Annotated in this window: 60 protein-coding genes and 1 other RNA gene (2 of these 61 only partly in view); 39 read left to right on the top strand and 22 right to left on the bottom strand. The window is 41.9% G+C overall.

Annotated elements, in window-relative coordinates:
* Together A5878_RS12380 and A5878_RS12375 are read left to right on the top strand one after the other, a co-directional pair.
* Window positions 1-413, top strand: the 3' portion of a protein-coding gene (locus A5878_RS12380; RefSeq protein ID WP_060792539.1) for a pyridoxal phosphate-dependent aminotransferase. Its footprint begins 757 nt before the window's first position; only the last 413 of its 1,170 coding nucleotides appear in the window; its start codon lies beyond the left edge, outside the window; the stop codon is at window positions 411-413.
* A 195-nt stretch (window positions 414-608) separates the two neighbouring features.
* Complete coding sequence (locus tag A5878_RS12375; protein WP_060792538.1) at window positions 609-1,517, top strand: phosphate ABC transporter substrate-binding protein PstS family protein; 909 nt, start codon at window positions 609-611, stop codon at window positions 1,515-1,517.
* A 147-nt stretch (window positions 1,518-1,664) separates the two neighbouring features.
* Here A5878_RS12375 and pnpS read toward each other — a convergent pair whose 3' ends face one another.
* Both pnpS and A5878_RS12365 read right to left on the bottom strand, forming a co-directional pair.
* Window positions 1,665-3,401, bottom strand: a complete 1,737-nt coding sequence (gene pnpS, locus A5878_RS12370; RefSeq protein WP_060792537.1) for a two-component system histidine kinase PnpS — start codon at window positions 3,399-3,401, stop codon at window positions 1,665-1,667.
* A complete protein-coding gene (locus A5878_RS12365) occupies window positions 3,398-4,105 on the bottom strand; it encodes a response regulator transcription factor (RefSeq protein WP_010749737.1) in 708 nt (235 codons plus the stop codon). The genes pnpS and A5878_RS12365 overlap by 4 nt, the downstream gene beginning before the upstream one ends.
* Window positions 4,106-4,255: 150 nt before the next feature.
* Between A5878_RS12365 and A5878_RS12360 the strand changes: the two genes are divergently transcribed.
* The 4 genes from A5878_RS12360 to A5878_RS12345 all read left to right on the top strand — a co-directional run bounded on the left by A5878_RS12360 (window position 4,256) and on the right by A5878_RS12345 (window position 7,084).
* Window positions 4,256-4,729 (top strand): DUF523 domain-containing protein, encoded by a 474-nt coding sequence (locus A5878_RS12360; protein WP_016608717.1) that lies wholly within the window; start codon window positions 4,256-4,258, stop codon window positions 4,727-4,729.
* The gene (locus tag A5878_RS12355) at window positions 4,719-5,057 is read left to right on the top strand and encodes a putative DNA-binding protein (RefSeq protein WP_005228897.1); all 339 of its coding nucleotides are present in this window, start codon (window positions 4,719-4,721) and stop codon (window positions 5,055-5,057) included. The genes A5878_RS12360 and A5878_RS12355 overlap by 11 nt, the downstream gene beginning before the upstream one ends.
* 14 nt (window positions 5,058-5,071) lie before the next feature.
* Entirely contained in the window at window positions 5,072-6,490 is a 1,419-nt protein-coding gene (ffh, locus tag A5878_RS12350) for a signal recognition particle protein (protein ID WP_005228902.1), read from the top strand.
* A gap of 393 nt (window positions 6,491-6,883) precedes the next feature.
* Window positions 6,884-7,084 carry a CsbD family protein gene (locus A5878_RS12345; protein WP_008377398.1) on the top strand — a complete coding sequence of 67 codons (201 nt, stop codon included), beginning with the start codon at window positions 6,884-6,886 and terminating at the stop codon, window positions 7,082-7,084.
* Window positions 7,085-7,130: 46 nt separating this feature from the next.
* Here A5878_RS12345 and A5878_RS12340 read toward each other — a convergent pair whose 3' ends face one another.
* Genes A5878_RS12340 through A5878_RS12330 form a run of 3 tightly spaced genes read right to left on the bottom strand, consistent with a single transcriptional unit; the run spans window position 7,131 to window position 9,568 of the window.
* Window positions 7,131-8,291, bottom strand: a complete 1,161-nt coding sequence (locus A5878_RS12340) for an ABC transporter permease (protein ID WP_086295644.1) — start codon at window positions 8,289-8,291, stop codon at window positions 7,131-7,133.
* Window positions 8,292-8,303: 12 nt separating this feature from the next.
* Window positions 8,304-9,185 carry an ABC transporter ATP-binding protein gene (locus A5878_RS12335; RefSeq protein WP_086295643.1) on the bottom strand — a complete coding sequence of 294 codons (882 nt, stop codon included), beginning with the start codon at window positions 9,183-9,185 and terminating at the stop codon, window positions 8,304-8,306.
* Complete coding sequence (locus A5878_RS12330; RefSeq protein ID WP_005228910.1) at window positions 9,182-9,568, bottom strand: GntR family transcriptional regulator; 387 nt, start codon at window positions 9,566-9,568, stop codon at window positions 9,182-9,184. Before A5878_RS12330 ends, A5878_RS12335 begins: the two co-directional genes overlap by 4 nt.
* A 100-nt stretch (window positions 9,569-9,668) precedes the next feature.
* On the opposite strand from A5878_RS12330, the gene A5878_RS12325 reads away from it, so the two are divergent.
* On the top strand, window positions 9,669-10,238 hold the full coding sequence (locus A5878_RS12325; protein WP_060792534.1) for a DNA-3-methyladenine glycosylase I: 570 nt from the start codon (window positions 9,669-9,671) through the stop codon (window positions 10,236-10,238).
* A 13-nt stretch (window positions 10,239-10,251) separates the two neighbouring features.
* Entirely contained in the window at window positions 10,252-10,785 is a 534-nt protein-coding gene (locus A5878_RS12320; RefSeq protein ID WP_060792533.1) for a dihydrofolate reductase family protein, read from the top strand.
* Window positions 10,786-10,867: 82 nt separating this feature from the next.
* Here A5878_RS12320 and A5878_RS12315 read toward each other — a convergent pair whose 3' ends face one another.
* Window positions 10,868-11,419, bottom strand: a complete 552-nt coding sequence (locus tag A5878_RS12315; RefSeq protein WP_005228916.1) for an NADPH-dependent FMN reductase — start codon at window positions 11,417-11,419, stop codon at window positions 10,868-10,870.
* Window positions 11,420-11,673: 254 nt separating this feature from the next.
* On the opposite strand from A5878_RS12315, the gene rpsP reads away from it, so the two are divergent.
* From rpsP to rplS, 7 genes are all read left to right on the top strand, one after another.
* On the top strand, window positions 11,674-11,949 hold the full coding sequence (gene rpsP, locus A5878_RS12310; protein ID WP_005228917.1) for a 30S ribosomal protein S16: 276 nt from the start codon (window positions 11,674-11,676) through the stop codon (window positions 11,947-11,949).
* Between the two features lie 11 nt (window positions 11,950-11,960).
* Window positions 11,961-12,206: a KH domain-containing protein gene (locus A5878_RS12305; protein ID WP_005228918.1), complete on the top strand. Its 246-nt coding sequence runs from the start codon at window positions 11,961-11,963 to the stop codon at window positions 12,204-12,206.
* Window positions 12,207-12,319: 113 nt separating this feature from the next.
* Window positions 12,320-12,577 carry a hypothetical protein gene (locus tag A5878_RS12300; protein ID WP_005228919.1) on the top strand — a complete coding sequence of 86 codons (258 nt, stop codon included), beginning with the start codon at window positions 12,320-12,322 and terminating at the stop codon, window positions 12,575-12,577.
* Window positions 12,578-12,664: 87 nt separating this feature from the next.
* Window positions 12,665-13,480 (top strand): hypothetical protein, encoded by an 816-nt coding sequence (locus A5878_RS12295; RefSeq protein ID WP_060792531.1) that lies wholly within the window; start codon window positions 12,665-12,667, stop codon window positions 13,478-13,480.
* A 155-nt stretch (window positions 13,481-13,635) separates the two neighbouring features.
* Window positions 13,636-14,160 carry a ribosome maturation factor RimM gene (gene rimM / locus A5878_RS12290; RefSeq protein WP_005228921.1) on the top strand — a complete coding sequence of 175 codons (525 nt, stop codon included), beginning with the start codon at window positions 13,636-13,638 and terminating at the stop codon, window positions 14,158-14,160.
* Complete coding sequence (trmD, locus tag A5878_RS12285; protein ID WP_010749727.1) at window positions 14,150-14,896, top strand: tRNA (guanosine(37)-N1)-methyltransferase TrmD; 747 nt, start codon at window positions 14,150-14,152, stop codon at window positions 14,894-14,896. The genes rimM and trmD overlap by 11 nt, the downstream gene beginning before the upstream one ends.
* Before the next feature lie 166 nt (window positions 14,897-15,062).
* Entirely contained in the window at window positions 15,063-15,410 is a 348-nt protein-coding gene (rplS, locus tag A5878_RS12280; RefSeq protein WP_002357176.1) for a 50S ribosomal protein L19, read from the top strand.
* A gap of 229 nt (window positions 15,411-15,639) precedes the next feature.
* Here rplS and A5878_RS12275 read toward each other — a convergent pair whose 3' ends face one another.
* Window positions 15,640-16,692, bottom strand: a complete 1,053-nt coding sequence (locus tag A5878_RS12275; RefSeq protein WP_060792530.1) for a zinc-binding dehydrogenase — start codon at window positions 16,690-16,692, stop codon at window positions 15,640-15,642.
* A gap of 1,311 nt (window positions 16,693-18,003) precedes the next feature.
* Here A5878_RS12275 and adhP point away from each other — a divergent pair.
* The 8 genes from adhP (at window position 18,004) to A5878_RS12230 (ending at window position 23,885) form a co-directional block, all read left to right on the top strand.
* Window positions 18,004-19,017, top strand: coding sequence for an alcohol dehydrogenase AdhP (gene adhP, locus A5878_RS12265; RefSeq protein ID WP_005229064.1), 1,014 nt, complete (start codon window positions 18,004-18,006; stop codon window positions 19,015-19,017).
* A 100-nt stretch (window positions 19,018-19,117) separates the two neighbouring features.
* Window positions 19,118-19,837, top strand: coding sequence for a DNA-binding response regulator (locus tag A5878_RS12260; protein WP_171805173.1), 720 nt, complete (start codon window positions 19,118-19,120; stop codon window positions 19,835-19,837).
* 261 nt (window positions 19,838-20,098) lie between these two features.
* Window positions 20,099-20,503: a VOC family protein gene (locus A5878_RS12255; protein ID WP_005229066.1), complete on the top strand. Its 405-nt coding sequence runs from the start codon at window positions 20,099-20,101 to the stop codon at window positions 20,501-20,503.
* A 192-nt stretch (window positions 20,504-20,695) separates the two neighbouring features.
* Window positions 20,696-21,121, top strand: coding sequence for an Rrf2 family transcriptional regulator (locus A5878_RS12250; RefSeq protein ID WP_010749722.1), 426 nt, complete (start codon window positions 20,696-20,698; stop codon window positions 21,119-21,121).
* A gap of 137 nt (window positions 21,122-21,258) precedes the next feature.
* A complete protein-coding gene (locus A5878_RS12245) occupies window positions 21,259-21,906 on the top strand; it encodes an NAD(P)H-binding protein (RefSeq protein ID WP_005229078.1) in 648 nt (215 codons plus the stop codon).
* Between the two features lie 179 nt (window positions 21,907-22,085).
* Complete coding sequence (locus A5878_RS12240; protein ID WP_086295642.1) at window positions 22,086-22,547, top strand: GAF domain-containing protein; 462 nt, start codon at window positions 22,086-22,088, stop codon at window positions 22,545-22,547.
* A gap of 178 nt (window positions 22,548-22,725) precedes the next feature.
* Window positions 22,726-22,953 (top strand): hypothetical protein, encoded by a 228-nt coding sequence (locus tag A5878_RS12235; protein WP_005229082.1) that lies wholly within the window; start codon window positions 22,726-22,728, stop codon window positions 22,951-22,953.
* 158 nt (window positions 22,954-23,111) lie between these two features.
* Complete coding sequence (locus A5878_RS12230; protein ID WP_060792529.1) at window positions 23,112-23,885, top strand: hypothetical protein; 774 nt, start codon at window positions 23,112-23,114, stop codon at window positions 23,883-23,885.
* A gap of 74 nt (window positions 23,886-23,959) precedes the next feature.
* On the opposite strand, the gene A5878_RS12225 is transcribed toward A5878_RS12230, so the two are convergent.
* Complete coding sequence (locus tag A5878_RS12225) at window positions 23,960-24,295, bottom strand: antibiotic biosynthesis monooxygenase (RefSeq protein ID WP_005229087.1); 336 nt, start codon at window positions 24,293-24,295, stop codon at window positions 23,960-23,962.
* 710 nt (window positions 24,296-25,005) lie between these two features.
* Between A5878_RS12225 and A5878_RS12215 the strand changes: the two genes are divergently transcribed.
* From A5878_RS12215 to A5878_RS12200, 4 genes are all read left to right on the top strand, one after another.
* The gene (locus A5878_RS12215) at window positions 25,006-26,667 is read left to right on the top strand and encodes a peptide ABC transporter substrate-binding protein (RefSeq protein ID WP_016608695.1); all 1,662 of its coding nucleotides are present in this window, start codon (window positions 25,006-25,008) and stop codon (window positions 26,665-26,667) included.
* A 188-nt stretch (window positions 26,668-26,855) separates the two neighbouring features.
* Window positions 26,856-27,929: a dipeptide epimerase gene (locus A5878_RS12210; RefSeq protein WP_060792528.1), complete on the top strand. Its 1,074-nt coding sequence runs from the start codon at window positions 26,856-26,858 to the stop codon at window positions 27,927-27,929.
* 21 nt (window positions 27,930-27,950) lie between these two features.
* Window positions 27,951-28,862, top strand: coding sequence for a C40 family peptidase (locus tag A5878_RS12205; protein WP_060792527.1), 912 nt, complete (start codon window positions 27,951-27,953; stop codon window positions 28,860-28,862).
* 36 nt (window positions 28,863-28,898) lie between these two features.
* A complete protein-coding gene (locus tag A5878_RS12200) occupies window positions 28,899-29,663 on the top strand; it encodes a serine hydrolase (protein ID WP_060792526.1) in 765 nt (254 codons plus the stop codon).
* A gap of 53 nt (window positions 29,664-29,716) precedes the next feature.
* On the opposite strand, the gene A5878_RS12195 is transcribed toward A5878_RS12200, so the two are convergent.
* Window positions 29,717-30,418 (bottom strand): GntR family transcriptional regulator, encoded by a 702-nt coding sequence (locus A5878_RS12195; protein ID WP_010749712.1) that lies wholly within the window; start codon window positions 30,416-30,418, stop codon window positions 29,717-29,719.
* A gap of 171 nt (window positions 30,419-30,589) precedes the next feature.
* Between A5878_RS12195 and A5878_RS12190 the strand changes: the two genes are divergently transcribed.
* Complete coding sequence (locus tag A5878_RS12190) at window positions 30,590-31,894, top strand: PTS sugar transporter subunit IIC (protein WP_015510115.1); 1,305 nt, start codon at window positions 30,590-30,592, stop codon at window positions 31,892-31,894.
* Window positions 31,895-31,909: 15 nt separating this feature from the next.
* Window positions 31,910-33,325 (top strand): glycoside hydrolase family 1 protein, encoded by a 1,416-nt coding sequence (locus A5878_RS12185; protein ID WP_060792524.1) that lies wholly within the window; start codon window positions 31,910-31,912, stop codon window positions 33,323-33,325.
* A 53-nt stretch (window positions 33,326-33,378) separates the two neighbouring features.
* Here A5878_RS12185 and A5878_RS12180 read toward each other — a convergent pair whose 3' ends face one another.
* Both A5878_RS12180 and A5878_RS12175 read right to left on the bottom strand, forming a co-directional pair.
* Window positions 33,379-34,479, bottom strand: a complete 1,101-nt coding sequence (locus tag A5878_RS12180) for a mandelate racemase/muconate lactonizing enzyme family protein (RefSeq protein ID WP_060792523.1) — start codon at window positions 34,477-34,479, stop codon at window positions 33,379-33,381.
* A 509-nt stretch (window positions 34,480-34,988) separates the two neighbouring features.
* A complete protein-coding gene (locus tag A5878_RS12175; RefSeq protein WP_060792522.1) occupies window positions 34,989-35,357 on the bottom strand; it encodes an ACT domain-containing protein in 369 nt (122 codons plus the stop codon).
* A gap of 496 nt (window positions 35,358-35,853) precedes the next feature.
* Between A5878_RS12175 and A5878_RS12170 the strand changes: the two genes are divergently transcribed.
* On the top strand, window positions 35,854-36,099 hold the full coding sequence (locus A5878_RS12170) for a hypothetical protein (protein ID WP_010749707.1): 246 nt from the start codon (window positions 35,854-35,856) through the stop codon (window positions 36,097-36,099).
* A gap of 575 nt (window positions 36,100-36,674) precedes the next feature.
* On the opposite strand, the gene ssrA is transcribed toward A5878_RS12170, so the two are convergent.
* Window positions 36,675-37,038, bottom strand: a transfer-messenger RNA (tmRNA) gene (gene ssrA, locus A5878_RS12160).
* 62 nt (window positions 37,039-37,100) lie between these two features.
* The gene (locus A5878_RS12155; RefSeq protein ID WP_005231883.1) at window positions 37,101-37,871 is read right to left on the bottom strand and encodes a Cof-type HAD-IIB family hydrolase; all 771 of its coding nucleotides are present in this window, start codon (window positions 37,869-37,871) and stop codon (window positions 37,101-37,103) included.
* Window positions 37,872-38,016: 145 nt separating this feature from the next.
* Here A5878_RS12155 and A5878_RS12150 point away from each other — a divergent pair, with 145 nt between their 5' ends.
* From A5878_RS12150 to A5878_RS12140, 3 genes are read left to right on the top strand one after another with little or no spacing between them, the layout of a single operon-like run.
* Window positions 38,017-38,367, top strand: coding sequence for an SdpI family protein (locus A5878_RS12150; protein WP_015510109.1), 351 nt, complete (start codon window positions 38,017-38,019; stop codon window positions 38,365-38,367).
* A complete protein-coding gene (locus A5878_RS12145; RefSeq protein WP_010749704.1) occupies window positions 38,348-39,061 on the top strand; it encodes a response regulator transcription factor in 714 nt (237 codons plus the stop codon). The genes A5878_RS12150 and A5878_RS12145 overlap by 20 nt, the downstream gene beginning before the upstream one ends.
* Window positions 39,061-40,521, top strand: a complete 1,461-nt coding sequence (locus A5878_RS12140; RefSeq protein WP_005229120.1) for a sensor histidine kinase — start codon at window positions 39,061-39,063, stop codon at window positions 40,519-40,521. Before A5878_RS12145 ends, A5878_RS12140 begins: the two co-directional genes overlap by 1 nt.
* Window positions 40,522-40,638: 117 nt before the next feature.
* Here A5878_RS12140 and A5878_RS12135 read toward each other — a convergent pair whose 3' ends face one another.
* The 3 genes from A5878_RS12135 to A5878_RS12125 all read right to left on the bottom strand — a co-directional run bounded on the left by A5878_RS12135 (window position 40,639) and on the right by A5878_RS12125 (window position 44,094).
* Window positions 40,639-41,112, bottom strand: coding sequence for a hypothetical protein (locus tag A5878_RS12135; RefSeq protein ID WP_060792521.1), 474 nt, complete (start codon window positions 41,110-41,112; stop codon window positions 40,639-40,641).
* A complete protein-coding gene (locus tag A5878_RS12130) occupies window positions 41,091-41,828 on the bottom strand; it encodes an FtsX-like permease family protein (protein ID WP_060792520.1) in 738 nt (245 codons plus the stop codon). The genes A5878_RS12135 and A5878_RS12130 overlap by 22 nt, the downstream gene beginning before the upstream one ends.
* A gap of 181 nt (window positions 41,829-42,009) precedes the next feature.
* Window positions 42,010-44,094 carry an LTA synthase family protein gene (locus A5878_RS12125; protein WP_016613914.1) on the bottom strand — a complete coding sequence of 695 codons (2,085 nt, stop codon included), beginning with the start codon at window positions 44,092-44,094 and terminating at the stop codon, window positions 42,010-42,012.
* A 237-nt stretch (window positions 44,095-44,331) separates the two neighbouring features.
* Here A5878_RS12125 and A5878_RS12120 point away from each other — a divergent pair, with 237 nt between their 5' ends.
* The 3 genes from A5878_RS12120 to ybaK are packed head-to-tail and all read left to right on the top strand — an operon-like array spanning window position 44,332 to window position 46,801.
* The gene (locus A5878_RS12120; protein ID WP_060792547.1) at window positions 44,332-45,501 is read left to right on the top strand and encodes a class I SAM-dependent rRNA methyltransferase; all 1,170 of its coding nucleotides are present in this window, start codon (window positions 44,332-44,334) and stop codon (window positions 45,499-45,501) included.
* Between the two features lie 5 nt (window positions 45,502-45,506).
* Complete coding sequence (gene aroD / locus A5878_RS12115) at window positions 45,507-46,259, top strand: type I 3-dehydroquinate dehydratase (RefSeq protein ID WP_016608677.1); 753 nt, start codon at window positions 45,507-45,509, stop codon at window positions 46,257-46,259.
* A gap of 50 nt (window positions 46,260-46,309) precedes the next feature.
* Window positions 46,310-46,801 (top strand): Cys-tRNA(Pro) deacylase, encoded by a 492-nt coding sequence (gene ybaK, locus A5878_RS12110; RefSeq protein ID WP_016608676.1) that lies wholly within the window; start codon window positions 46,310-46,312, stop codon window positions 46,799-46,801.
* Between the two features lie 55 nt (window positions 46,802-46,856).
* On the opposite strand, the gene A5878_RS12105 is transcribed toward ybaK, so the two are convergent.
* Together A5878_RS12105 and A5878_RS12100 are read right to left on the bottom strand one after the other, a co-directional pair.
* Entirely contained in the window at window positions 46,857-47,894 is a 1,038-nt protein-coding gene (locus A5878_RS12105) for a tagatose 1,6-diphosphate aldolase (RefSeq protein ID WP_005237193.1), read from the bottom strand.
* A gap of 136 nt (window positions 47,895-48,030) precedes the next feature.
* Window positions 48,031-49,293 (bottom strand): NAD(P)/FAD-dependent oxidoreductase, encoded by a 1,263-nt coding sequence (locus A5878_RS12100; protein ID WP_060792518.1) that lies wholly within the window; start codon window positions 49,291-49,293, stop codon window positions 48,031-48,033.
* A gap of 160 nt (window positions 49,294-49,453) precedes the next feature.
* On the opposite strand from A5878_RS12100, the gene gdhA reads away from it, so the two are divergent.
* The 3 genes from gdhA (at window position 49,454) to A5878_RS12085 (ending at window position 52,823) form a co-directional block, all read left to right on the top strand.
* A complete protein-coding gene (gene gdhA / locus A5878_RS12095; protein WP_005229132.1) occupies window positions 49,454-50,803 on the top strand; it encodes an NADP-specific glutamate dehydrogenase in 1,350 nt (449 codons plus the stop codon).
* 102 nt (window positions 50,804-50,905) lie between these two features.
* The gene (locus A5878_RS12090; RefSeq protein WP_060792517.1) at window positions 50,906-52,252 is read left to right on the top strand and encodes a glucose-6-phosphate isomerase; all 1,347 of its coding nucleotides are present in this window, start codon (window positions 50,906-50,908) and stop codon (window positions 52,250-52,252) included.
* A gap of 361 nt (window positions 52,253-52,613) precedes the next feature.
* Window positions 52,614-52,823, top strand: coding sequence for a hypothetical protein (locus tag A5878_RS12085; RefSeq protein WP_005229136.1), 210 nt, complete (start codon window positions 52,614-52,616; stop codon window positions 52,821-52,823).
* Between the two features lie 61 nt (window positions 52,824-52,884).
* Here the strand turns inward: A5878_RS12085 and A5878_RS12080 are convergent, their stop codons facing one another.
* The 4 genes from A5878_RS12080 to A5878_RS12065 form a co-directional block, all read right to left on the bottom strand.
* Window positions 52,885-54,687, bottom strand: a complete 1,803-nt coding sequence (locus A5878_RS12080) for a glycerophosphoryl diester phosphodiesterase membrane domain-containing protein (RefSeq protein WP_060792516.1) — start codon at window positions 54,685-54,687, stop codon at window positions 52,885-52,887.
* 173 nt (window positions 54,688-54,860) lie between these two features.
* The gene (locus tag A5878_RS12075) at window positions 54,861-55,460 is read right to left on the bottom strand and encodes a TVP38/TMEM64 family protein (RefSeq protein WP_005229140.1); all 600 of its coding nucleotides are present in this window, start codon (window positions 55,458-55,460) and stop codon (window positions 54,861-54,863) included.
* A 188-nt stretch (window positions 55,461-55,648) separates the two neighbouring features.
* Window positions 55,649-56,119: a threonine/serine exporter family protein gene (locus A5878_RS12070; RefSeq protein ID WP_060792515.1), complete on the bottom strand. Its 471-nt coding sequence runs from the start codon at window positions 56,117-56,119 to the stop codon at window positions 55,649-55,651.
* Window positions 56,116-56,775, bottom strand: partial view of a threonine/serine exporter family protein gene (locus A5878_RS12065; RefSeq protein ID WP_010749694.1) — the 3' portion only. The gene runs 99 nt beyond the window's last position; 660 of the gene's 759 nt are visible here — the last part of the coding sequence; the start codon falls outside the window, past its right edge; it ends in the stop codon at window positions 56,116-56,118. The genes A5878_RS12070 and A5878_RS12065 overlap by 4 nt, the downstream gene beginning before the upstream one ends.

Genomic DNA, 56,775 nt, shown 5'->3' with positions numbered 1-56,775 from the left:
CAGCGTTGACTGCTCAGATCATTAAGGTCCACCAATACTTAGTGACCGCGGCATCAACGATTTCTCAAAAAGCCGCAGTGCGGGCATTGATCGAAGGCATCAACGATGCAGAAGTCATGAAAGCCGATTACCGTGAACGCAGAGATTACTTGTTTGAAAAGATGACTGCCCTTGGTTTTGAAATGGCGAAGCCATCTGGTGCATTCTACATTTTTGCCAAAATACCAGCAGGTTTCAACCAAGATTCCATGGCTTTTTGTGTCGACTTAGCCGAAAAGAATCAATTAGCAATCATTCCAGGGATCGCCTTTGGTCCCGAAGCAGAAGGCTATGTTCGTTTAAGCTATGCGGCAAGTATGGAAAACTTGGTGGAAGCGATGGATCGCTTGACACGCTATATGCAAAGCAATTGATTCTACAAACGTTTCTTTAGTTCATAAGTGGTTAGATAAAGTAAGCCCCCTCTGATGGATGCAGCGGGGGCTTTTTTAGGCAATCGACGAACTTTACAAAAGATTTACATCACTTTATCGATTCTTTACATGAAATCCATCAAGGGTTTACACCGCCTTGCTAAACTAAGCATATAACGAAAGGAGATTTACTAAATGAAAAAATTGGGACTTTTATTTTTTGCAACTGGATTATTATTAGCTGGCTGTGGGAGCGGTGGCGCAAGCACTGAGAGCAGTCAAGCATCAGGCGGATCTTCATCAGGTGCCGCATCAAATGAAAATGTAGAAATTTTAGCTGTGGGCTCAACGGCATTGCAACCATTAGTTGAAGCAGCAGGTGAAAGCTTCTCAGCAGACAATCCCAATTATACAATTACGGTTCAAGGTGGCGGTAGCGGAACTGGCTTAAGTCAAGTAGAAGCAGGCGCGGTGACGATCGGCAATTCCGATGTGTTTGCGGATGAAAAAGATGGTGTGGATGCCAGCAAATTAGTTGACCATAAAGTAGCCGTAGTTGGTATGGCACCAGTGGTAAATAAAGACGCAGGCGTTACGGACCTTAGCCAACAAGAATTGATCGATATCTTTACAGGCAAAGTGAAGAATTGGTCTGAACTAGGCGGAGCAGATCAAGAAATCTCTGTAATCAACCGCGCATCAGGCAGTGGTACGAGAGCGACCTTTGAAAAATGGGGCTTAGATGGTGCAGAGACGATCCAAACACAAGAGCAAGATTCTTCTGGAACAGTCCGTAAAATCGTTGCTGAAACACCAGGAGCAATCAGCTACCTTGCTTTATCCTATTTGGACGATTCGATCCAAGCGCTGTCTCTTGATGGGGTAGAAGCGACTCCTGAAAATATTGCAGATAACAAATGGCCAATCTGGTCTTACGAGCATATGTACACGAACGGCGAGCCAGATGCAAACGTCAAAGCCTTTCTTGATTACATCATGACAGACGATGTCCAACAAGGAATCGTTATCGAATTAGGTTACTTGCCAATCACTGATATGAAAGTAGAACGCAGTGTAGACGGCGAAGTAACGAATGTTGAATAGTGAAATGACCGAAGAAGGAGAATGCTCCTTCTTTTTTTGTGTTTAAAGCATCAAGAAGATGGTATTGGCTGGTGCTTCATTTGGTAATGAAAAACAACTACAAAAACAGCCGATAACAATTATTCACCTGTTATCGGCTGTTTTTTATCAATATTCATCTTTTTCATGAAGTGGCAAAGTCACCGTAAAGGTAGAACCAATTTTGGGGAAACTGTCAACCTTGATGCTGCCATCTAATAATTTGGTATAGTCTTTAACGATAGCCAGCCCAAGTCCAGTGCCGCCAGAATTGCGAGCGCGGGCTTTGTCCACCCGATAAAACCGCTCAAAAATCCGTTCTTGATCTTCTTCATCGATGCCGATGCCTTGATCCTGCACTTGAAATAGCAGCTGGCCGTCTTGCTCTGAATAGGATAATGTGATGACCCCACCAGGTTTTGAATAGGTGACAGCATTTTCTACCAGATTTTTTACGATGGGCTGCAGCAGCTCTTTTTTGGTAGATAAAATGAAGTGTTCGGGTCCTTCAAATTGAAAGGTCAATTGCTTCTTAGCAGCTGCGGGACCATAGGTTTGAACGACTTGTTGCAGCAGCTCAGAAAAGTTGATCGGTTGGTCGACATACTGGAAAGAATCACTGTCTTGAGACAGTTGGATGATATCTTGTATTAGATTTTTCAAGCGATAAGCATCTTTTTGAATGATCTCTAAAAAGGTCTGCAACGTTTCTGGGTCTTCTTTGGCGCCGTCCAGCAGTGTTTCGGTAAACCCAATCAAGGAAGTTACCGGCGTTTTTAATTCATGGGAAACATTGCCGACAAAATCTTTTTGCATTTTTTCTAATTGTCGAATGCGCGTCAAGTCATAAGAAATACCAATCAACTGGTTTTCTTGGAAGCTTCGCAAGGTAACATCCAAGACTTTTGAACGTTCCCCGCTAAGGGTGGTTTCCGCATGGAAAATAGGGGTCTCGTCGTTAAATTGATAGATCAATTGGATCAGTTGTGTGTCATGAATCACTTCAGTGAAGGGCTGCGGCAAGGTTGGCGCAGTTTCCATCCCCAACTGTTCTTGCATCGTCGGATTCAACAGCAGCAGTTGATTTTCTTCATTAATGATAAAGACACCGATCATCAGTTCACTGAGCAGTCCATACAACTGTTGTTCAGATGCCGCATAGGCCCGGTAGGTCTGGCTCATTTGTTCGCTCAGCTGATTGATCAGTTGATACAACTCGTCATGTTCAGGGGTTTCTTGCATAATGATTGCTTGTTGATCGGGCGAGGTGATCATTTTTTTTACGACGGGCAGAATCGTTTGGATTGGACGATTCCGCTGACGCAGCGTGTGAAAAATCAGCAGGCTGATCAAGAAACAAAAGACAAGATAGACAATCAAGATCGATTGCTTGATTCCTTGGTTTTTCGTAAAAAAAGCAGCAGTCGGTTCTGCGATCCGCAAGATTTGAGTTAAGTTTCCATCTTCTTTGACAGGAATCGCCACATAAAGCAATTCTTCATGCAAGGTGTCGCTTTCCCGCAACGATTGACCAACGGCGCTTCCGCGCAAAACGGCTTGAACCTCTGGACGATCGGAGCGGTTTTCATGGAGGGTATGATCATAAGTATCGAAAATGATTTGGCCTTGATCATCTAACAAAGTGATGCGGCTATTGCTGTCTTGAACATAGGCATCGGCAAATTGTTCGAGCGCTGCGGTTTGGTTATCTGAGAGATTCAAAAACACAGCGGCTTTCTCTTGCAGAAAATCCACTTGCTGGGCGATGACTTGCTGACGGTAAAAACTGCTTAGAACTTGCCAACACAGGAAAAAAATCAGCAATAGACCGATTGACCATAAACCATAGCCATAGCGTTTTTTCATTGGGTCGGCTCCTGAAATTTATACCCAAATCCTCGAACGGTCACCAAGTATTCTGGACGCTTGGGATCAGCTTCCAATTTTTCTCTTAAATGACTGATGTGAACATCCACGATGCGACTTTGTCCATCAAAGTCAAAATTCCAAATACGATTGAGTAAGGTATCGCGATCGATCACGCGGCCTTTACGTTTCATAAAGTAAACCAGCAGCTCGAACTCTTTCGGTGTCAGGAAGATTTTCTCCCCATTCACACTGACCTGGAAATTGGTCAGATCGGCTTGAATTCCGCCGATTTGCAAGATTTCTGCAGGTTGATCTTCTTCTCGTGCTTGTTGACGAGGTTCTAAGCGACGGAAGATGGCCTTCATTCGAGCCAATACTTCTCGAGGGCTGAAGGGTTTCGTCAAGTAGTCGTCAGCCCCGATCTCTAAGCCCAAGATCCGGTCGATCGGATCATCTTTTGCGGTCAAGACGAGGATCGGTGTCTCGATTTTTTCTTGACGTAATTTCTTTGTGATTTCGATACCGTCCAAATTCGGCAGCATGACATCCAAGATGATAAAGTCAAAAGGTTTTGACAACGCCAAGTCGAAGGCTTTTTGACCATCTGAGGCGGAAACGACTTGGTAGCCCTCTTTTTCTAAATTAAAGGTTAAAAGTGTGACGATTGAAGGTTCATCATCGACAACGAGTATTTTTTTCATGATAGACTCCTTTCGTTTCTTTTTTTCAAGAAACGATTAAATTTCAACGAACAAGTCCTATTTTAGCATGAATAGACAATTGGTACTATTGCAACCACTAAATAAATGCTATAATAAAGGACGATTTCATAGGAAAGCTGAGGGTGCTAAATGATTGGAATCAGTGCGTGTCTAGGCGGTGCCCTTTGCCGCTACGATGGAAAACATCAAGCAGTACCACAATTGATCGAACTTGTTCGTGCGGGTCAAGCAATGATGGTCTGTCCAGAAGTTCTTGGCGGCTTGCCGATTCCACGCGAACCGGCCGAAATCGTCGGTGGCGATGGGGTGGATGTTTGGGCGCAACGAGCGAAGGTCGTCACCATTTCAGGAGAAGACGTGACGGAACAATTTACTAAAGGCGCGAAAATTGCTTATCAAAAATTACAAGAGCAAGGCATCACCCAACTGATCTTAAAAGAGAAAAGTCCCTCTTGTGGCAGTCAGACGATTTATGATGGCAATTTTTCTGGAATCAAAAAAACAGGGGTCGGTGTCGCTTGTGCCTATTTTCGACAACAAGGCATGACTGTTTTGTCCGATGTCGAATGGCTTGCAAAACAGGAGGAAGCAAATGGAAATTGAAAAGACCAATCGCATGAATGCGTTGTTTGAGTTTTATTCCACGTTATTGACGGAAAAACAGATGAATTACATGGAATTGTATTACGCAGATGATTTTTCTCTAGGAGAAATCGCTGAAGAGTATCAAGTTAGCCGTCAAGCAGTCTATGACAACATCAAACGCACCGAACGTATTTTAGAAGACTATGAAAAAAAACTACATATGTTTTCGGATTATATCATGCGGGAAGACTTGCTGGACCAGCTAAGCGAGTATACGAAAACCCACTATCCAAAAGACGAAACCTTACAGGGGTTTATTCAACAGCTCCAAGAAATTGAAGAATAAAGGAATGAAAAAAAATGGCATTTGAAAGTTTAACTGAACGCCTCCAGCAGGCAATGAGCAAACTGCGCAGAAAAGGAAAAGTATCTGAAGCAGATGTAAAAGAAATGATGCGTGAGATTCGTCTAGCTTTATTAGAAGCCGACGTCAATCTACAAGTTGTAAAAGAGTTTACCAAAAATGTCCGTGAACGGGCAGTGGGGGTAGAAGTATTAGAAAGCCTATCTCCAGCGCAACAAATCGTTAAGATCGTTGATGAAGAATTAACCAAAACATTAGGATCAGAAACAGTTGGGATCGAAAAATCACCGAAGATCCCAACGATCATCATGATGGCTGGTTTGCAAGGGGCAGGGAAAACCACCTTTGCTGGGAAATTAGCCAACCATTTGATCAAAACCGAAAACGCACGTCCATTAATGATCGCTGGTGACGTGTACCGACCAGCTGCGATCGACCAGTTGAAAGTATTAGGGCAACAATTGGATGTACCTGTTTTTGATATGGGAACTGATGTCAGTCCAGTTGAAATCGTCCGCCAAGGATTGGCTTTGGCTCGGGAAAAGAAAAATGACTACGTTTTGATCGATACGGCGGGTCGTTTGCATATCGACGAAAACTTGATGGAAGAGCTAAAACAAATCAAGGACTTGGCACAGCCAAATGAAATTTTACTGGTAGTGGATGCGATGACAGGACAAGATGCTGTCAACGTGGCGGAAAGCTTCAATCAACAACTGGGGATCACAGGGGTAGTCATCACCAAGCTAGATGGCGATACTCGTGGCGGGGCGGCATTGTCGATTCGTCAAGTTACGGGCGCTCCAATCAAGTTCACTGGTACCGGTGAAAAATTGACTGACCTTGAAGTATTCCATCCAGATCGGATGTCTAGTCGGATTCTCGGTATGGGTGATATGCTGACTTTGATCGAAAAAGCACAGCAAGATTACGACGAGAAAAAAGCAGAAGAACTTGCTCAAAAAATGAAGGAAAACTCCTTCGACTTCAATGACTTTGTTGAACAGATCGATCAAGTCATGGGCATGGGCCCAATTGAAGATCTTTTGAAAATGATTCCGGGAATGAGCCAAATGCCTGGCATCGAGAACGTCAAAGTTGATCCAAAACAAATTGCCCGTCAGAAAGCCATGGTTTATTCTATGACACCAGCTGAACGGGAAAATCCTGATTTGTTGAATCCAAGCCGTCGCCGCCGTATTGCTGCTGGTTCTGGAAACAGTGTCGTCGAAGTCAACCGTATGATCAAACAATTCAAAGAATCTCGCAAAATGATGCAGCAAATGAGTAAAGGGAATATGAACATTCCTGGCATGGATCAAATGTTTGGCGGTGGGGTCAAAGGGAAACTTGGAAAAATGGCCATGAACCGCATGGTCAAGAAACAAAAGAAGAAAAAGAAAAAACGCAAATAATCGTTTAACACTGATAGGAACTGAGAACTGAACCTTATCTTTGTGTAATTAAAAAACATGATCTGAAAAGGCACCAAATCGAGAAGCTGTACCTGCTGATTCTAGCAACTGCAGCTCCTCAGATTGCCTTCTTCAGGTCATGTTTTTTTATGCTCACAGCGTCCTCTTTAAATGAACTCCTTCAAAGAACATCAAATAAAACATCTAGAGAACATCCTTTTTTATAGAGAAAGCCAGCTTTCTACCGAATATCTCAAATCGTCCAAGAGTCAAAAATAGCGATCAACTATCGTTGCGGACAACTCTAATAATAGGATAGAAGCAGAACATTCGTGCTTTTTGTTAAATGGTGCTACTATTAATTTATAGCAAGTATGAAAGGAGTTTTTTACGATGACAAACAAAGATCGCATTGAAGGAAAAGTAACCGAAACAAAAGGGAAACTTACAGGAGATGACTCCGAAGAATTAAAAGGCAAAACCCAAAATAAATATGGGAAAGCCAAAGATAAGGTTGAAGATTTTGCGGATGATGTTTCTCGTAAAGTAAATGACTTCTTTGACAAAAAAGACGACGACAAACCTAAACATTAAACTTAAAAGCATCCCTGCAACAAGAACATGTTGCAGGGATGCTTTTTTATATTCCACTGATTTGTTTGTTTTTTCGTTTGTACCACCAATTCATCAGCGCTTTAGGATAGACAAGCAGCAAACTGATGAATAAGCAGGCAACCAGTAATAAACCGAGCCGAAGAGCGATGTTCCAGAGACTGACATCATACCCCTCATAGAGATTACGGTAAAAAATTTCTAGTGGGTAATAAGAAATCATGGATAAATAGAACCAGGTTCCCAAAGAAAGCAGCCAATAAACTGGTGCGCGCAATTTAGGGATCGTTAAATAATCACCGTCATTTTCTAAAGAGATTTTCGAGAACACTTTTTCGGCAGCAAGAATCAGCAAGCCGCTCAAGCCGAGGTAAAGGAGCAGCAGCCACCAAGGGTAGACATATCCTTGCGGCCAATCGATCCACGTTTGAAAAGGAATCAGAAAATCCCCATGACTAAGAAACACAAAACTAAAAAACTCGCGGGTACATTGGAAAAAGCTATACCCCATTGATCCTAGAGAAATAGTGAAGAAGACCGAGAGCATGCCAGTAAACAGATTCCCCAGCAAAACGCCTAACAAGAGACCTGCAGCAAATACTAGCAGATTCGTTGCCAAGGTACTAAGGGCAGAAAGCAGCACGTCTTGAAGCGGCACAGCGAGATAGCGAGCTGGGATCATCGTGTATTCGATCAGGATATGACCTAACAGACCCAAGACTAAACAAGCGGTCAAGGGTAAGCCGATAAAAAGCAGTTTCTTGTGAAAGACGTGCTTTCTGCTAAAGGGTAAAGCAAATAAAAAGCGATTGAAATTGGTGCGGCCATCGACAAAAAAGGACAAGAAGCCCCAAATAAACAGGAAGACAATCACAAATTGATTCATGGTGGTCATATAAGGGCGATTGTAATAAATCTCATCAGGGGACTCATTGCTGATCGTCAATACCGCATCGCGGTACTCTGTTGCCGAATCAAAGTAAACCGGGGTTTCACCCTTGTAGCTTTTGACATAGTACTCTCGATTTTCGTTGAAATCTTTGATAAATTCTTCAGATGTCAAATAGCGTTCTTGCTGATGCCAGGCTTTTTGTGATTGACAGCCATCACCAAGGTACATTAAGAGTAAGACAAAACAAAAGCCGATCAGCAGCTTGCCGTAGCGTTCTTTAAATATATTGCTTAACATCGTTTTCCACCTCTATCCTTCCACTAATGCCTCTTGTCGTAAATTTGCTTCAAACAGATCTTCCAAGGTCAATGGCAATTCTTCGAAAACCAAAGGATCAAGTTGCTGGATCTCAGCCGCCAGCTCCTCTGTGTAATTGTCAAACAAAGCGGTCAGAACCCGTCCTTGTTTTTGAATCAGCTTGGTGCGCTGCTTGATAAGGGGAGGAATCTGTTTGCTGCGAAAGACAAGTTGGAGTTTGCGAGATTGTTCGCGAATCGTTTCCAAACGGTAGTCTCCTTCAATCGTTTTCCCTTTGATCAACAAGGCACGATCAATAATATGCTCTAATTCATTTAGATTATGGGAAGCGATCAATGCGGTACGATTCGACTCACTGAGGCTTTCCAGCAATAGTCCGATCACTTTTTTACGGACGATCACATCAAGCCCATCAAAAGGTTCGTCTAACAGTAAGAACGTCGCATTTGAAGCGATCGCTAGAATCATCTTATAAAGACCTTGCATTCCTTTTGACATTCGCCGGTAAGAAAGCGTTAGCGGCAGACCATGGCTTTGCATCAATTCTAAATAAAGATTTTGATCAAAATTCGGATAAGCAAGCCGATAAAATTGATTGATTTTTTTTAACGAGTAGGCAGCCAGAAAGTTTTCTTTTTCATCGATATAAAAAAGCTGTTCTTTTAATTCCGGGTGCTGATCCAGGCGTTGGTTATCGATTGAAATCTCGCCATCATCTAGTAAATAATGTCCAGCGACCGTCCGAAACAACGTGGTTTTCCCAGAACCATTGCGGCCGATCAATCCTACGAGTTCTCCTTTTTCCAAAGAGAAGTTCACGTTTTCTAAGATAGTTGTTTGTTCCATTTTCTTGGTCACATGTTCGATCTTCACTGTGGATCGCCTCCTAACTCTTGTTCAAAGCCATTCATCCAATCGCTCAGCTCACGCATGCTGATCTGTAAATGGCGTGCTTCGATCACCAATTCTTTCAAACGTTCTTTCACTTGTAAGATCCGAATCTCATCGCGTGGCAGATCCTCAGTAACTTTCACAAAGGTGCCTTTTCCTTTGATGGTGACAAGCACTTGCTCATTTTCCAATACTTTGTAGGCTTTGCTGACGGTATTTGGATTCATCAACAGGTGCTTGGCCATTTCACGAACCGAAGGCACTTGATCTCCGGCGGTTAGAACACCGTTCAGAATATCTTCTTTGATACTTAAAACCAATTGCTCATAGTAAGGTTTGCTGCTGGCTTTGTTAATACGAACCACAAAATCAGCTCCTTTCATTTATGTGTACTAGTATACGTAGTACACTAGTGGAAGTAAAGTCTTTTATGATAAAATAAGCAAAAAGGAGCTGATGAGGACAATGGAACGATGTGAGTGGGCCAACAGTACACCAGCAATGCAGGAGTATCATGATACAATCTGGGGGAAACCTGAATACGAGGATCAGCAGTTGTTTCGAAAACTGGTGTTAGATATGAATCAAGCAGGATTGAGCTGGCAAACGATTTTAAACAAGATGACGAATTTCGATGCAGCATACGATCAGTTTAATATCATAAAAGTAGCGAACTATACGGAAGAAAAAGTGGAAGAACTGATGATGAATCCCGGAATCATTCGCAATCGACGAAAGATTGAAGCAGCGATCATCAATGCCCAAGAAGTTTTAAAAATCCAGCAAGAATACGGCAGTTTCTCCGCATTCTTGTGGCGATATGTCGATCATCAGCCAATCATTAATGAATTTCAGCAGCAATCCGATGTACCGACCCATTCGGAAATCTCTGATCAGCTAGCGAAAGATTTGAAAAAGCGAGGGTTTAAATTTGTCGGAACGACCATTATTTACGCCTTTATGGAAGCTGTCGGCATGGTCAACGATCATTTAGTCACTTGTGTTTGTCGAACATCAGCAGCAAACAAAGAATAAAGGAGCGAGCATAATGGGAAAAGTGATATTCTATGGTGCGATCAGCCTCGATGGCTATTTAGCAGGTCTGAAGGATCAACTGGACTGGCTGTTTCAAACTGATACCGGTGTCGCCACGACTTATGAAGCATTTTTTGCAACCATCGATGCGACAGTGATGGGGAGAAAGACCTATCAAGAAGCAAAAAAACTTATGGATGGAGGACTGTTGTATCCCGAAACGACAAATTATGTTTTTTCCCGTACACAAAAAGAACCGTTGCCGGATGCAATCCTAGTGGAATCGGATCCAGTGGCATTTGTTTCAGCATTGAAACAAGAGAAAAACGTATGGGTAGTGGGTGGGGGTTCCCTATTAAAACCCTTACTAGAAGCGGATCTGATTGATGAATGGTTTATTCAAATTGCGCCGGTTCTTTTAGGAGACGGCAAACGATTGTTTGAAGCAGGGGATTATGCGAGGCGCTTGACGTTTGTTGAAACAAAACAGATGGGGGAACTGACAGAACTTCATTATGTTCGAAAAGCTGAGCAAGTAAGCAAGTAAAAAATACAAACTATTTTTCTACGCAAAAAAGACCAAGAAACTCAACGCTGAGTTCCTTGGTCTTTTGATACAGATTCATGGATTAGTTGAATCGTTGAAAGAATTCAATATATTTTGCAAGGATCGTTTCGAAGAAGCTCACTGTATCTGGGTTGATCTCATTGTTTTCATCGATCAAGTTGGTGATTCCACCGATATAGGCTTCTGGTTGTTGCAGAGTAGGCATATCCAAAAAGACTAATGATTGACGTAGGTGATGGTTTGCACCAAAGCCGGCGATCGCTCCTGGAGAAACGCTGACGACTAAGGCTGGTTTGCCACCCCAACTGCTCGCACCGTAAGGACGAGAACCAACATCTAAAGCATTTTTCAAGGCTGCAGGAACAGAGCGGTTGTATTCTGGTGTAAAGAAGAAGACACCATCAACGGCGCTTAATGCTTCACGAAATGCTGTCCATTCAGCAGGAACTTTTCCTTCAACTTCCAAATCTTCATTGTAAAAAGGCAAGTTGCCGATCTCGATGAAAGATGCTTCAAAACCTTCTGGTAATAGTGATGCGAATTTTTTCGCTACGAGTTTATTGTAAGAACCTTCCCGCAAGCTGCCGACGATAAAACCGATTTTTTTTGTCATGTAAAATTCCTCCTTGTTGTTTTCTACTCATTTAGCTTACCAAAAGTAAGTGGATGGTGCAAATAAAACGATTTGACCTTAAAAAGGTTTCTCTAGTATTTATGATACGCGTCCAGATTCATTCTGGCAAAAGATAACCATGCCGAAAAAACAGGAAAGAAAAACTTTTTTCAGCTGTAAAGAAAAAACTCTTTACACCATCAGAAAAACCTGTTAAACTAGCTCTTGTGATTAAATCAATGGAGGTGTAAATAATGGCAGTAAAAATTCGTTTAAAACGCATGGGTTCTAAAAAGAAACCTTTTTACCGTATCGTCGTAGCAGATTCACGTTCTCCTCGTGACGGACGTTTCATCGAAACAGTTGGTACTTACAATCCTTTACTAGACCCAGCTGAAGTAACAATCAAAGAAGATCTAGTTCTTGATTGGTTATCTAAAGGTGCGCAACCTTCAGATACAGTTCGTAACATCCTTTCTAAAGAAGGCGTTATGAAAAAACACCACGAAGCAAAATTCACTAAGAAATAAGGTGACTTTGGATGAAAGATTTGCAAGAATTAGTCTTAACGATCGTTTCACCACTTGTTACCAAACCTGAGGATATCAAGCTTGAGCTGGTAGAGTCAGATGATTTCTTGGAATATAATCTTACTGTGGCACCAGAAGATATTGGCCGTATCATCGGTAAACAAGGTCGGGTTGCCAAAGCAATTCGAACGATCGTTTACAGTGTACGGACAAATGGACCGAAAAAAGTTCGTTTGAATATCATTGATGGTAAATAAGCAAGAGTGTAAAGCATTTCTCAAAGAGAAATGCTTTTTTTGTAAAATTCATGCTTAAGATGGAGGACAAAAAAGGATGGTTTTGAGATAATCAAAAATGAGGAGGTGCTTGTATGTCTCAACTAATCGCATGGATCGTCGTTCTTTTGATTCTCGTCTTTATTTATAAAATCGGTTCTTTTCTTTGGCGAACGCTAGGGATCTTGTTGTTGCTCTTTTTAATTTGGGTCTATCGTGAGGAGATCATGACGCAATTGAACCAATGGACACAAAACTTTCGTTGGGGCGACCTATCGACGATCGCCAATCAAGTTTGGCAATGGATCAAGGACGGCTTCCAATCACTGCAAAATTGGGTCACTAATCTTTAAAAAATCGACAAAAAAAATGACAGACAATCTGACTTGTTTGTCATTTTTTTTATTGAGGGGTACCCTTTGTATAAGGAGGGGAACATCATGAAAAAAGAACTAGGATTATTTGTTACGCTGCTAGCGATCGGAACCTTGGCTGGCTGTACTAATCAAAAAGACCAAGAAACCAGTCAAGCCAGTACAGCTGAAACAACAGCAACGACTATGGTGGAAAGTACCCAAACACAAAAAAGTAGTCAGTCAGAAACCAGTCAATCAACTGCATCGACTAGTCAGGCGGTTTCTGAGGATTCTTCAAATACGAGTAGCACCACAGACATCTATAGCCAAATACAAGCGGTATTCCCTGATCTTGCCTTGCCAAAGGACGTTCCGCTTGCTTCGGGTAAAGTGTTGAATGCTGCCACAGCTGGCAGTCAATCCGATGCCTCGATTCTTTATTATGGACTTGATCAGCAATTGTCTCTCAATGACAAGGCGTTGAACGAAGAAACACCGCTTGCTGCTTTTCAATCAAAAGAGTATCAATCAGCGGCTGCAGCGGTCAATGTAACAGCGGATGATGGCGGACAAGCCGTTGATCTCGGATATGGGATTACTGGGCATATGCAAGGAGCTGCTGGCTCCAGTTATTTAAGTTGGCAAGAAGGAAATTGGTCATTGACTGTTCGAGCAGTCAACCAAGAGGAACAAGATCCTGTGCCGGTTGCCAAAGAAGTGGTAGCGTATCTAGAAGAAGCCATGCTTCCAGCACCTGAGGTCGGTCAAATCACTATCGATGTGGGAAAAAATGACCATACAGCAACTACCGTGGTCTGGCAACAAGAAAAGATGCTTCGAACGGTGCAACATCAAGATGCACGTTCAGCATTGGAAATGGCCGTTTCAATGAATCAATAAGTTTCAGATTAGGACATTGCCCCTTTGATCAAGCGTCGAAGGGGCGTTTTTCGCGCGATGATTTTGAGGAAAACAGGGGGTGCTAGGAAACGGCTAGAATTCGCTACTTTGCTATGCTAAAATAGAACAGAAGTTAGAAGAAATGGGGAACGAACGTGACAGAATATTTAAACGTAGGGAAAATCGTCAATACACATGGGATCCGTGGAGAAGTACGAGTGATATCGCAAACGGATTTTCCAGAAGAACGCTACCGTAAAGGGGCTGAATTGACACTTTTTCGTGAAAATAAAGAGCCATTACCATTGATTGTTTCAGGTCATCGCAAACATAAAAATTTTGATTTGTTAACGTTTGAGGGCTATCCTAACATCAACGACGTTGAACCGTTTCGTAACGGCATTTTAAAAGTTACCAAGGATGATTTGGTGGATCTAGCAGAAAATGAGTTTTACTACCATGAAATTATTGGTCTGGAAGTCGTCGAAGAAGATGGTACAGTCATTGGCAAAGTCAAAGAGATCCTTTCACCAGGCGCCAATGATGTTTGGGTCGTTCAACGAAAAGGGAAGAAGGATGCCTTGATTCCTTATATCGAGTCGGTTGTCCACACGATCGATCTTGAAAATGGTCAGGTCACTGTGGAAATCCCAGAGGGGTTGTTAGACGATGAGAATTGATGTATTGACACTATTTCCACGAATGTTCGAAGGTCCTCTAGGAGAGTCGATCATCGGCAAAGCACGGGAAAAGGGATTGTTAGAAATCAATGTCTCTAATTTCCGTGATTATTCTGACAACAAGCATCAAACAGTGGATGACTATCCTTATGGTGGTGGAGCAGGAATGTTATTAAAAGTCCAACCTGTCTATGACAATATCAAAGCGATCGAAGAAGCGACACCAGAAACGAAAAAGCGGGTGATCCTATTAGACCCAGCGGGAAAACCCTTTGATCAAAAGATGGCGGAAGAATTCTCTACCGAAGAGCACCTTGTTTTTATTTGCGGTCACTATGAAGGCTATGATGAACGAATCCGTTCATTGGTCACTGATGAAGTGTCACTGGGCGATTACGTCTTGACTGGCGGCGAATTGGGGGCAATGGTTATGATCGATGCGACGGTCAGGCTATTACCAGAAGTTTTGGGCAATCAAACCTCCGCACAAACTGATTCTCATTCCACTGGTTTATTAGAGCATCCGCAATATACACGCCCAGCAGAGTTCAAAGGCATGAAAGTGCCGGAAGTTTTGATGAATGGCAATCATAAATTGATCGAGCAGTGGCAATTAAAAGAATCCTTGCGCCGAACGTATCAGCGACGTCCAGATATGCTGGAAACTTATCCGCTGACCGCTGAAATGCAGAAGCTTTTAAAAGAAATTGAAGACGAAGCGAAGACTGGCAACTAAAATAGTGCCAGTTTTTTTGATATTCTGCGCCATGACAAGAAAATTCTCTTTACAGCCTATGGTCGACTGTGGTAAGATATTTCAGTGAGTGTAAACTCAACTATTACGATGTTCCGCTGGAGCTTTCATGCTTTAAGAATGTTTGGGAATAAGGAGAATGATAAACATGAATCCATTGATTCAAGAACTAACTCAAGAACAATTACGTACTGACATCCCAGCTTTCCGTCCTGGGGACACTGTTCGCGTTCACGCGAAAGTTGTCGAAGGAACTCGCGAACGTATCCAGTTATTTGAAGGTGTTGTCATCAAACGCCGCGGTGCTGGTATCAGCGAAACTTATACAGTTCGTAAAGTATCAAACGGTGTAGGTGTTGAACGTACCTTCCCATTGCACACACCACGTGTTGCACAAATCGAAGTTGTTCGTTACGGTAAAGTACGTCGTGCAAAATTGTACTACTTGCGTGCATTACACGGAAAAGCAGCTCGTATCAAAGAAATTCGTCGTTAATCATTTATTATCAGATGAAGCAAAAGCCCTTGATTTCAAGGGCTTTTTTCTTTTGTTCGGCGTTATGTTCTATCATTTTAAAGTTCTAGAATTGATTAATTGTGGAAAAAGGGGAGGCTGTTACAGTGTTTTCTTTCTTCATAGATAAAAAGACAAAGTACTGGTTATAGTACTTTGTCTATCGAGAGGCTGTCCATTGTTCGGACGAGCGTTTTTTAATTAGCTTTGTCTATTCATCCCTTGAAACAACAACCATAGATTTGATCGTTTTTCGTTCCTGCATATCGGCATAGGCTTGGTTGATATCATCTAAATCATAGGTTTGGGTGAAAACGCGGCCTGGATTGATAGTACCATCAAGCACCGCTTTTAACAGGATTTCCTTATCATATGTTGTGACCGATGCAGATCCTCCCGCAATGGAAATGTTTTGAGCAAAAGTGGAACCGATTGGTCGATCGTCATAGTGAGGGACGCCGACATAACCTACACGACCACCATTATGCAATACACCAAGGGCTTGTGTAATGGCAGCTTCTGTACCAACACATTCAAGAGCGGCATCCGCGCCTCCGCCAAGGATCTCGCGTACCTTCGCGATTCCCTCTTCACCACGCTCAGCCACAACAGCTGTAGCACCTGATTGAAGAGCCATTTCTTGTCGATCTTTATGACGGCTCATTAAAATAATTTGGGAAGCCCCACGCATTTTTGCCGCGATGACAGCACATTGTCCTACGGCACCATCGCCAATCACGACGACTTTATCCCCTTTTTCTACATGTGCACAACGTGCCGCATGATATCCTGTGGGCATAACATCTGCCAAAGTTAAAAGAGACTTGATCATACCTTCCGTATAATCAGCTGGCTGACCTGGAACTTTTACAAGGGCCCAGTTGCCGTAATGGAAGTTGATATACTCAGATTGGAAACCGTTAGACCAATTCTTTGTACCTTGATGACGGTCGCATGTGCCATCAAAGCCGGCACGGCAAGCATCACATTCACCACAACCATGGGTGAAGGGGACGATGACAAAATCTCCAGGTTTCACAGTCGTAATGTCTGGACCGATTTCTTCAACGATGCCTAATGCCTCATGACCATCATTAACTGAATGAGGTTCTTTACTATCGCCATGGGCATACGACCAAAGATCAGAACCGCAAACACATGCTCGGACAACTTTAATAATAACATCATCGGCTGCTTGCAAAGTTGGCTTTTTTACTTCTTCCACTTTAACTAATCCTGCTTTTTCAAAAATTGCTGCTCTCATATAAATCCTTCTTTCTTAAGTTAGTATTGTTAGTATAAATGCTGAAGTTAACTTTAGGTCAAGAAAAAGACACATCAAGAAATGACGTTCTCTAAAAAATTCCATTCAGGTTTTCCTTCAAGAGCAAACGTAGTGCTAACAAAAATAATTATTTCTATTCGTTAGCCGTTTCTTACGATGTTTTAAGTGGAGCATGCGCAAATGACGCCTGGAGACGGTTTGTCATTCAAACCGCCTGCCGTTTCTGAAACTTCTATCCAACTTCCCTCAATGCTTCATTTGGCGCAACAAAAATTACATGTACGTCAGAGTAACTTTTTTCATAAATGATTTTAGCTTATCTAGCAGAGGATACCATGAAATGATCGTCTAAAGTTTTGCGAAGACAGAATACTTTCTTCAGATTCAAGTTTATTTCCCTCTCAACAACTGTTACTGATCAGCAGTTTTTTATAAAAAAGGCAAAGAGGCAATAAACGGAGATTTTAATTAAACGTTCACTACACATTTAGGCTATAGAAGTTCATTTTGAGTGATTAGGTAGTTGCTGATTGATTACTATGTTTTTCCGTATTATGTGCCGATCGTAGTTGGGGAGCCTTTTGGGCTTTTTGATTTTGACACAGTAAGGCCATGAAGCAGGTTACGGGATGTTTCTTATGCTGCGTACCGCTGGGTACCCTTGTATTTTGATGGGAACAGTCGTCTGAGTGAAACACAATGCCATCGATTGAAACTTTTTGTGGATACTTATCGGCTGTCCAATAATGACAGAGTACAGATTGTCGATTGTTTGATCGACCGCCTTTGTGCACTAGTTGCTTTTGTGAGTAGAAAAGGAGAAGAAGGGAATGGAAATTTTCAGAAAAACATTGACGAGGGATATCTTGCTAAATACCAATAGGACATTCAGCGCCTGAAAGAAAATAAATCGCAAGTCATCGAAGGGATAAAAATAGAAGAATAGAAGAACAGTGAGTACAAATCATCCTACAGTCTTCTATCAGATCGTCTTGGTGTTTTTTATTGAAACGATTGTTATTTATAGAGATGAATTATCTCTATCTTTTTACTTTTTAATTTTATGTAATCTGGAAATAAAGAAAAAATTTTGAATGATTTCATTATTGTTTTCTAATAAATGATTACAGAAAAAAAGCAATAAATTCCCCTTTTTTTGATGATTTCTATGGTAATCTTCTCGATAGAGAACTTTCTTTTATCTAGCTATTGCTGACCTCTATGCGTTAGTTAACTACTTCACAAATAAAAGGAAGTTCTTTATTTAATCGAATTGAAAGAGGTGTCTTTGTGAAAGCAGCTGTAGTATCAAAAGATAAGGTTGTAAAAATCGAGGAAAAAGAATTAAGAGCGCTTCGTCCGAATGAAGCATTACTGAAAATGGAGTGTTGCGGTGTCTGCCATACTGACTTGCATGTAAAAGATGGCGACTTTGGAGATGCATCTGGGATCGTACTCGGACACGAGGGAATCGGTAAAGTGGTTGCAATCGGTGATGATGTTACTTCTCTAGCAATCGGTGACCGTGCAAGTGTCGCTTGGTTGTATGAAAGCTGTGGATCATGCGAATATTGTGTGAACGGGAATGAATCATTATGCCGTTCGGTTAGAAATGCCGGCTATTCTGTAGATGGTGGTATGGCTGAAGAATGTATCGTTGTAGCTGACTATGCAGTGAAAGTTCCAGAGGATTTAGGTTCTGCTGAAGCCAGCAGCATTACTTGTGCAGGTGTAACCACATATAAAGCGGTAAAAGTTTCTGACATTAAACCAGGTCAATGGATCGCCATCTATGGTTTAGGGGGACTAGGAAACCTAGCCTTACAATATGCTAAAAATGTCTTTAATGCAAAAGTGATTGGAATCGATATCAACGACAAACAGTTGGACTTCGCAAAAGATCATGGCGCTGATCTTGTAATCAATCCTGCGAAAGAAGATGCGGCAAAAATCATTCAAGAAGCAACCGGCGGCGCACATGCAGCTGTAGTAACAGCTGTTTCAAAAGCAGCCTTCAATTCTGCTGTTGATGCTGTTCGTGCGGGCGGTACGATTGTAGCGGTCGGTCTCCCACCAGAAAGCATGGACTTGAACATTCCTCGACTTGTATTGGATGGGATTAAGATTGTCGGTTCCCTTGTTGGAACACGAACTGATTTAGCAGAAGCTTTCCAATTTGCAGCGGAAGGGAAAGTCGTTCCTAAAGTAGTCATGCGTCAGTTAGAAGAGATCAACGATATTTTTGATGAAATGCTTTCAGGAAAAATCAAAGGACGGATGGTCATTGATTTTCAAGAAAAATAAACGAAAATAGAGAAACCGACTATGAATTTTTAGCGAAGGAGAAAATTTCGTGTGTAATTTATTGATCATTGACAGCGAAGAGCGAAGAGCAGTTAGCGAGATGGTTCGTTTGATTGATCGTCATTTCCCAAATGTCATCTTGCTTCCAATGGTTGATTCGAAAAAAGCACTTCAGCGTACCTGTCTTGAGCAGATGGTTGAGATTGCAGTGATCAATGCGGATGGCGAAGAGGACTGTTTTGAATTATACAAAGAGTTGCTTTCTTTTTATCCGAATGCAAAAGCAATTTTGTATTCTGCAGTAGAAAGTTTTGCTATCGCTCAAAAAGCGTTGCGTTACGACTTGATCGATTATTTGGTCGAACCGATCACCAATGATTTTGTTTATGCATTGGACCGAGGGATTCAATCCATCAATCAGATTTCCTTGCTGCACGTCGAGAAAAACAATGAAGCTTCTCCTTCGCTTTCTTTAAGACATAAGATATTGCGCTATATTCATGAAAATTATAGAGAACATATTACGTTAGACACTTTAGCAGATCACCTGCATTTAAGTCGGTATCACACCAGCCGTTTGATCAAGAATACATTAGGAATGACCTTTTCATTGTACTTGATGATTTATCGTATTGAAGTTGCCAAAAAAGAACTCTCAACAAGTGATCGATCAATCAGTGAAATTTCTGTTAGAGTAGGATTCAATGATCCAAATTATTTTAGTAAGAAATTTAAAAAAGCAACTTCTTATACGCCCAAAGAGTATCGAAAAATTTATCGTGGGAAAGTAACCGTGATCGACTCAAGACTTGAGCTTTGAGTATTAAATAAAGTAGTTTGGGCTGATTGTATTAGCGAAAACATGATTCTTTGCTAATGCTTATCAAGTTACTTTTTCATAGATGAGAAAAGCTAAAAGGCCTATGTGTGCAAGGCCTTTTTTTACTTGAAAAAAATTTTGGATCAAGTTATTCAGACTAGCAGCAGAGGACAAAGACTGATGTTTTTGTGAATGAACCGATAGGTGCTATAATGAGAACGGATTCAGCAGTGCAGCTTACCAAAGAAAGGGAGCAAGAAAATGGCGAACAAAATGGTGTTTATTAACTTGCCTGTCACTGATATCAAACGTGCAACATCCTTTTATGAAGCGCTGGGGTTTGTAAAAAATGAAGAGTTCTCAAACGAGACCAGCAGTGGAATGGTTTGGAGTGAATCGATTTGGTTAATGCTGTTAGAACATGCGTTTTACCAACAATTTCTAAATGGTAGAAGTATTGCAGATACAAAGAAGACGAGTGGCGCATTGATCGCGTTTAGTTTTGACACACCAGAAGAAGCAAAGAATTTTGCAAAAATCGCTGAAGAAAATGGTGGACAGTCGTTCCAAGTTGATATGGGGATTCCAGAGGACATGATGGTCGGTTATGAAATCGTTGATCCTGACGGCAATCAGATTGAGTCTGCTTGGATGAAGGGCTATTAGCAAAGTGCTCGTTTAAATAAAAAGGAAAAAAATGGTTCAGTATGCAGTTCCCTCAAGAAGTTAGGCTTTTGTGCTAACTTTTTGAGGGCTGCTTTTTCTTGATGGGATCCTCGAGTTTTGTAAGATTGGTCAGTACCCTTTGTCTAAATCTGAAAAAAGAGGTATGATACAAGAAAAAGGAGTGGAGACGAAGTGAAATATTCAACGAAATACAGCGACGCCATTCACATCCTCGCTTACATCCACCTCTTTAAAGGAACTGATCTATCAAGTGATCGGATCGCCCAGAGTGTTGAAACGAATCCTGCTTATGTTCGCCGGATTATGAGTGATCTGCGTATTGCCGGATTGATCGAAAGCCAAAGAGGAAAACCAAACCCTAAACTAACGAAGGAACCAAATGAGATTTCTTTGTTGGACATCTATGCGAGTGTTGAAAAAGATCAGCATCTTTTACATGCGGACAAAAAGACCAATCCCAATTGCTTGATTGGGGGGAATATCCAAACGGTATTAGAGGAAACTTACGATGTGCTGCAAAAGAAAATTGAGCAGGAAATGAGCGCTATCTCGCTACAATCCATCATTGACGGCATTCAAGTAGAAGCCAATCATTAAAAGTGTCACATAAAAGGCTGTAAAAAAAGAACTTTCACCTGCTAGGCAAATTCTTGACAGGGAAGAAAGTTTCTTTTATACTCTAGTTGTAACTTAATTAGTAACAACTGATTTTGAAAAAAACAAAAGTAGGAAGGATGATCATTATGAAAATCGGTATTATTGGCGCAACAGGGAATGCAGGTTCAGCAATTTATCAAGAAGCAGTACAGAGAGGACACGAAGTGACTGCTATCGTGAGAAATGAAGCGAAGGCCAAAGAACAACTTGGTGAGACGGTCAAAACACTTACAAAGGATGCTTTTTCTCTCACAGAAGAAGAGCTCAGTGACTTTGATGTGCTTGTTGACGCGTTTGCGACAAGTCCTGACAAAGCTTACTTGCATGTGGATCTGGCAGCAAAATTAGTGCACCTGTTTCGAGAAAAAAACACTCGTTTGTTCTTCATCTTAGGAGCCGGCAGTTTATTCAATGAAGCGGGGGAACGTAATCTCTCTGAGTTGAAAAAAGCACCAGGAAGCGAAAGTTGGATTGCGATTCCAGAAAATCAGCTAGACGAATATCTCTTTTTAGAAACAGTCAAAAATGTCCCTTGGGTGGGGATTTCTCCTGGGAATGTCTTTCAAGAAGGACCAGCTAAACCAGCGATTTTAGGGAAAGATCACTTACTATTCAACGAACAAAAGCAATCGGTGACATCTAGCGGTACGTTAGCTAAGGCAATTATCGATGAGATCGAAACAGTACAACATGAAAACACTCGCTTTACTGTGATTGATGCCTAGTAAGTTTTCAAAGACGACTGAGAAGGAAATGCCATGAGTAGCGTTGACTATTGGTACGAGTGGATGGATAGGCTATTTTAGGCAACAGTTCTTTTTTCACATTATTGTTTCCCATACTCAGTAATTTAGACAAGACAAATCCTCTGTCTTTGCTTATAATCAAGGACAGAGGTGAGAAAATGAATAAAAAAATCGAAGCGTATGAATTGATGCTTCTGCAATTAAAAGGATTATTAGAAGCAGAGAGTAATTGGATCGCTAATCTAGCAAACTCTTCTGCTTTATTAAATGAAACATTGGAAGATACGGTGTTTGCCGGCTACTATTTGTTTGAAGAAGGCGAACTGATCTTAGGCCCGTTCCAAGGAAGAGTATCTTGCACCAGAATCACTATGGGCAAAGGGGTTTGTGGGGAGTCAGCGGCAAAACAAACGACATTGATCGTCCCAAATGTCAAAGAACATGAGAACTATATCTCTTGTGACTCGGCAGCTATGTCTGAAATCGTTGTTCCTATGGTAGCTGATGATCAATTGATTGGTGTTTTGGATATCGATAGTGGCAAAACGAACAGCTATGATGAGATCGATCAGAAATATCTTGAAGAATTTGCGGCGATCCTAGTAGCTAGTCGTAAATAAATCGTCATTTCTTAATAATTAGCAAAAAACAATATAACGTTTACAAAGCAAGTGTTCATTGAATAATGGGCACTTTTTTCATTTTCGTTTTAAATGGACATGCATATCGCTTTATTTTATTAGAATTAGATGATAAGATGATAATACAATTAGAGAAACGAGTAGTAAGGAGCGCATTATGGAAGCAGAAACAATTGTATTAGGTAAAGCATATGAATGTAAACCAGTCGGTTTAGAAAGCCGCGTTATCGGAGAAGTGGTCAGAAAAATGGAACGTTGTGCGGTTTTGCATGTGATCCGTTATGAAGAGACTGATCATGACGAGCTTGAAGAACGTTGTGGACGAGTTGTGGCAAAATACAACGAGATCTATCAACCAGCATTGGTTGAATGCTTTTCTAGCTAAGGGTTAATCCCAATCAAACGAAGCCATGCACGTAAACCAATTCCCTTAACAAAGGGGCTGTTTCTTGGAAGCAGCCTCTTTTTTTGATTCTTGGACACCGCTGCGTAGAAAAATACATGCTATAATGGGCGAGAAACTAGCAGAAAGCAGGGAGCGAAATGGAATTAGAAAAAACGGTCATTGATGACAAACAGATGCTTTTTGAATTGCCGAAGGAAGCAGGGCAACTGCAAATTGTTAAAGGAAAACTTATTGAAACAAAAGACAATACCGTCCTCTTAGCCATAAAAGAAGGCCAATTACTATCAGTAGCAGATGAGAAAACATTTGATGACAAGCAAGAATATGATCGCTTAATGATCCTTACACCACCTTGGGAGATCATGGCGCCATACTTAGCAGCCTATTATCAAGAGAAATATCAACTGTCCAATGCTTCCAACGCACCTATCGTGATTCCACAGGAACTGCAACAAGGGGTCGCTGTTTGTGCGGAACCATTTGATTGCTTGATCGATTTTCTGGGTTATGTATCTACCAGCAAAAAGGAAACGAAAGCGGTGAAAAAAGGGGGTAAGCCTCGTCATAAATGGTCAAAAGAATTACAAGATGAACCCTTTATGGTGGATTATCAAGGAAGTACAGCAACGGTCTATTGGCAGAAACGCAACGAGGTTCGAATTGAAAAAGGCGCTACTTTGCGTCAAGAGGTTCCTTTGAACAAAGACGGCTCGGTGGGCTTTTCAGCTCGATTAGCAGAAAAGATACGGCAAGAGAATCAATCAGCGATCAAAGAGGGACGAACGATTGCAGACGTCGTATTAAAAAGTGTCAATGAGGTCGGCATGTTTCTTTACTATGGGGGGACCAATGGCTGGCTTCAATTAAAAGATCAGCAAGGAAGAACCCTGAACGAGCGAACGGTGGAATAGAAAAGAGAGATACTGAACAAGAAAGCGATCCACCAAAGCGAACGGAATCAGCTTTGGTGGATCGCTTGTATCGTTTAACTAGGAGTAGGCTCTTCATCGATCAAGACAAATTCTTGACCTGTTTTGGACAAAACAAGGCTCGGTTTTGCAGTTCCTTCCTTTTCTGCTCGATACGCCTCTCGGTGCTTTTGCAGATGTTCGGGGCGTTTTAACCAAGCTTGAAATGCTTTTTTCTCAGTCCATTTTGACACCAACTGGAAAACGAGGCGGTCTTTTGATTCTGAAAACCAAGCTTCAGCAGAGTGACAGCCAGCAAATGTTTTCATTGAGGCGGTATCTTTTTTCATTTTAGCAAGAAAGATGTCTTTGCCTTCTGGAATGACTTCAAATGCGACGGTACGGATATACATGAAATTCCTCCTTTGACTGTGAGTGATTTCATTTAGTATAGCGCTAATTGAGAATCATTGTCAATTAGCGTAAGGAATTTGTACATTTTTATCGATTTTCATTTTTTGATTAAATCATTCAAAAGCCTTGAACAAATGAAAAAAGTACGTATAATTAATATACGTACTGAAGAGTCCGAAGAGTATTGGAGAAAATGGATACTTGGGGAAGTCTTTCTTTTCTCACGTGCAATACTCTTCGTTTGTTTAGTGTACCACTCCCATTTTAAAATAGATACGTTTTTTTTACTTTCTGAGGAGATTTCTTTTATTCCTTGAGTTGAAAGGCAAAAAAGTGGGAAGGCTCTGAGAAAGCGCTATGAAGACGAAATTTATGTCTTCTTTTTTTGTGTGAAAGGGAAGGAAAATTAAGAAAGTTTTTTTATCCATTTTACCTGCGAAATGATGTATAAGAAAGTATCAAAAGTTCTGATTACTAGAAGATCAGGACTTTTTTGTATGCTTTCTTGGCACGACTCCTTTCAACGATATTCAGTATAAAGTCGCTCTTTTCTACTTTTTACATTCAGAAGAGCGCTTCTGACACAACTATGTAACCTCTTACATTTTTTGGTCGTGTTAAATTGACAGGCTGCATAAACATGCGGTAAACTCGGTACAACAAACAGAATTTTTTGAATTATCTGAATGTTAGAAGGGGATGAGTAAAAATGGGGAAACGTAGCAAATATGCAGTATCGCTTGTGTTACTAGGCAGCTTATTTTTAGCAGCTTGTCAAAATGGCAATGAAGATAACGAGACGGATTCATCAGCCGCTTCTTCTGCAGAGCAAGTGATCAATGTGCAATTTTCGGCAGAGATGGGCAGTGCAGATATTTCTTTAGCAACCGACTCTTACAGCTTTATCACGTTAAACAACGCCTATGAAGGTCTTTATCGCTTAGATGAAAACAATGTTCCTGTGATCGCTGGTGCAAGCGAAGACGCTGAAGTTAGTGAAGATGGGCTTTCTTACACCATTTCACTGCGGGAAGAGGCAAAATGGTCCAATGGCGATCCAGTTACTGCAGCTGATTATGTTTTTAGCTGGCAACGCACCGTTGATCCAGCCACTGCTTCCAATTATGCTTATATGCTGGCACCCGTTAAAAACGCTGCCGCTATTTCAGATGGTACGCTAGATAAAAGCGAGTTAGGGATCGAAGCAGTCAATGATCATGAATTAAAAATCACGTTAGAAAAACCGACGCCTTACTTTTTATCTTTACTGGCTTTTCCAACTTTCTTCCCACAAAACGAGCGTGTCGTGGAAGAGTTCGGTGACCAATATGCCTTAACCAGTGAAAACGCGGCGTACAATGGACCATTCCTATTGACCAATTATGCTGGACCAGGCACCGACATCCAATGGACATTGGCGAAAAATCCCGATTATTGGGATGCCGATTCGGTCAAACTTGAAACAATTAACTTTGATGTCGTGAAAGACTCATCGACCGCTTATAACTTGTACGAAAGCGGACAAGCCGATGACATTATTTTAAGCGGTGAATTGGCGATGCAGAATGTGAATCATCCTGATTACATTGTTCAGCCTAGTGCAACCACTCAGTATTTAGAAATGAATCAAGCACCAGAAGATTCGCCTTTTCGAAATGCAAATCTGCGCCAAGCCATTTCGTATAGTATGAATCGACAACAAATCGTTGACAATATTTTAGGCAACGGCTCCTTACCGGCGGTCGGTTTTGTTCCTTCTGACCTAGCGTTTAATCCAGAGACAAAGGCTGATTTTGTCGAGGATGCGGCAACCACGTTAGCCTTTGACGAAGAAAAAGCCCAAGAATATTGGGAAAAGGCAAAAGCTGAACTGGGGATCGATACATTGTCTTTTGAACTGTTGACATCAGATACCGATCAATCGAAAAAAATGGCAGAATACATTCAAGGCACCTTGCAGCAAACACTGGATGGGCTGACTGTCGAAGTCACAAACGTTCCATTTTCTGTGCGCTTGGATCGTTCAAATAGCGGCGATTTTGAGATGGTCATGAACAACTGGATCGGGGATTATGCAGATCCAATCAACTTTTTGGAATTGTTCAAAAAAGACAGTTCCTATAATCGTGGAAAATGGCTAAATGATGACTACAATCAATTGATCGAACAAGCCTCCAATGAAAATGCTAACGATCCAGAAGCCCGTTGGGAAAATATGGTAGCAGCAGAAAAAATCTTAAACGACGACTTAGGCGTTATTCCACTCTTCCAAAGTGCTGAAGCACATCTACGGTCGCCAAAAATCAAAGGCCTCATCGTTCATAGTGTTGGCGCGGCCTATGATTATAAAAATGTCTTTGTCGAAGAATAAGGAGAAAAAAGCTCCTTTTGTCTATTCATTGTCTGACTTCGCCAAAGAGGGCAGCAGACGAGAAAAACGTTACTAGAATGTTTAGCAACTTGATAACAAGGAATAAAGCAGTTCTTTTTCTAGCAGCGAACAATGACGTATTCATTTTAGCTAGATAAGAACTGCTTTTCTTTTTGGGAGGAACACCAATGAAAATCACAGCAGTTGAAACCAAAAGAATTCCGATCCAGCTGAATGCACCCTTTAAAACGGCGCTCAGAGAAGTGCACGCCGTCGAAGTGATTCGAGTGCTGCTTTTTTTTGATAATGGGATCGTTGGCATCGGAGAAGCAGCACCTACCGAAGTGATCACCGGTGATACAAAAGAAAGTATTTTAAAAGATATCGAAACGGTCTTTGCCCCGTTCCTGTTAGGCAGAAAGGTAGATGCCCAATTGCTAGTAATGGATGAGCTTCATGCGTTGATCCAGCATCATACGAGCCCTAAAGCGGCGATTGATATCGCGTTGCATGATGCACTGGCAAAAGCGGCCAACTTGCCTCTTTACCGCTATTTAGGTGGTTCTGCCAATACACTGACAACCGACTATACGATCAGTGTTGGCTCACAGGAGCAGATGCTGCATGATGCCCAAGCGAAAGTCCAGGCGGGATTTCGCTCCTTGAAAATCAAACTAGGGGCAGGAACGATCGAAGAGGAAGTTGCGAAAATTCGCCGCATCAATGAACGCTTGGCAGGAAAGATTCCCTTTCGAATTGATGCGAATCAAGGCTGGACCAAAGAAGAAGCGGTGCAGATTTTAGACCAATGGCAAGACATTCCGATCGAGTTTGTTGAACAGCCAGTAAAAGCCCATGATTTTGCTGGACTCAGCTATGTGACTGCTCGTACGACGATTCCAATCATGGCTGATGAAAGTCTTTTTTCCTATGAGGATGCCAAACGTTTGATTGCTGAAAACTGCTGCAATTATTTGAACATTAAATTGATGAAAAGCGGCGGGATCAAAGAGGGACAAAAAATTTATCACTTGGCAAAAGAGCATCAAATGCCAGTGATGGTCGGTTCGATGATTGAAGGGTATGGGGGAATGGCGGCAGCCGCCCATTTTGCCTTGGGGATGGCCGACGTCCAATTTTATGATCTGGACGTTCCTTTTATGTGGGAGACCCAAACGACTTCCCCTGAAATGCAAGGGATTCTTCAGCGTCCAGGAAGCTTGAGGGTCACCGAACGCATCGGTCTAGGAATCAACGAATAAATAGTTATGAGAGGAGCAAAGATGAAACAAATTGTTCAGGCTGGCTCTTCCTTCTTATGGAAGGAACCCAAAGAAAACAAAGTACTAGCAAAAATCAAAGCATTTCCTTTAGAAGCGCTGCACACTTTTTTGACTGATGAAGATACGATGCGGCTTTATCAGGAAAGCTTAGTGGACTCCGAAGTATTATATGGGACGATAGTAGAAGTCATCACCCAAACGGATGGTTGGTCCCATGTGATCGTCTTGGATCAAAAAAGCAATAAACACCCACTCGGGTATCCCGGTTATCTGCCGAACGAGGTATTGAAGCCATTGCCACCAGATTATGCACCAGCTAAAAGAAGGATTGGGGTGATTGCAAAAGAAGCCGTGCTTGTTTTTGACTCGACCACACGACTTGTTTCTTTTGGAACAGTTTTACCACTTGTTGGGGAAACCGCAGATTCCTATCAAGTGGCTACGCCTAATGGATCAGCAACGATCGCTAAAGCTTTTGCTCACGTCCTATCGGACACATGGGCAAAGCTCCCAGAAAAAATAATAGCATTGGCAGAACAATTTATAAACCAGCCCTATGTCTGGGCAGGCATTAGCGGCAGTGGCTTTGATTGTTCTGGATTCATGTATTCGCTGCATCGACTTCATGGTATTTTAATCCCCCGAGATACGATCGAGCAAGCACAACAAGCAAACATCGTACCTTACAGTCAGGCACAACCAGGGGATCTGCTGTTGTTTGCTTATGAAGAAGGAAAAGGCGAAGTCCATCATGTCGGTCTATATTTGGGGGATGACGAAATGATTCATTCAAGAACACCTGGGTCACGGGTCATGAAAACCAAAATCACTGGCTCTAATTATGAACCAGAACTCGCAGTTGTGGCGCGTTATTGGCAAAACCAGCCGAATGCATCACAGGAATGCTCATGAACATTCTTTTCATGATCGTAAGGAAAGGGGCATTTGATGGGAAAAGATGACTTGCGTGTAGCAATTAAGCCTATTCTAGAAAACTATCAGACAACCTTGGAAATGGGTTTATGGATCGGTACGCCAACGGAATGTCTCATTGACTATCAGAGTCAAAAGTCGTTTTCGGCAGCGAGTATCAGTAAGCTTGTTTTGTATGCCTATTATCTTGAACAGATTATCGAAGAAAAAATCGATCCGCAACAGCTGATCGGTGTGAACGCCGTTGATCTGACAGGGGGTGCTGGGGTGATCCGTCTTTTTCCTCAGAAGAAAGGTTGGACCATCAGTGAACTTCTCACGGCGATGATCGCCGTATCTGATAATACTGCGACCAATGTACTATTGGACTTAGTAGGGTTGCCCACGCTTCAGGCCTGGATTCAGGAGCCAGAGATTCAATTTGAACGGTATATGATGCGACCGATCAAAGACAAAGAGAACCGCTTGACCCCCTCGGCGGCTGCTAAACTACTACTAAGGTGTGTTAAACGAGAAGAAGCTGCACTAGGGTTTTCACCCTTAAATCAGCAGCAATTTCAAGAAGGATTAGCGGGAAATTTTGCGGAAACTGCGCAGCCCGCTTGCCGCATTTTTAATAAGACAGGCCGTCTTGACCGCATCGAACACGATGTAGCGTATTTACAAGCCAATGAAACGACGATCATCATTGCGGCATTTTCCTATGATAAAACCGGTAGTGGTCAAGGGATCAGTTGGCTAAGAGAAATTGGTCAAACAGTCTATCAGCAATATTTTTAAGTAAAATGCGCTGCGTATCGCTCCTCACTTAGAGGCACTTGATCCGCAGCGTATTAATTATTTACAACAATAAAATCCCCCATATCATAGCGGTGCCTTGATTGGGAAAATTCAAAAGGCGTCCCATCGCCGAGGTAAACCGTTTGCTCAACTTCTAAAATGGGATCGGTGGCGGCACAAGCTAAGTATTGCTGGTCATAGGTGTCTGCACGATCCGCTTTGATACGACGGACAGATGTTCCAATCGAAGAGTGGAGTTGGTTCGTGATGTAGCTATAGACGGAAGAGGATAAGACTTCTTCGGTAATGCCAGGAATGACATGAAGCGGCATGATGGTATACTCTAAAACAACGGGTACATCGTCAAATAGACGCAGACGAACGATATCATAAATTTGCTGGTCACTGCGAATTTTTAGTTTTTCTTGTTCTTTCTCATCGGGAAAAAGAATGGCAAAAGAAATGATCTTGCTGGTGATTTTTCCTGTCTCTCCAAGGCGCTTCGTCAGCCCGCGATTGATCTTGGCGTTGTAATCGAAGGTTGAATAGGAATCACTGATAAACGTACCCGTGCCTTTTTTACCGTAAATAATGCCTTCCATTTGTAAAATATTCAATGCTTTTTGAATCGTCACGCGGCTCGTTTGATAATCCGCAGCCAGTTCGGATTGCTTCGGCAATTTTTTCTCTTCTTCGTAAAACCCGTGATTGATTTTGCTCCGTAAATCGGCAGCGATGTCATGGTAGTTCGCCATTTGCTTCACCTCAAAATAATAATAAGTGATAAAACGAAGTATGTAAACTTGGAGCTTTACATACCCTGTTTTGAAGGATTTTCCTGCGTTTACATTCTTCAGGAAATGAATTACATTTGTAATGTAATCGTTTTCTAACAATTGAAGAATAGGGGTATAGGAGGGAGTTTTATGCAAGGATTTATGGATCGACTCGCTGACGTTTTAGGAAAGTTTGCCAATAGGATCAATAATTTACGCTACATCATGGTCATTAAAAATGCCTTTGCTGCTTTGATTCCAGTAATCATTACAGGGGCGTTTGGTACATTGTTTTCAGCAATGGTTTTTGATGCTGAAAATGGATTGGCACAAATCGAGGCACTGCGCTTTTTAGAAAGTTTAAAACCGATCTCATCTGCGGTCAGTTATGTGACGTTGAGTTTCTTAACGATCTATGCAGTGTTTCTGATTGGGATTGAGCTAGCAAAATTAAATAAGATTTCTGGGGTCTTTCCAGGAATCATCGCAGTAATGTCTTATCTTTCTGTTAATCCAATGATCTTTGAATTTTTGCACGAAGATGCGACGGTGGTTGCCGAAAACGTGCTGGCTAAGCAATATACTGACACGAAAGGCCTATTTTTAGGCATGTTCGTTGCGATCGTTTCCATCGAGCTTTATGCGTGGTTAGGAAGACAAAAACGGCTGCAGATCACGATGCCTGATAGTGTTCCTGGGAATGTTTCGGCAAGTTTTTCGGCATTGTTTCCAACGATTTTCACCGTGACCATCATCGCCACCGCTGGTTTTGCTATCAAAGCACTCACAGGGATGTATGCTTACGATATCATCTACAATGTCGTCCAACGACCACTGGAAGGGATCGTCCAAGGATTGCCAGGTATCTTGTTGTTGATGTTTATCGCACAAGTTTTTTGGGTCATCGGGATTCATGGGAACCAGATGGTCAAACCCATTCGCGAACCATTGTTGCTGGCAGCGATCGCTGTCAATACGGAAGCTTTTGAAGCTGGAAAAGAAGTACCCAATATTATTACGATGCCGTTTTGGGATATGTATATGAGTATGGGCGGCTCTGGGGTTACGATTGGGTTGCTGATTGCGATTTTGATCGTCGGCAAGCGGGAGGACATGCGCCAAATCACTAAATTGTCATTAGCACCTGGGATTTTCAATATCAATGAGCCAGTGATCTTCGGAATGCCAATTATGCTGAATCCCATTTTGGCGATTCCCTTTATCCTGACACCGTTAGTAACAGGAACGATTGGGTACGTGGCGACAAGTCTAGGCTTTGCCGCTAAAGCCGTGGTAATGGTCCCATGGCCGATGCCACCGATCGTCAATGCTTATCTAGCTACTGCTGGGGATATCGGGGCTGTGATCACGCAAGTTATCTGTATTGTCGTGGCAATTTTGATCTATCTACCTTTTGTTTTGGTAATGAATCGTACGACCAATGAAGTTGCATAAAGGAGTTTTAAAAAAATGGTAAAAATACCTGAAACATTTATTTTAGGGGCTGCTTCGTCTGCTTGGCAGACAGAAGGCTGGCAAGGAAAGAAAGAAGGGCAAGATTCGTATCTCGACCGCTGGTACAAAGAAGAACGCTTTGTCTGGCATAATGGCTACGGGCCGTCTGTTGCGACGAATTTTATGGAAAAGTTTTCAGAGGATGTTCAACTGATGCAGGAGGTTCATTTGACCCATTACCGAACATCGATCAACTGGGCGCGCTTCTTTACCGACCATGAACAGCTGATCGTTGATGAAGATTATGCTGCTCATATCGATCAGCTTATCGACCAATTGCTTGCTGCTGGGGTCGAACCGATGCTTTGTTTGGAACATTATGAACTGCCAGCTAGTTTGATGGATGCCTATGATGGCTGGAGCTCGCGGAAAGTGGTCGATCTATATACCCGTTATGCCGAAATCGCCTTCGAGCGTTACGGTGATCGAGTCAAACAGTGGTTTACCTTCAATGAGCCGATCGTTATTCAGACTCGTTGCTATCTCGATGCGATCCGCTGGCCCCATGAGCAAAACACAAAAAAATGGATGCTTTGGAACTATCACAAAGTATTGGCGTCCGCCCAAGCGGTGGCTGTCTATCATGAAAAGGGCTACGAGGGGCGCATCGGTTGTGTGCTAAATCCAGAAATGGTTTACGCACGCTCTTCCTCACCAGAGGATCAAAACGCGCAAAAAATGTACGATCTTTTTTTCAACCGAATCTTTTTTGATCCAATGGTTAAGGGGCATTATCCAGATGAACTTATCACGCTTTGCCAAACCTATGACATCTACTTTGATCCGACAGAAGAAGATTTGGAAACGATCCGCACCCATACGGTGGATTTCTTAGGTGTCAATCAGTACTACCCGAAACGCGTGCGGGCACCACGATATCAATGGCATTCGGATACACCATTTCATCCAGAAATGTTTTATGAGACCTTTGATTTGCCAGGAAAACAAATGAATAACTCCCGTGGCTGGGAAATCTATCCGAAGGTCATGTACGATATGGCTAATTATCTTAAAGAAAATTATGGCAATATTCCATGGCTGATCACTGAAAATGGTATGGGGCGGGAAAATGAAGAACAGTATATGGATGCCACAGGTCAAGTCCAAGATGATTATCGGATTCAGTTTATTACCGAACATCTTTACTGGCTGCTAAAAGCCGTCGAGGAAGGCGCCAACTGCGAAGGCTATATGCTTTGGGCATTTACCGATTGTGTTTCACCTATGAATGCGTTCAAAAATCGCTATGGTCTCGTACGAATCGAGCTAAATGAAGAACGGACTCGGTCATTAAAAAAATCAGCCGCTTGGTATCGTTCCCTGATTGATGAACGGTGGCTTCCATTTGAAGAAAAACCATTGATTCTGTAATAAAAACCCACGATGATTTCCTCATCCTAAAGGAAATCAGCGTGGGTTTTCAGTTAAAAGGGTTGTTTATGAGGAGCAAGTTTCTCCCAGTCAAAGGTGACGCCAATCCCTGATTCTTCTGGGGCAATCGCACAGCCATCGGATGGATCGATCACTAACGGTCTCGTGGTGTATTGATCGATTGGGAAACTGTGCATTTCGAGATACCCAGCATTAGGCATCGCTGCTAGTAGACTAACGTGCAATTCTTGCATGCCATGTGTAGAAACAGATAAGTTACTTGTTTGTGTTAAGGCAGCAATTTTCAACCAGCCGGTAATCCCACCGCAATTGGAAGCGTCGGGTTGCGGAAAATCGACATTGCCATATTTGATCATATGAGCAAATTCGATAGGGGTGCGCAAGTTTTCTCCGCCTGCCACCGCAATTTGCCCTTCTTTAGCGATACGAGCGTAGCCTTCGTAATCTTCGGGGATCGTTGGTTCTTCAAGGAACAAAATGTCATAAGGCGCCATCAGTTTGGCGGCTTTGATCGCTTTTTCAACAGACCAGCTCATGTTGGCATCCACCATAAAGACAACATCGGGACCAATCAATTCTCTGACCGCTTTTATTCGAGCAATATCTTCGGCAAGTGTTTTTTGTCCCAATTTGATTTTGACCGCTTTTAATCCCATGTCTAAATATTTTTGATTATTGGCTAAGAGTTTTTCAAGAGGAAAGTTTAGATCAATCGCACCACCATAGCATTTTACTTTGTTGCTTGCGCCGCCTAAAAGTTTGTAGAGGGGTTCTTGTGCTTTTTTCGCACGTAAGTCCCACAAGGCGATATCACAAGCCGCAATGGCAAAACTTGCTAAACCGCCTCTGGCAACATAGTGGATTCCCCAGTTCATCTGATCCCACAAGGCTTCCACACATGCTGGATCTTTCGCTAAAAGGATCGCTTTTAGTTCTTTATCGATCAGTTTGGCGATCGATTCGCCACCGAAGCCACCAGTATACGTATAGCCGACCCCTTCACGTCCATCATCAGTAACGATCTTGACGATAGGCACTTCAAAGTGGGTGTGTAAGCCATGCTTCGCATCTTCCATGATTTCTGGAAGAGGTATCCGATAATACGCTGTTTGTACATCTGTAATTTTTGCCATTAAAAATCCTCCTCAAATTAATGTTCACGTGTGCATTTTAATGTTAACGTTTGCATAACCATGGTAGCATGGGAAGGCGAGATTGACAAGGCTGAATTTCCTCAAATTCAAAACTTTAAAAGAAGGAGGATCACTAACGAAGGGATCGCATCTCTTCAACTGATGCTTCACGGAACCATTTAGAATATAAACAGATATAGGGAATATTAGCTAGAAATGAAGTGAAACCCCTATAAATTGTCACAAAATAGCATTTTGTTTATTTTTAAAGCATAGTTATTGAATAAAAATCAGTTTTGTATTATGATTATCTTAACAACGAGCAATGAAGAGTACTGGGGCAAATGAAAGCTTGGGGAAGTCTTTTATTTGGGATACCTAGTACTCTTATCTTTGTTAAACGACAAGTGAAATACAAAAGAACGACTGAACTTCTTTGGTTCAGTCGTTCTTTTGTATTTCAAAAAGCGAGCGAGAGTAACTTGTCGTAAGGAAGAAAAAGTTTTTTCTCAATTGACAAAGGAATAATCATTGGCGGTTAAAACAGTACGAGCTTGTTTTACCTGATGCTCCTTGATTAAAATATAATCAGTATTGAAGGTAGAAACAGCAAAAATACTGATTGACTCCTCGGCTAGAAGGGAAGAGATTTTTGCAATAATGCCAATTAAGCTAAAATCCAGCACACCAATTATTTTCATCGCTTTCCATCCATCTTCTCTGTTTAGTGTTTCAGCTGGAACGTTTGCCGTTGGTAACACCAAAGAAAGTTCTTCTGACGTATGGGCAAAAAATAGAGGAACGATCTTCAGTATCGAAGGATCAATACGCTCTACTTGGATGACAGAAAAAGAGGGTGCCAATAAGGTTAGTTTCATCTAATCACGTCCTTCGTTTGATGCAATCATCATATCAAAGGATAAGAAAAGAAAGAAGGGAAGGCGATTATCATTTGATCACGTATGATTCTAAGCATTGTGTCGTTTCTGCGAGACGTAACAGAAGGGTAGATTCTATACAGAAGAAAATAAGCGGTTAAAACTGATGGGTATACCTCTGTTTCTGGAGAAGAAGAAATATCAATTGGATCCGCAATCTATGCTGAATCAGATTTGAAATCAATCGAGTTAATAGAAGATAAATAGCACTCAATCATAAATCAATGGTTGAGTACTATTATTGTACATAAAATTATGGTGGACAGAGGAATGGAATATAAATCACTAATTGTTTGATTGGAAGAAAAATTGATACTGAGGATCATAAAGAGAAGAAGGAACATGCTAAATTTTACGAAGACCTTACAAGATTCAAGGAGAAGGTAAAGAACGCTCTGTAATATTTTGATAAACTTTAGTCAAGGAGGTGTGATAAATGGATAAATTTTTCAACTTTATTGAAAAAGGACTTTCCGAAGAAATTAATTTTTTTATGTTTTCCATAGATTTGGAACATTATTTAGTCGATCACTACGAGGAAATGTATACCGAAAACAAAGAAGCTACATTGTACCTGAATGATTTACTTCCTGATGAGGCTGAGAAAATGGAACCTGGAATGAATCCAGATAGTTTTTGTGAACGAGTAAAGGAAATTGTAGAGAAATCGAAAACACTTTAATTAGCACTTTTTTTGCTGAGGCAGAGTCAGATCAAGCCAGCAACGAACTATCATAGATTGTTGATGATCAAGCAGATTATGAAACTTACATCAAGCTTTGATGATAAGAAACATCTTCAAAAAATTTCATGCGATGAGGCAGGGAAAATAACTATTGTAGAAGCAAAGAAAGCCGTTGCGGACGCAAAACAGGAGTGAAAAAAAGTGTATCTAAAGATACTAAGGAGTAAAAAGCCTTAAATCAAACATAGAGTAAAAAAATCAGCCCAAGAAAAACTCGCAAAAAAGAGATTCGTATACAATTTGGTGAAAAGGTACGCCATTGAAGAGCATTGATTGCTTAAAAAAAGCATCTGACTTCACTTGAACAATTAATGTAGGATAAGAAATACAATCTAAGAAAAGCGAGGAATAGCACATCGGTTTAAAGCTGATAATTAACCACCATTTGACTACCAAACAAGAAAACTACGAAAAACATTGTGGAACTGAAAATACAAAAAAGTGTTCAAAACCTCTTTAAATCAAGGCTTTGAACACTTAGGAAAAACTACGAAAATCTAATCGATTTTTCTTTATGGAGATGGCGGGAGTCGAACCCGCGTCCAAACATATTGCTACCTAAAAATCTACGCTCATAGTCAACTCATTTGAAGGTTCGCTTTACAGCTTGCCGAGTGACAGGCAGTCTGTATCGCTAGTCTGATGCTCTCTTTTTTATCTTACAGACGGAAAGATAAAACGTATCCCACTTAGAATAGGACCCTTACTCGAGCACATGGGCGATGCCGAGAGGATCTACGCTAACTGTTTTTAGGCAGCTAAAGCGTAAGAGTTTTCGTTTTTAGCAGTTATATTTAACTGTAACGTTTTAACGTAGACGTAACCTACGAAGCGCAATTCAGGCTCAACTATGCCTGTCGAATCCGTAACATCCCCTTGATAAAAGGGGTATCGCTACCATTCATTAGTATACCATAGTTTTGCCTGTATGCAAAGAATCAGATTAAGTCAAAGTGTTTCAGGGCGTGCACGATCCCGCCTTCGGTATTTTTCAGGGTCACGAAGTCTGCCAACTCTTTCAACTCTTGAATTCCATTTCCCATTGCAATTTTGTGGTCGCAGGCTTCTAAAAGAGCGAAGTCGTTGCTGCCGTCACCAAAGCCGAAGGTAGGTACATCTTCTAGACCCAACAATTCTACCAAGGTTTTTACGCCCGTCCCTTTAGAGGTGCCAGATTTTACGACATCGATGGAAAAGGGGGTATTACGATAAAAAGTTAATTCTGGAAAACGCTCATGATAATAAGCATCGTTGCCGACACCTAAAACCAACAACATATTGGTCCGATCTGTTTCATAATGCAGAGGATCGATTTCTGGTAAAGGGCTGCGGACATAGTTGTACGCACCAATCATTTCCTCGGTATGTCCAGTCGCCCAATAGCCTTTCTCATTGTAATAGCACAGTTCATCACCATTGTCTTTGACTGCTTGGAACATCCGTGCGCAAAGTTCAGGTTCAAGGGTATCGGAAAAAACTTCTTTGCCGTCAATACGGATAAAGGCGCCGTTCATGACGATGTTCGAGGTGATCCCAGCTGCTTCACGAATGGCGGTAACTTCAGGTTCGGTTCTTCCTGTTGCAATGATCGGCAGTACTTGGTTTTTTCGCAACATCGCCATCGCTTCAGCGATTTCGGATGTGATTTGCGAGTGTTCATCTAAAAGCGTACCGTCAAGATCAAAAAAAGTTAATGCTTTATAGGTCATGTATCTTACTCCTAAGGTTTATAGTCATAGTCCACTCACAATCTTATCAAAGATTGAAAAAAAGGCAAACCTTTATGAATAATCGGTGAAGTTGTTGGTAGAAGAAAGAAATTCGAGTATACTATAGGAAGAATGGAGTGAAACGATGATTTTTTTAGTAATTGGCATCATTTTTTTCTTGATTGGTCTCACTTTTTTTCTTTTTCCATCAAAAAAAATGAACCTTATTTATGGCTACCGTTCCTATTTAGCAAAACAAAATGAACGCAACTGGCGGCATGCTCAGAAACTATGCGCCCGTTATTTTCTGCTTTTTGGCGGAATCATGGCGGTCATTGGGTTTGTCTTGAAATGGCAAGAATGGACCAATTTTTTCCTAGTTGAAATGATCGCGATCCCTTGGTTCATCGTGCCGATCTTTGGCCTGATCGAAGAGAATCTGCAACGATTTGATAAAGAACATAGAGGTGAAGAAAATGAATATATTAATGATTGAAGACAACGAATCTGTTTCTGAAATGATGCAAATGTTTTTCTTGAATGAAGGATGGGAAGCGGCTTTTAAGTACGACGGCAAAGAAGGACTGGAAGCCTTTGCTGCTGAACCAGACAAATGGGACATGATCACCCTTGACTTGAACCTTCCTTCCATGGATGGCATGATGGTGGCGCGCGAAATTCGCAAAATCTCCAGTACAGTACCTATTATTATGTTGACGGCCCGTGATTCAGAAAGCGATCAAGTCATCGGGTTGGAGATGGGGGCAGATGACTATGTGACGAAACCTTTTAGTCCACTGACCTTGATCGCGCGGATCAAAGCCTTACACCGCCGCAGTGAGTTGGTTGAAAAAACAACGCCTGAAGCTTCCGATGCAACTTTTGATGTTGTGACCGATCATTTCAAAATGAACACAAAAACACGGGAAGCCTATTTAAATGGCAAACCCATCGATGGGTTGACGCCGAAGGAATTTGATTTGCTTTATACGTTAGCGAAAAAACCGCGGCAAGTCTTTTCACGAGAGCAATTGTTAGAACTAGTTTGGGATTACCAATATTTTGGTGACGAACGGACGGTTGATGCGCATATCAAAAAACTAAGACAAAAAATAGAAAAAGTGGGACCTCAGATCATTCAAACCGTCTGGGGTGTGGGGTATAAATTTGACGATGCAGGTGCTGCTTAATGCGCTACTTGTATCAACAGCTGATTGCGTTTTTTGTTGTGATCTTCGTGATTTTGATGACGATTGGTATTGCGTTTACACAAATGACGCGCCAAACATTACAAGAACGAAATTATGAGCAGTTAATGGGGTATGCTTCGTCGGTCGCGACGATTTCGCAAATCAGCGATTCAGAATATTTGCAGCAAAATATGACGCGAGATGGCTATCTGCAATATTCTCTGCATTTGGCTGAAAATATTTTGAGCAACCAAGACATTTCTTTTGCTTTCTTTAAAAGCCCCGATGACATTATTTATCCATTAGATACGACTCGTGCGGTGGATTTTCCAATTTCTGAAAAAGACTGGCAATCCTTAGAAAACGGGGCGCGTCTGCAATTGACATCACCCACGAATCTATATGGGGAAAAAGAACTGACTTCCTATGTTTTGATTCCTTTTTCTGTCAATCGAACGGATTTTTACGGGGTGATGGTGGTTTCACAATCGGCAAGCAGCATCTTGAATCTTGTCAGTGCTTTTAACCAAAACTTGTTTAAAGTATGTTTGATCTCGATCGTCGTTTCCTTATTGATCAGTTACCTATTTGCTACGTTCCAAGTAAGGCGGATCAATCGCATGAAACGAGCAACCAAGGAGATCACCAATGGCAATTTTGATATCTTCTTGCCAGTGCATAATCGGGATGAATTTGATGAGTTAGCCGAAGATTTTAATTTAATGACGAAATCCTTAAAAGAGTCGCAAGAGGAAATTGAACGACAAGAAGAACGTCGTCGGCAATTTATGGCAGACGCTTCTCATGAGATGCGCACGCCTTTGACGACCATCAATGGCTTATTGGAAGGGTTAGAGTACAACGCGATTCCTGAAAATCAAAAGGACAATGCGATCCGCTTGATGAAAAATGAAACCAATCGCTTGATTCGGTTAGTCAACGAAAACCTTGACTACGAGAAAATCCGAACCAATCAAATCTCGATGGTCATCAAAAAATTCGATGCAACGCAAACCATCAAAAATCTGCTGACGCAACTTGAGAGCAAGGCAGAAATCGCCAAAGATGTGTTGATTTTAGAAACAACAGAGCCAATTGACGTCTATGCCGACTACGATCGTTTCGTCCAAATCATGGTCAATATTTTACAAAATGCGATCCAGTTTACGGAAGATGGAGAAATTCGGGTTCGAATCGAAAAAGGCTACTTGGAAACGATCATTGAGATCAGTGATACGGGAATCGGCATGTCTGAAGAACAAGTCAAGAATATTTGGGATCGTTACTACAAAGTCGATCCTTCCCGTAAAAACCGTCAATTTGGTGAATCAGGTTTGGGCCTATCGATTGTTGAACAGCTCGTACGCCTGCACAAAGGAAAGATCAGTGTAGAAAGTGAACTTGGCAAGGGCACGACGTTTAAAATCTCTTTTCCTGATATCGACTTAAATGAAGAATAGCAATCGACCGGCAGCAATTCGCTTAGCCGGTCGATTTTTTTTGCGGTTCAGTGGCAGCAGCCCAAACAAAAAGACCTGCTTTTGCAAGCAAGCCTTCTTGTTTGGGGGCTATGTAAACTATAGATAAGTAGTATAAGGGGTATGGGCAAAGCATTCGTCTTCATGAATCAAATAGATGGCAACAGCAAATTGTTCGGCGATTTCTTGACACAAGGGCAACAGGGTTTGAACCTCTTTCGTTGTTAATGTGCTCAAGACATTTTCGATTAAAAGGGTTTGTCTTTCTGAAAGCAAAGCTAAGAGCAGTTGAATTTTGAGCTCCTCAAAGGGTGTTAACTCTGTTCGATCTTTTTTCAAAGCCGATAAGGGAAGCTGTACATAAGGCAGCACATCCTCTAAATCGCCCCCCTTTTTATTTGCAAGAGATACATTGTCCATGACCGATAAAAAGGGGACGGAGGGCCACTGTGCGCGAATCAAGATTGCTTTTTTTTGTGAAAGCAGCAAACTTAATTCAGATGTTTTTGTTTCATTGTCTTTCGCAACATAAAAGAAACCAATTGATTTCGTTAGCTGAGTTGGTTTTTCCATTGTTTTTTCCTCCAATACAGACTATGTCCGCTAGCAATCAGACCAGTAAAGCTGGTAACCGCGGCAAGCAATACGATAAGTGTGTGGCGCGTACTTTCAAATAAAATAGCCAGCCAAGTGGTGCTGTTCAAGTCAACATTTTGGACCATAATTTGACTGTTTTGCGGGATCGTAATGGCGAATTCTTGACCGGGAAGACTTTGAACAGCCTCCCAAAAGTGATCCGAAGCACGCTCACGATCAAGAGCGATGATATGCCCGCTAAGCAATTCTCGCTGGAAATAAGGCTGGAAGAGCAGCAATAACACAAAGGCGATCACGGCAGCTGCTAAAAGCGGCAAGAGCATTTCAAGCAACTGCATCGCCACCCATTGTCTGGTGGTGGCACCGCTTGCTAACCAGGCAGTGTATTCTGAGCGTTTCGATAATTGGTAATAAACTTGAAAGCCGATAAAGACCAGTGTAAAGGCACTAAAAATCAAATAGAACAGTTGATGATAGATCGTCGTGACTGGTTGGATCTCTTCCGCTACTTTCGTTTGCAAATCTTCTGTTGTTAAGAGATCTCTGGTTTGAGCGATTACTTGATCCATTGAGTAGATCAAAGCGAAGGTCACGATCAAGCCAATCACGGCAAAGAAGGATACAAGCGTATAAAGGACCATGGCTTTTTTATGATAAAATATGCTGGCAATCGCAAAATGTATAGTTTTCATCTAGTTCACCTCATCCTATTTCATAGTATAAAAGGGGAGTTTGAATAAAGTATGAAGTTCTTGTAGTAAAATATCGAAGCTAAAAAAGCAATAGAAAAAATCGGGTTTTTACGAACAAAACAGCCGAAAAAAATCCAGCAAAGCATCCGCCTTGCTGGATCGATCTTGTAGTACTTATAGGTTATTCTCCGCTATCTTGTTCCGTCATCTGCTGGTATTCTTGGAAGGTTTTTGTTTGATACAGATCGACGGTCGATTGATTGCCATTTTGAGAAAAGGCACTAGTTGAATCACTGCCTAGATTCTTTTCAATGTCCATCATTTGCTGAAGGGCGTCTTTGTAGTTATAGGTCGAAGGATCAACTTCTTCTAGACCGCTTTTCGCGTAGAATCGTAAAAGGTCACCATTATTGATCTGATCAGAAACCGAAAGCTGCTTGTCGACTTTGGCTTTCCATTCATCGACTTTGGCTTGCAATTCATCGGATGGATCGTTGATCGGCATGCCGGTACGATTGTCATACAATGTACTGCTGTAGTAGGTGTAGTCTGGTGTCACAAAGTCGCCATCGCGGAAAGCAACCAGTTGTTCGTTTTGATCAGAGAATAAATCTTGTCCTAATTGGATATAGTTTGATGTATCCACACCCAGTAAGTGCAATAGGGTTGGCAAGGCATCGACTTGGCCACCATACGTATGATTGATGCCGCCGTTTGATTGTCCTGGAATATGAATCATATAAGGCACACGTTGTAACGAGGCATTGTCAAAGTTTGTCCATGTAGAACTTGTTTTTCCAAGCAATTCTGCTAAGTTACGGTTACGAGAATTGGAAATTCCGTAATGGTCACCATATAAAACGATGACTGAATTTTCGTATAAGCCACTTTCTTTCAAGTAATTGAAGAACTCTTCCACGGCTTTATCCAAATAATTCGCGGTTGCGAAATAGCCATTGATCGTTTGATCAGAAGTGTTCGCTAGCGGGAAGCCGCCTTCTTCATTGGTAAATTCAGAATATGGGTAGTGGTTAGAAACCGCAATGAATTTTGAATAGAACGGTTGTTGCAGACGTTCTAAGTATTGTACGGATTGTTCAAAGAATGGTTTGTCATGTAGGCCGTATTGGAATGAATTTTCATCATTGACATCATAATAAGATGCGTCGAAGAAATAATCATAGCCAAACCGTTTGTAGGTTTCATTTCGGTTCCAGAAGGTACCGGTATTTCCGTGGAAAACCGCACTGGTATAGCCTTGCGTTTGACCTAAAATATCTGGAGCTGCCTCAAAGGTATTTTTCCCACCCAGTTGAGTGAATAACGCTCCTTGATTCAATCCAAACAGGGAATTTTCGAATAATGTTTCGGCATCACTGGTCTTCCCAGCTTTTACTTGGTGGAAGAAATTATCAAAACTAAAGGTACTATCGCTATGGTATAAACTATTGATAAACGGCATGACTTCATGTTCCACGCCATCTTCATCTTTCAATTTATAATCGATCAAGAATTGCTGAACACTTTCTAAGTGAATATAAATGACATTCTTGCCTTTTGCGATACCGAACAGATCATCATTTGGTTCTGCGTAATGTTCTTTAACATAGCTCTCTACTTCGTTCATGTCGTTGGGACTCGCTTCGGCACGTACTTGCGAAGCTTGATAAGTTTGTACCCCATCATAAACCGTAAAGGCGTTGATCCCAAGGTATTTCACTAAATAGTCACGAGAAAACGTTCGAGTAAGCAGTTCAGGACGATCCGCTTCTGCTAAGAAAAGATTGGCAGAAAAGACCATGACAGCTAAGGTTGAGATCGCAAAAGCCATCCGTGCCCGCACAGGACGAGTGTCCATTTTGATTTTTTTCATTGAAAAGGCTGCAATCAGCACGATAAAGTCAATGAAGTACAACACATCGTAGGGACGGAACAAGCGAATTGCGCTTTCTCCTAAACCACTTGCTACTTTTCCTACACCGAGCATCGTGTTGATGGTGATAAAGTCAGTGAATTCTCGATAGTACGAAACATTAGAGAACAACAGCAGAGTCATCAAGAAATAGATCACAAGCATCGTGATATAAGCTGCTTTGGTTCTTCTTACGTACAATGCGATCGACAGCAACAACAAAGTCGTTGCGATCGGATTGATGAATAAGATGAAGTATTGAATGCTGCTTTCAATACCTAGGTGGAAGTCCACCATATAGGCAAAGATATTTTTTAGCCAAAATAATAGGGCTAATAGGAAAAAAAAGCCCATTCTTGTATTCACAAAGGTGGATACTTTATTTTTTTTCAAAGGAATCGTCCTCTCTTTTTCCAGTATAACCGGTAAATTACGATTTTACATCACAGTACATTTTACTAGGCTGTGAAAGACGTGTCAAATGAATTCCTTGTCATGACGCGGAATTAAGTATTTCTTTACTTTCAAGGATACAGACAATACAGTCGCTTTTTGCTATACTAAAAAGGAGAATGAATGGAGCAGATGAACATGAAAATAAAACTAACGAAGCAAGGATCAGCGAAGCTTCGCAAAAAGAATCCGTTGATCCAACGAGAAGATCTTCAACAAGCAATCGAGACGAAGGAGTGGGTCACCTTTATTGATCAGGCCAACCATTTCTTAGGTGTCGGCTATCTTGGGGAACAAAATAAAGGGATCGGATGGGTCGTATCCTTTGAAGAAACAGTGATCGACCAAGCATTCTTTGCGCAACGCTTTGCGAAAGCAAAAGGCAAGCGTAGTGCTTACTATCAAGATGACCTGACAGATGCCTTTCGTCTGTTTAATGGCGAGGGGGATCAATTGGGGGGACTTACCGTAGATTTGTATGGCGAGTATGTCGTTTTTTCTTGGTACAATGCCACCCTTTATCAACATAAAAAAGCGATCGTGGCGGCTTTTCGTCAAATATTTCCCGAGATCAAAGGGGCTTATGAAAAAATCCGCTTTACGTCTGAACTGCCTGAATCAGCATGGGTCTATGGAAAAACGGCACCTGAACCCTTACTGGTGAAGGAAAATGGCGTCACGTATGCGACGTATTTGAACGAAGGACTAATGACGGGCATCTTTTTGGATCAAAAAGAAGTTCGTGGGCAACTTGTTGATGGCTTGGCAGCTGGCAAGACGGTTTTAAATATGTTCAGTTATACGGGGGCGTTTTCTGTCGCTGCTGCTGTCGGTGGCGCTGCTCAAACAACGAGTGTCGATTTGGCAAAACGCAGTCTAGAAAAGACCCGCGAACAATTTGCAGTCAACGGCATTGATCCAGATACCCAGCGTATCCATGTCATGGATGTTTTTAATTACTTCAATTATGCCAGCAAAAAAGACTTGCGCTTTGATGTGATCGTTTTAGATCCGCCGAGTTTTGCCCGCAACAAGAAAAAGGTCTTCTCGGTTGCGAAAAATTATGGCGACTTAGTCACTGATAGTTTGGCGATTTTAGCGCCGGATGGCTTGTTGATCGCCTCAACGAATGCGGCCAATCTTTCACCGAGGAAGTTTCAAGAAATGATCGAAGCATCCTTAGAGAAAGCACACGTTGCTTATGAATGTATTCAAAGTTATCGTCTACCAGCTGATTTTGCGGTAGATAAGCATTTTTCCGAAGGGAACTATCTGAAAGTATTCTTTTATCAAATGAAAAAGGAGTGAAGTAGATGAGCCGATCAAAACCAGTAACGTTAGACGGGAAAACACCGTTGATTTGTGTGCCATTGATTGGGAAAACCAATGAAGAGATCTTGAAACAAGCCATTGCTGCTGAGGAATCAGAGGCACAGATCGTCGAATGGCGTGTTGATCATTACAAACATGTCGAAGACCAGCAAGCGGTCTTAGATGCGTTATCACATATTCGCACGACATTAAAGCACAAAGAGCTGCTCTTCACTTTTCGAACCTTGGAAGAAGGGGGCGAGCGGCCGTTCACATTGACCCAGTACAAAGAATTGTGTTTAGCTGCTGCTGATTCAGGCTTGATCGATTGGATCGATGTCGAATTAGAGAAAGCTGAATTTTTAGGTCGAGCCTTTATTCAAGAAATCAAAAAGGCACAGGTAAAGCTGATATTGAGCAATCATGATTTTGAGAAAACGCCAGAAGATGCTGTGTTGATTTTAAAGATCGGCGTAATGAATCAATTTGGTGCCGATGTTGGCAAGTTAGCGATGATGCCCAAGCAAGTCCAAGATGTTTTACGTTTGATGGGGATCATTACTAAAGCTCGTGGCTTCAACCAACTGCCGTTGGCGATCATGTCGATGGGGGAGCTGGGGAAAATCAGCCGGGTTAGTGGGGCATTGACTGGTTCGGTCTTTACTTTTGCTTCGTTGCAAGGTGCTTCAGCACCTGGACAAATACCGATCGAACGAATGACCAACTACTTACAAGAATTTTCACTCAATGAGTAAGACCAGCCAAGGCCTTCTCTTAAAAGAAACCAAAACAAAAGAGGGATAAAATGGCGAAGAAGAAACAAAAAACCAATGCGATCCGTCAAGTAGAACAACAGAAAATCGCTTATAACGAATACACCTATGAGTGGTCGGAAGACCATCTCGATGCGCAATCCGTCGCTGCGCAACTAGCACGCCCGCAAGCCATCTACAAAACGCTGGTGGCAGTGGGCAACAAAACAGGTCCGCTGGTGGCTGTGATTCCTGGAAACAGAGAAGTGGATCTGAAAAAGTTAGCCAAAGTCAGTGGAAACAAAAAAGTAGAGATGCTGCATCTGAGAGATTTAGAAGAAACGACTGGCTATATTCGCGGCGGCTGTTCGCCGATCGGGATGAAAAAGCTCTTTCCTACTTATATTGATCGTGGGGCGCAGACACTGGAAGAAATCGTGGTTTCTGCAGGAAAGCGCGGGTTGCAGATGGGGCTTGCCCCACAAGCGTTGCAACAATTGACTAGGGCGGTCTTTGCCGATTTGTTGGCACCTGAACACGAATAAAAAATCCCCGTGAACCATCTTGAAATGCCGTTCACGGGGATTATTTTGTACTATTTTATTCCATTACTTCAATATCGAAAACCTCAATATTTTCTAAACCACCATAAAAGTCAAACCACGGAGTGGCATATTGTTTTAGAATGGCGTTTAATTCTTCAACATTTTCTTTCCCTTGGGTGTCCAGCCATTCCAGTAATGCTTTGGCGCCTTGCTTCCCATAGATTTCCACACTATCGCGCCAAGTTGCTCGTCCACCTAAGATCCCTGAGAATTTAGCACCGTGTTGACCAGCAAAGGTCAATTCATCGCGAAAGACATTCGCTGGGACACCCGCACTCAAATAGATAAATGGTCGCGTCGCAGCATCACTAGCTTCTTTGAAGTAATTGGCGGCTTCTTCTTGCGTATAGACGGCCTCTAAGCCTTCTTTTTGGAAACCTTCAACTAAGTCGAACTGAACCGGTACTTCGACTTTCAAAATATCGATATGGTAGTGATCTTTCGTCAGTTCCTGAATGGTTCGGATGACCTTGCTCGGTTTGATCTTGGCAAAAGCAGGTGATTTGTCATCTGTGATCTCATCGTCGTAAACGATTGGCTCTACAAATAACGGAATATCGGCCGCTTGTGCCTCCGTACCTAAACGTTCTAAAAACGCATGTTTGGTATCTAAAATCTCTTGCGGTTCATCTGGATTATAATAAACCAAGACTTTTGCAGCATCTGCCCCTTTTTTCACTAAGCGCTGCAGCGATTCATTGGGTAGAATTTCTGGCAAACGACCCGGCGTATTGACATCATACCCTGTTTTTTCATAGGAAAGGATCAAGCCAGCATTGGGATTCTTTGCTTCGATCCCTAAGAAGCCATATTCCTCATCTAACAAAATACTGCTGACATATTTGGTCAATTCTTGGGAAACCAACTGCTTGAATTCATAAATGTGTTCCATCGTAAAGTCATCCGGTCCAGTTGCCGCCTTCATCATTTTTTTCATGGAACCACGTTGGTCGATCGCTAGTGCGGCAATCACACCATCCTCATTTGAAAGTTTTTGCATTCGTTCAAATTTACCTCTTGAAATTCGTTTCATTAAAAACCCTCCCTCGATCTTGCTATCTTTAGTCTACGCCTACTTTGAGAAAAACCCAACTAATAAGCAAAAAGAGAGGAGACCCAGGTGTTGGTAGCAACGGCAAGGATATTGCTGCAAACACCTGAGTCATCGATCAATAACTGAAATAACTAGCTGTTTCTGCTGCGTTTTTCCCTGAAACATGTCCAGTACAAAACGCTGCTGTAATGTTGAAACCACCTGTATACCCATTGATATCCAATAATTCACCAGCAAAATACAAGCCGTTGATTTTCTTGCTCTCCATGGTTTTTGGATTGATTTCTTTCAGATGGACCCCGCCACCAGTCACGAAAGACTTTTCTAACGGGAACGTGCGAACGATAGTGACTGAAAAGCCTTTGATCAAGGAAGCGAGCGCCGCCAACTGTTCTGGTGAGGCTTTTTCAGCAACCAGCTCATGCAGGTCTAGCTGCTGCAAAAAGAAGGTCATCAAGCGCTCAGGCAAAAAGCCAGCTAAAGCATTCGGCAATTGTTTCTTCGAAGCTGCAGACTGAATCAATTCCTGGGTCAAGGCTTCATGGGATTTTGCTGGCAGACAATCCAGAACAACCGTCACGGGTTGTTGCTTTTTCAATTCTTGATTTACAAAAGAGGAACAGCGTAAAGCAGCTGGACCAGATAACCCAAAGTGGGTAAACAAAAGATCCATGGTATGGGCGACGATGGGCTTTCCTTTTTGATCCAAGACACTCAACGTGATGTCTTGCAAGGAAATGCCTTGCAACGTCCGCTCTTGAATAAAGGAGTCTTCTGAAACAAGCGGCGATTCGGTTGGATAAAGTGGCGTAATGGTATGGCCGACTTTTTTTGCCATCTTATAGCCGTCCCCCGTTGCGCCCGTGGAAGGATAGGTGCGGCCACCTGTCGTCAAAATCACACTAGGGGCAGAGAACTCATCGGTTTCGGTTCGCACGCCGCGAATTTGAATACCGTCATGGATCAGCTTTGTGACGACCGTGTTCGTCAATAGGGTGACGTGATGATCGTTGATTGCTTGAAGCAACGCTTCGACGATGGTTTTTGATTTGTTCGTCACAGGGAACATCCGTCCGTGATCTTCTTCTTTTAAGACGACACCTAAGTCTGCGAAAAACGCCATTACATCATAATTATTGAATTGAGAAAACGTGCTATACAAAAACTTGCCGTTTCCTGGAATATGAGCAACTAAATCATCTACCGGCCGATTATTGGTTACATTGCAGCGTCCGCCGCCAGTCATCAATAATTTCTTGCCGATTTTTTTGTTTTTTTCGATTAATAACACCCGCGCACCTTGTTTGGCAGCAGTGATCGCAGCCATCATGCCGCTCGTACCTGCACCAACAACAATGACATCATAGGTTTTTTCCATTCTTTTCACCTCTTTGGGATTGTAACACATCGGCTATGAGTGCTGAAAGGATTGGTCGATTTTTTTCGAATAATAAAAAATTCTGACAATTCTAAAAAAAAGCGTGCAATTTCAGAAAATTTCTTTAAAATAGAAAATATCTTAAAGGAGGTAATGCACTATGACCAAAGCTTCAGCTTACGTGAAAGAAATTCAAGCGAAGATTCATGAGAAAGACCAACACCAACCGGAATTTCTTCAAGCAATTGATGAATTTTTGCCTACGATCGTTCCCTTTTTAGAGGAGCATCCAGAATATATTGAATCAAATATCCTTGCACTCTTAACTGAACCAGAACGTTTTATCCAATTCAGAGTCCCGTGGCAAGATGATCAAGGCAACTGGCAAGTAAACCGTGGCTATCGGATTCAATTCAACTCGGCAATGGGGCCTTACAAAGGCGGCTTGCGTTTTCACCCAAGTGTAAACTTGAGTATCTTGAAGTTTTTGGCGTTTGAGCAAATCTTCAAAAACAGCTTGACAGGTCTGCCGATCGGCGGCGGCAAAGGCGGAAGTGATTTTGATCCAAAAGGAAAATCAGATGCCGAAGTGATGCGTTTTTGCCAAAGCTTTATGACGGAGCTGTCAAAACATATCGGACCTGACTTAGATGTTCCTGCTGGCGACATTGGTGTCGGAGGCCGAGAAATCGGCTATTTGTTTGGTGCCTACAAACGATTGAAACAATACGATGCTGGTATTTTAACTGGTAAGCCATTAGACTTCTGGGGCAGTAAAAACCGCACAGAAGCAACGGGTTATGGCGCCGTTTATTTCGTTAAGCATTTATTGACAGACCTAGGTGAAACCTTTGCAGGCAAAAAAGCGATCGTTTCTGGAAGCGGCAATGTTGCGATCTATGCAATTGAGAAATTGCAAGAATTAGGTGCGATCCCTGTCACGTGTTCTGATTCCTCTGGTTTTATCTATGATAAAGACGGCATTGATCTGGCCTTGTTAAAAGAGATCAAAGAAGTGAAGCGTGAACGGTTGACGGCTTACGCCAAGGAACGTCCATCAGCCGAATATCATGAAGGGGCATCTGTCTGGGATTTTGATACACCAGCGGAATTAGCCTTTCCTTGCGCGACACAAAACGAGATTGATCTCTCACAAGCCAAACGTGCAAAAGCCAATGGTGTCCGGGTCGTTTCTGAAGGCGCGAATATGCCTAGCTCATTAGAAGCAGCAGAATATTTTATTGAAGAAGGAATTTTCTACTGCCCAGGAAAAGCAGCCAATGCTGGCGGCGTAGCCGTTTCTGCGTTAGAAATGAGTCAAAACTCCCAACGACTGCAATGGGAAAAAGCTGAAGTCGATGCCAAATTGGACGATATCATGAAGTCGATCTATGAAGCATGCCGTGATACTGCTGAAACCTTCGAACAAAAAAATAATTTTATGTTAGGTGCGAACGTCGCAGGCTTTGAAAAAGTTGCTAAAGCAATGTTTGCTCAAGGACTTGTCTAAAATCACCCAACAGGCTACCTATCAGGAATTACTTGAAAAAAGTTGAAAAAAAACGTAAAGTAGGTAGTGTATGAAAAACTATTTTTTCAAGGAGGACAAATCATGTCACACATCAAGTTTGACTATTCGAAAGTAGCACCATTCGTGAACGAATACGAATTGAGCTACATGCAAAGTCAAGTTACAGCAGCAGACAAACAATTACGCGAAGGAACAGGTGCTGGTAGCGACTTTTTAGGTTGGATCGACCTTCCTAAAAACTATGACAAAGATGAATTTGCGCGCATCAAAAAAGCGGCTGAAAAAATTCAATCTGATTCTGAAGTATTAGTCGTGATCGGGATCGGCGGATCTTATTTAGGAGCGAAAGCAGCGATTGATTTCTTAAATCATTCTTTCTTTAACTTGCTACCAAATGAAGAACGCAAAGCACCACAAATCTTTTTTGCAGGTAATTCGATTTCTTCAACATACTTAGCAGATTTGATCGAAATCATCGGTGACCGTGACTTCTCTGTGAATGTGATCTCAAAATCAGGAACAACTACTGAGCCAGCGATCGCTTTTCGTGTTTTCAAAGAACGTTTGATTGAAAAATACGGCAAAGAAGAAGCCAACAAACGCATCTACGCAACAACGGATAAAGCGAAAGGTGCAGTAAAAGTTGAAGCAGATGCTGAAAACTGGGAAACCTTTGTGATTCCAGATGACGTCGGCGGCCGTTTCTCTGTATTGACTGCTGTTGGTTTATTACCAATCGCTGCCAGCGGAGCGGATATCGATGCCTTGATGCAAGGGGCAGCAGATGCTAGCGATGCTTACGCAAGTGACAACCTTGAAAAAAATGAAGCGTATCAATATGCAGCAATGCGTAACATCCTTTATCGTAAAGGCAAAGTAACCGAATTGCTGATCAACTACGAACCAGGCATGCAATACTTCTCAGAATGGTGGAAACAATTATTCGGCGAGTCTGAAGGAAAAGACCAAAAAGGGATCTATCCTTCAAGTGCAAACTTCTCGACAGACTTGCATTCTCTTGGTCAATACATCCAAGAAGGCCGTCGCAATATCTTTGAAACAGTTGTTAAAGTTGAAAAACCACGCAAATCAATTGCGATCCCTACACAAGAAGCAGATCTTGATGGTCTTGGCTACTTAGAAGGAAAAGAAGTTGATTTTGTTAATACGAAAGCCTTTGAAGGAACATTACTTGCACATACAGATGGGGATGTACCAAATCTGTTAGTAAAAATTCCTACAATGGATGCATACACGTTAGGTTACACCATGTACTTCTTTGAGATCGCTGTGGGTATTTCTGGCTACTTAAATGGCGTGAACCCATTTGACCAACCAGGAGTTGAAGCGTACAAAAAAAATATGTTCGCCTTACTTGGCAAACCAGGTTTTGAAGATCTTGCAAAAGAATTGAACGAACGTCTATAATTCGATAAAGAAACGCCTTGAGCCAGTCTGATTGGCTCAAGGCGTTGTTTTATTTTCGCATTTGTTGTGTTACTAGATCGTTGGGCCAATAAATCAGCGGTCTTCTTTTAATCCCCAAAGCAACGCAGCAGACAATAGTCCAAAGATACAGGTTTGAATAATTGGCATTTGACTCATCTCCTTTTGATTTCCTTTAGTATAAAATGCTTTTTAAGAAGTCGCACGAACAAAGCAGTGGGTTTCAACGAACGAAACTGTCATTTCTTGGTGACAAATGCGTGATGAATTGAAATAAAACGTTTTCAATTTGATGCTTTTTTGTTATTATATCTTTAAGAAAGAAAACGGTTGAGGTGAGGATATGGAGAATATTACGATCGGTGAAAAATATGTCTGCCAACCTGTCGGGGCGAGCAAGCCTGTGATTGGTGTGGTGGAAAAACTATACGTAAATACGGCGTTGATCGTCGTTTCAAGTTATGAAGAAGAAGATCAAGCACAAGTAGAAGCTTGTAATCGTCGAATGATCGTCAGTTTCAATAAAATTTGTACGCAAACGAACGTTGCCTAACCAACTAGCAAAAAATGCTGCTCAACGGAACACCGTGAGCAGCATTTTTCTTCGTGTGAAATCAGCCAACGCCGATCACAAAATTCAATAGTTTGTCTGAATAAGTCATATCTTCTTCCGTCACACTCAACTCTTCATTTAAGATCTCCATCTGGTCAGTAATGATCCCGTCCACCCCGTAAAAACGCATCCGGCTGATAGTATCCGCATCATTGGGGGTCCAAACGAACACTTCCTTGCCATCGGTTCGGGCAGAAGCGATGAAGTTGCGGTTGATCGTACTGTATTCCATCGTCAGAAAATCAGCACTGGTCAGTGGTGGTCCCACGACATTGAAGGGCATGATGTACCCTGAAATCAATTGAGGCGCCTGAGCCTTTAATTCCTCAACAACTGTATAGGAGAGACTTTGCATAATATGCCCATTTGCAAGGAGGTCCTCTTGATATCTTGCTAAAAAGGCATTTACAAGTTCCGCGGTATCTTTTCGCTGCGTTTTGATCTCCACCAGCAGTTTTTGGTCCAATTGGTTGGCAAGTGCCAAGTATTCATCAAAGGTTGGAATACGTGCTGTCTGGTTGTTTTCCGAAACCGTCAGTGATTCGGCGTAACTCAAAGGCAATTGCTCTGGTTTTCCCTGACCACCTGTCAACGGACGGTAAGAAAAATCATGATAAACAATAAAATGACCATCGCTTGTTTGTTGGACGTCCATTTCAACGTAATCCGGTTGATACTTCTCGCTAGTAAAGCGTAGTGCTTCAAGAGAATTTTGGACCCCTTGTCCGTCGCTGACCCCTCGATGGGAGATCGTTACCGGATGGATCGAAGCAGCTGAAGTCAGATAGTTCATATTATATAGACTAACACCGACACCGAAAAGCACCGTTACCAAGGTAAACAACGAACTTTTTAGACCTAAGAAATGACGCTGGTTCAATGGCTCTTGGTGGAACCATGAAGGAATCTCCGGTAAAAAGCCTTCATCATCCATGAAATCAACGATGATGTAAAAAATGGCTACCGTCGATAAAATGACATTCAGTAACAAGATAAACTGCAAGAAAGTCATAATAAAAACAGCACTATACAACGCATAGTCCGGTGTAACAACTTCAATCACCGCCTGAATGGTAATCAGCAAAGTGAAGCCTAGTGTCGAAATCAACAAAATGCTACCGCCGATAAAGACAAATTGTCCAACGATGGCAAAAAAACGGCGTTTTGTTACTTGGAGGCTTTCTTTGATGGCTTTTCGAAAGGGCAGATCACGTAATATCATTTCTGGCAAGGCAAAGATCACGCGAATCCCCAAGTAAATCAACAAAACATAAACCAACAGCACTGCCCCGATGATCAAGACACGGTTGGCAAAAATGAAATCCATGATAAATGCGGGAATTTTGATTTTTGCGAGTAAATCAGAATTAAAACTCAACCCACCGATCGGTAAAATCAGTAAGAAGTAAAACAGGAAAAATAAAAAGGTCATCGGCCGTAATTTACGCAACTGCAAAACAGTCATCCGTAACAATTGCCGCAAGCTGATCGGCTGTTTCTTTTTAATAAAATAGACACTTAGCAGCAAAAAAGTAAACTCAAAAAAGACAGCTAATAAAATCAAAAGTAAAATCAGTGTTAATGAGAGCAGCACGACTGGGTGGTCGGTAAAGATACTGCCGATATTATCAAAAGAAAGGTAAGGCAAGCCCCCGCGTTTTAAGACGAACTTGGTGGAAGCCGATAAGATTGGGATCACTAAGAACAATAAAGCACCGTGCATCAGTAACACATCACGGAAGTAGGCGTTGCTGTCTTTCAAAAAATCCCAAGTGTTGACTAAGCTGTTTTTTAAATAATTCATGGTCGTCATCCTAACAAAAGTAAGTATTTTAGTTCCTATTTATTCTAGAAAGGCGGAAAAAAAAGAGTCGAACAGTTTCAGAAGCACATTCGCCACAGGTATAGATCCCTGTATGAAAAGCAGCTCCTTCATGTTCGGCTCAATGAATTGATCGTTTTTCTTACCTATTTTTCTTATCCGCCTAACAAACCAGTTAAGAATGTTCCACCATAAATCAAAGCCATGCTGTACAAGAAAATTGAAGCAGGTTTTGCCAACAAAATAATCAGCGTAAATTTCTTCACTGTCATGTTGGTCAAGCCAGCCATTAGACAAAGGGCATCATCTGGGGCGACTGGTAGAAAGATTGCAAGGGCGAAAAGTTTTTCAAATCGGCTTTGGTTATCTAACCAGCCAATATATTTATCGTAAGTTTTGTCACTGATCATACTTAAAATGAATGGTTTACCGTATCGTCGGCCTAGCAGGAAAATAATGACAGAACCAATACTGATTCCTACATAGTTATAAACGAATCCTAGATAAGGACCGAAAATCAAGACACCTGCAGCGCTGGAGACACCACCGGGAATGATCGGGATCACTACTTGCAAGATCTGCAAAAGGATAAAGACGATTGGTCCTAAGATAACGGAATTTCCAACTAGACCTCGCAGTGCATTAATGTCTTTGAAAACACCTAGATTGATAAAATAGATCGTTAATGCGATAGATAAACCTAAGCCAATAATAGAAATCGTATTAATGATACGACGAGAAGTTGCTATGCTCACAGGACTTCATCTCCTTTATGTTTCATAATCCCACTATACGGGGTGAGACCAGAAAAATCCAGTAAAACAAATGACAAACGTCAAACAGTTTTGTAAGGTATGCCTTTATTATAAAAGAAGTCCGAAAAGAAAACATTGTACTAAAGTCTGAAATAAGAAAAATTTATAGTTTCTGCGCACCAATAGTTTCAGGAGATTTTTTTATCTGAGGGATGTTTTTTCGTTCGCTTGATTTGCCAACGATTCACGATCTTTTCAACCACACTCGTCATCATGAAGCCTCCAGCGATCGCCCCAGCGGTGATGACAACGATCATCAGATTTTCAAAGCCGACAAAGTTGTCGCCCAAAGCGAATTCTCGAACGGCTTTGTAGGCAGGACCACCCGGTACGAGAGGAACGAGGCTAGGAATGTTAAAAATGATCATGGGCATTTTTTTTCTGCGGGAAAAAAAGATGCTGACGCAACCGACGGCAAATGCGGCTAAGAAGTTGGCGCTGCCTAGACCGTAGCCAATCGTTTTCAATGACCAATAGATCATCCAGCCAACCGTTCCAGCGATGCCTGTTGCAACTAAGGCTCTTTTAGGAATATTGGTCAAGATACCAAAGGTCACGGTGCTTAAAAAGCTAAAGGAAAGGTGAATAAAAATCGTCATGAGATCCCTCCAAATAAGGTGAAGACCGTGGCGATGCCAACACCGATCGCGGCAGCTGTGAAAATAGCTTCAGTTCCCCGAGCAGTCCCACTGATGAGATGGCCTGCCAAAATATCCCGAAAGGAATTGGTGATCGCTACACCAGGAACTAAGGGCATGACGGCACCGATAATCAAATTATCGACGTTTTGTGCGACATGAAGAGAGACCGCCAGAAGAGACAAAGTACCGATCAGTAAAGAGGCGCAAAACATATCCAAAAAGCGGATATCGATGACTTTTTTGACCCAATAGGCGCATAAAAATCCTAGACAGCCAATGACAAACGTTGCTAGAAAATCAAACCAAGCACCGCCGAAAATAATCATTAAAGTACTGCTGACCACGCCCGCACTAAACACCTGCAGCCAATAAGGAAAACTTGGTGTCGTTGGATTGACCTTTTTTAATGCCTCGTGCAGTTCCACTAACGAGATTTTTTTTTCAGCATAGGCACGAGACAATCCGTTGACGGCAACAATTTTTTCGAGATTGATGACTCGATCATGAACATTTTCTACTTGTGCATAGTGGCTACTGCGTAAGCCCATAAAAAGTCCAGTTGCTGTTACATAACTAATGCTGCCTTGCTCTCCGGCATTTGCTGCAATTCGATT

The organism is Enterococcus sp. 3G6_DIV0642, assembly GCF_002140635.1.
GTDB classification, from domain to species: domain Bacteria; phylum Bacillota; class Bacilli; order Lactobacillales; family Enterococcaceae; genus Enterococcus_D; species Enterococcus_D casseliflavus.
The sequence above is the reverse complement of the archived record's forward strand: the minus strand, read 5'-3'. Positions and strand labels throughout refer to the sequence as shown.

Excerpts from the sequence above, each read along its gene's own strand:
- A5878_RS12375 (WP_060792538.1), top strand. The coding sequence starts at position 609 with ATGAAAAAATTGGGACTTTTATTTTTTGCAACTGGATTATTATTAGCT.
- pnpS (WP_060792537.1), bottom strand. The coding sequence starts at position 3,401 with ATGAAAAAACGCTATGGCTATGGTTTATGGTCAATCGGTCTATTGCTG.
- A5878_RS12365 (WP_010749737.1), bottom strand. The coding sequence starts at position 4,105 with ATGAAAAAAATACTCGTTGTCGATGATGAACCTTCAATCGTCACACTT.
- A5878_RS12360 (WP_016608717.1), top strand. The coding sequence starts at position 4,256 with ATGATTGGAATCAGTGCGTGTCTAGGCGGTGCCCTTTGCCGCTACGAT.
- A5878_RS12355 (WP_005228897.1), top strand. The coding sequence starts at position 4,719 with ATGGAAATTGAAAAGACCAATCGCATGAATGCGTTGTTTGAGTTTTAT.
- ffh (WP_005228902.1), top strand. The coding sequence starts at position 5,072 with ATGGCATTTGAAAGTTTAACTGAACGCCTCCAGCAGGCAATGAGCAAA.
- A5878_RS12345 (WP_008377398.1), top strand. The coding sequence starts at position 6,884 with ATGACAAACAAAGATCGCATTGAAGGAAAAGTAACCGAAACAAAAGGG.
- A5878_RS12340 (WP_086295644.1), bottom strand. The coding sequence starts at position 8,291 with ATGTTAAGCAATATATTTAAAGAACGCTACGGCAAGCTGCTGATCGGC.
- A5878_RS12325 (WP_060792534.1), top strand. The coding sequence starts at position 9,669 with ATGGAACGATGTGAGTGGGCCAACAGTACACCAGCAATGCAGGAGTAT.
- A5878_RS12320 (WP_060792533.1), top strand. The coding sequence starts at position 10,252 with ATGGGAAAAGTGATATTCTATGGTGCGATCAGCCTCGATGGCTATTTA.
- A5878_RS12315 (WP_005228916.1), bottom strand. The coding sequence starts at position 11,419 with ATGACAAAAAAAATCGGTTTTATCGTCGGCAGCTTGCGGGAAGGTTCT.
- rpsP (WP_005228917.1), top strand. The coding sequence starts at position 11,674 with ATGGCAGTAAAAATTCGTTTAAAACGCATGGGTTCTAAAAAGAAACCT.
- A5878_RS12305 (WP_005228918.1), top strand. The coding sequence starts at position 11,961 with ATGAAAGATTTGCAAGAATTAGTCTTAACGATCGTTTCACCACTTGTT.
- A5878_RS12300 (WP_005228919.1), top strand. The coding sequence starts at position 12,320 with ATGTCTCAACTAATCGCATGGATCGTCGTTCTTTTGATTCTCGTCTTT.
- A5878_RS12295 (WP_060792531.1), top strand. The coding sequence starts at position 12,665 with ATGAAAAAAGAACTAGGATTATTTGTTACGCTGCTAGCGATCGGAACC.
- trmD (WP_010749727.1), top strand. The coding sequence starts at position 14,150 with ATGAGAATTGATGTATTGACACTATTTCCACGAATGTTCGAAGGTCCT.
- rplS (WP_002357176.1), top strand. The coding sequence starts at position 15,063 with ATGAATCCATTGATTCAAGAACTAACTCAAGAACAATTACGTACTGAC.
- A5878_RS12275 (WP_060792530.1), bottom strand. The coding sequence starts at position 16,692 with ATGAGAGCAGCAATTTTTGAAAAAGCAGGATTAGTTAAAGTGGAAGAA.
- A5878_RS12260 (WP_171805173.1), top strand. The coding sequence starts at position 19,118 with ATGGTTCGTTTGATTGATCGTCATTTCCCAAATGTCATCTTGCTTCCA.
- A5878_RS12255 (WP_005229066.1), top strand. The coding sequence starts at position 20,099 with ATGGCGAACAAAATGGTGTTTATTAACTTGCCTGTCACTGATATCAAA.
- A5878_RS12245 (WP_005229078.1), top strand. The coding sequence starts at position 21,259 with ATGATCATTATGAAAATCGGTATTATTGGCGCAACAGGGAATGCAGGT.
- A5878_RS12240 (WP_086295642.1), top strand. The coding sequence starts at position 22,086 with ATGAATAAAAAAATCGAAGCGTATGAATTGATGCTTCTGCAATTAAAA.
- A5878_RS12235 (WP_005229082.1), top strand. The coding sequence starts at position 22,726 with ATGGAAGCAGAAACAATTGTATTAGGTAAAGCATATGAATGTAAACCA.
- A5878_RS12230 (WP_060792529.1), top strand. The coding sequence starts at position 23,112 with ATGGAATTAGAAAAAACGGTCATTGATGACAAACAGATGCTTTTTGAA.
- A5878_RS12225 (WP_005229087.1), bottom strand. The coding sequence starts at position 24,295 with ATGTATATCCGTACCGTCGCATTTGAAGTCATTCCAGAAGGCAAAGAC.
- A5878_RS12215 (WP_016608695.1), top strand. The coding sequence starts at position 25,006 with ATGGGGAAACGTAGCAAATATGCAGTATCGCTTGTGTTACTAGGCAGC.
- A5878_RS12210 (WP_060792528.1), top strand. The coding sequence starts at position 26,856 with ATGAAAATCACAGCAGTTGAAACCAAAAGAATTCCGATCCAGCTGAAT.
- A5878_RS12205 (WP_060792527.1), top strand. The coding sequence starts at position 27,951 with ATGAAACAAATTGTTCAGGCTGGCTCTTCCTTCTTATGGAAGGAACCC.
- A5878_RS12200 (WP_060792526.1), top strand. The coding sequence starts at position 28,899 with ATGGGAAAAGATGACTTGCGTGTAGCAATTAAGCCTATTCTAGAAAAC.
- A5878_RS12195 (WP_010749712.1), bottom strand. The coding sequence starts at position 30,418 with ATGGCGAACTACCATGACATCGCTGCCGATTTACGGAGCAAAATCAAT.
- A5878_RS12190 (WP_015510115.1), top strand. The coding sequence starts at position 30,590 with ATGCAAGGATTTATGGATCGACTCGCTGACGTTTTAGGAAAGTTTGCC.
- A5878_RS12185 (WP_060792524.1), top strand. The coding sequence starts at position 31,910 with ATGGTAAAAATACCTGAAACATTTATTTTAGGGGCTGCTTCGTCTGCT.
- A5878_RS12180 (WP_060792523.1), bottom strand. The coding sequence starts at position 34,479 with ATGGCAAAAATTACAGATGTACAAACAGCGTATTATCGGATACCTCTT.
- A5878_RS12175 (WP_060792522.1), bottom strand. The coding sequence starts at position 35,357 with ATGAAACTAACCTTATTGGCACCCTCTTTTTCTGTCATCCAAGTAGAG.
- A5878_RS12170 (WP_010749707.1), top strand. The coding sequence starts at position 35,854 with ATGGATAAATTTTTCAACTTTATTGAAAAAGGACTTTCCGAAGAAATT.
- A5878_RS12155 (WP_005231883.1), bottom strand. The coding sequence starts at position 37,871 with ATGACCTATAAAGCATTAACTTTTTTTGATCTTGACGGTACGCTTTTA.
- A5878_RS12150 (WP_015510109.1), top strand. The coding sequence starts at position 38,017 with ATGATTTTTTTAGTAATTGGCATCATTTTTTTCTTGATTGGTCTCACT.
- A5878_RS12145 (WP_010749704.1), top strand. The coding sequence starts at position 38,348 with ATGAATATATTAATGATTGAAGACAACGAATCTGTTTCTGAAATGATG.
- A5878_RS12140 (WP_005229120.1), top strand. The coding sequence starts at position 39,061 with ATGCGCTACTTGTATCAACAGCTGATTGCGTTTTTTGTTGTGATCTTC.
- A5878_RS12135 (WP_060792521.1), bottom strand. The coding sequence starts at position 41,112 with ATGGAAAAACCAACTCAGCTAACGAAATCAATTGGTTTCTTTTATGTT.
- A5878_RS12130 (WP_060792520.1), bottom strand. The coding sequence starts at position 41,828 with ATGAAAACTATACATTTTGCGATTGCCAGCATATTTTATCATAAAAAA.
- A5878_RS12125 (WP_016613914.1), bottom strand. The coding sequence starts at position 44,094 with ATGGGCTTTTTTTTCCTATTAGCCCTATTATTTTGGCTAAAAAATATC.
- A5878_RS12120 (WP_060792547.1), top strand. The coding sequence starts at position 44,332 with ATGAAAATAAAACTAACGAAGCAAGGATCAGCGAAGCTTCGCAAAAAG.
- aroD (WP_016608677.1), top strand. The coding sequence starts at position 45,507 with ATGAGCCGATCAAAACCAGTAACGTTAGACGGGAAAACACCGTTGATT.
- ybaK (WP_016608676.1), top strand. The coding sequence starts at position 46,310 with ATGGCGAAGAAGAAACAAAAAACCAATGCGATCCGTCAAGTAGAACAA.
- A5878_RS12105 (WP_005237193.1), bottom strand. The coding sequence starts at position 47,894 with ATGAAACGAATTTCAAGAGGTAAATTTGAACGAATGCAAAAACTTTCA.
- A5878_RS12100 (WP_060792518.1), bottom strand. The coding sequence starts at position 49,293 with ATGGAAAAAACCTATGATGTCATTGTTGTTGGTGCAGGTACGAGCGGC.
- gdhA (WP_005229132.1), top strand. The coding sequence starts at position 49,454 with ATGACCAAAGCTTCAGCTTACGTGAAAGAAATTCAAGCGAAGATTCAT.
- A5878_RS12090 (WP_060792517.1), top strand. The coding sequence starts at position 50,906 with ATGTCACACATCAAGTTTGACTATTCGAAAGTAGCACCATTCGTGAAC.
- A5878_RS12085 (WP_005229136.1), top strand. The coding sequence starts at position 52,614 with ATGGAGAATATTACGATCGGTGAAAAATATGTCTGCCAACCTGTCGGG.
- A5878_RS12080 (WP_060792516.1), bottom strand. The coding sequence starts at position 54,687 with ATGAATTATTTAAAAAACAGCTTAGTCAACACTTGGGATTTTTTGAAA.
- A5878_RS12070 (WP_060792515.1), bottom strand. The coding sequence starts at position 56,119 with ATGACGATTTTTATTCACCTTTCCTTTAGCTTTTTAAGCACCGTGACC.